The sequence below is a fragment of the Oceanobacillus timonensis genome, assembly GCF_900166635.1.
Classification (GTDB): Bacteria; Bacillota; Bacilli; order Bacillales; family Amphibacillaceae; genus Oceanobacillus; species Oceanobacillus timonensis.
Genome location: NZ_LT800497.1, coordinates 3,963,513 through 4,021,183, shown reverse-complemented (window position 1 = coordinate 4,021,183; position 57,671 = coordinate 3,963,513). Strand labels below are relative to the sequence as shown.

The following is a 57,671-nucleotide window of genomic DNA, read 5'->3' as shown; positions in this document are numbered from 1 at the left end:
AACCAATCAATGGTATGAAAAATTGATAATGATGAATTTTACTTACGCTGTTTTATTCTTACCGTTGATAACAGGCGTTCTAGCTAGCGTGATTTGCCGCTATGAGCACCAGGAGGGAGGCTGGAAACAGTTGTTGGCACTTCCGGTAACAAGAGGAAAAGTATTTCTTTCCAAATATATGTTATTACTGCTTCTTGTGTTAGGGATGCAATTCCTGTATCTGGTTTCTATTTATATAGTAGGCATGATAGAAGGGATTATAGATCCTTTTCCCATGGAGATTGTTTGGAAAACAATTATAGGAGGCTGGCTGGCAACATTTCCGTTAATTGCTTTACAGCTATGGGTTTCGATTGCTTTTAAAAGCTTTGCCGCTCCATTTTCGATAAACGTTATCTTTACATTGCCGACCATTTTAGTAATTAATTCGGAGCGGTTTGGACCATATTACCCTTGGGGACAGCCATTTTTAATGATGAATGTTGGCGGAAGTGCAGAGGATTTCTTTTTTATTCCTTGGGACCAAATTTTAATGGTTATTGGCGGCAGTTTTTTATTATTTTTCATTGGAGGTTACCTTTATTTTCAGCGAAAAGCAGTTTAATAGGAAGGAGTATAAAAGGGATAGCAGTCGTCTGCTGTTCCTTTTTCCATTATAATAGAAGATAAAGCTTTTAAAGAGAGGATATCTTAACGTGCGGAACAGATATATTTATTGTGATACATTTGGTAATCCGAATGACGTATTAAAGATAACAGAAAAAGAAATCGCTCCTCCTGAAGCAGGAGAAGTGCTTGTACGCATGCTGGCCAGACCGATTAATCCGTCTGACTTAATCCCGGTTAGAGGCAGTTATGCGCACAGAATTCCGCTGCCCTATATTCCAGGCTATGAAGGTGTTGGGGTTGTAGAGGACGTCGGAACTAATGTCAGCACAGAGCTTGTTGGCAAGCGTGTTTTACCGTTACGCGGGGAGGGGACTTGGCAGGACTTTGTCAGAGCGCCAGCTGCATTTGCTGTATCTGTGCCGGAATCTATTGATACGACACAAGCTGCACAACTATATATTAACCCTGTAACGGCATGGGTAACTCTGACAGAGATATTGCAATTACAGCCAGGTAGTGTGCTGGTAGTTAATGCTTGTGGGTCAGCAATAGGACACTTATATGCACAGTTTGCAAAAGTTTTAAATGTACGTTTGATTGCAATTGTGAGAAATAGCAAACATACACAGAAACTTTTAAATCTTGGTGCTTCTGAAGTAGTGGATACGTCAAGCCAATCGCTTTTTGAAATGGTGATGAGTAAAACGAATGGAAAAGGAGCCGATGCCGCGATTGATTTGTTGGGGGGAAATGCAGGTTCTGAGTTAGCTGGCTGTTTGCGCAGTCAGGGACATTTTTTGAGTATCGGCTTGTTGTCTGGCCAGCAGATGGATTGGGGAGCCTTTGCGGATAAAGTGAAAATGAATATTTTTCATTTGAGGCATTGGAATAAGAAGGCAAGACAGGCGGAATGGCAGGCAACCTTCCAGCAAATCATCAGGCTTGTGGAGAAGAAAGAGCTGCTGCTCGGTATGGAGAAAGCACACTATAGTTTGACAGATATAAAGCAGGCGCTGGATACAGTTACGGATGGCAGAAAGGGAAAAGTCATCTTATCTAGCAGCTGACGATGTTTATCCGATAAAACCCGTTTCTTTTTTGTCGAGTCATTTTTACGAATAGCTTCTATACTTGAACTAATGGAAGGGAGGAAAAGAATTGCAAAGCAGCATGAATGAAGCGTTACAGTATATTGAGGAGCACCTAGACACAGAAATCGATGAGAAAGAAATTGAAAAAATCACCGGCACTTCGATTTATCATTTCCGGCGCATGTTTTCATTCCTGTCCGGGATGACGCTGACTGCCTATATCCGTAATCGAAAGCTTTCCAATGCAATGTTTGACCTGCTGCGGGAGGATGTTCATGTAACGGATACTGCTTTTAAATATGGTTACAGCTCTGTCGATGGTTTCTCCCGTGCATTCCGGGAATGGGCGGGGTTCAAACCTTCTGAAGTAAAACAGCAGCAAAAGCAGGAACTTAAAGCTTTTCCAAAACTCACCTTCCAATTAACGATGCAAGGAGGAGCAGAAATGAATTATCGAATTGTGGAAAAAGAAGCATTTCAAATCATTGGTGTCAGTAAAAAGGTGCCAATGCAATTTGAAGGAGTTAATCCGGAAATTGAAAATTTGGCGCAAAGTATTACGGATAAGCAGAAAGACAAGATGCATGAACTCGCTAATTTAGAGCCGAAACAGGTAATCAATGCTTCCTATAACTTTGATGACGGAAGAATGGACGAAGAAGGTTATTTGGAGCATATGATTGGTGTATTGACTGATGAAGAAGGCCCTTTTGAAGGGCTGGATGTGGTAGATGTGTCTGCGCATACCTGGGCTATTTTCTCTTCACAGGGACCGTTCCCGCAAACGATGCAGGAAACATGGGCGAAAATAGCAGCAGAATGGCTACCTTCCTCTGATTACGAATTAGTGAAAGCACCTGAAGTCTCTTTTGTAGAAGATGATAGTGATTTGAATAATGTATATAGTGAGATTTGGATGGCCGTGCAGAGAAAAGGTTAGAAGGAACACAAATACGAAAAACGAGGTACCAATTATGGCTCCTCGTTTTTTCGTTGTTGGTGATGTTAGTTTTGGGCATCTATGCAGGCTGATACTTGACCAAACTATTTAGCGGATAACCTATACACCATTTTCATTTACGCATCAGTATAGAGTGCGAAAGCGCACATCATACACCCTACCCCAACAAGGTTTAAAAACTGGAAAAGTGCTAACCTCCTTAGTAATTGATGTGCGCCTGAGGTTAGCACTACATATTCATTTAGGCTTATCATACGTGTTACTGCTATTTTATCCTATCCTATTCTATTTATAAAGAAAATAGGATGCTTTACACAAACAAGTTATGTTTAATCCTCCACATTATAATTGATACGCATTGCATAATCCGGGAAAGTGAGCAATGTCGGGTTTAGGTAGAGTAACTTGACATCCTCCATATTCTCGTCAATGACTTCAAGGTATACGGTTCCTTCTATCGTTTCTCCAGGACTAATTTCCCCTTCAGGCCCCTCATATAAATCTTCTACAACTTGACCATCTATGACAAGATTGTCCGAATAAATGGCTTCTTGCCCATTTGCAAAAGCGCTAGGGAATGTACTGTATAAAGATACATCTTCCTCTAATTGATTCTCGAATTCCATATCGATTGCAAAGAAAGAACTGTCATCATCAAACCTTTCAATACCTTCATAATCTTCTACAACTTCTATGTTACTGATATTTACTCTATAAAAGCTATCTTCTCCCTGGCCAAATAGATACATATCCTCTCCAATGTCATATGTACCAATTTTGTCTCGTCGTTCTTCCTGTGGGGTATGGAAAACAATTTCAGGGACATCTTGGGTGATATTCCACATTAATGCACTGGTATATTGGTCTTTTTTATCTGCAGGAACAGTTCCAATGACATCCATAGACTCACCTGCCTCCAAAGGTACCTGGAAGGACTCCGTAAAGTCAGTAAATGTATCGTTTTCTGGATAGCTTAAATCAAGCTCTGTATTTGCATCGGTATATTCTGGAATTAAATCTCCCATTGTCATATCGGTATCCCCGACATTTTTAACCGTATAATCAACAAACACGACAACATCATCTTCCGTAGGGGAAGCGATATTATCCTCAATATATTCTTGATGTTCCGGATCATCCTCAATCCATATATCATTGACGGTAACTTCTGCAGGCACATCGGAATAATACCCTATCATTTCAAATGTTTCTCCAATTTCATGGTAGAGGTCAGAAGCTCCTGATTCGACATCTGCATCTTCTTCCTCTGCTTCTGCGTCATCGGCGGAAACACTTTCTGTTTGACCTTCTGCGTTGGAATCTCCATTGTTCTCTTCAGAATTAGAGCTGCATCCAATCATAAAGACTGCGAGAGCAATAAATAAAATAAGTGCTAGAAAATAATGTGGTATTTTTGATGTTTTATGTATCATTATACGTCCTTCCTTATTATTTTTTGAAATTTGAGCAAATTATTTCTTGTTTATACTGTACCATTTAGAGAGAAGTGCGGCAAATCATTCTAAAATATGAGAATTATATAATCATTATGCTGGAAAAGTAAAGTGGACCCCATTGTCAAGACACCAATTTTATAAAAATAAGGTGAAACCATTATTTCATCTTTATCCCATCTTAATGACCAGGTTTTCCTGTGCCAGAGACTGTCAAGGGCGGTCTTTCCCTTGACAGTCTCTGGCACAGGAAAGATAATCGCTCCAGATGGGATAATGATTATCTAATGAAAATAAATCGAAGCCGGTGTTTGATAATCCAATGATTGATGCGGACGTTCATGATTATAAAAATCCATGTAATGGCTTATATTGCTTCTGGCTTCTCTTGGCATCTCATAGTCTTTTAAGTAGACTTCTTCATATTTCAGGCTTCTCCAAAAGCGTTCAATCATGATATTGTCCAATGCACGTCCCTTGGCGTCCATACTGATTTGTATGGATGGTTGTTCCTTTAAAAGATGAATATATTTTGGGCTTGTGAAATGGCTGCCTTGATCACTATTAAATATGTCAGGTGTACCCACCGTGAATGCACATTGGACAGCATTTAGGACAAAATCCATTTCCAGTGTCTGATCCAATTCCCAGCTTATAATATAGCGAGAGTACCAATCAATAATTGCTGTTAAATACATCCAGCTATGATGCAGGCGAACATAAGTTATATCAATACTCCAAACTTGATTCGGACGGGTAATATTCACTCCTTTCAATAAATAAGGATAAATACGATGCTGCAGGTTCCGTCTACTCAAATTTGGACCTGGATAGATGGCTTGAATGCCCATTTCACGCATATGACGCTGTACCCTTTTCCGATTAATATTCACCCCTTCTTGATTTAATAACTTGGTAATTCTGCGTGAACCGAAGAACGGAAATTTGGTATAAATCTCATCAATACGATGTTTTATGGCAACTTCCTCGGCAGATGGCAATACAGGCTTGTAATAAAGACTGGAGCGATTGATTCCAAGCAATTTAGCCTGTTCTGAGATAGACAGATCCGAATCTTGCCACTCCACCAATTCCATACGTTCTTTTTTAGTCATGGTAGATGCCAGATTTTTTTTTGAGCCACGACAATTGCGTGGTTAATTTTCCGACTTCTGCATACAAGTTTTCTACTTGTTCTTCATGTTCGGCTCTCATTTTTTCTAAGTCTTTGTTTTGCTTTTCAAAGATTTGAGGCATCTCTTGCAGAAACTGTGTTTTCCATTTATGAAGCTGATTCACATGGATTCCATGTTCCGATGCTATCTGACTCATGGACTTTTCTTCCTTTAAGATTTCTAACACGATTTGTGATTTGAATGCGGATGTATATCTTTTTCGTTTCATATACCTACCTTAACATCTCCTTTTTTCGTGTCTAGATTCTTGGGTCCATTATAAAGCGAGTCTATGATAAACTTTACATATATAACGTAAATAGGGAGTTGTTAGAGATGATTAAGCATATTGTACAGTGGAATCACGGTGAACATTTCAGTGAAGCAGAGAAAAAAGCGAATGCGGAAAAAATAAAAAGCGAGTTAGAGAGTTTGAAAGAAATGGTAGATGGTGTTGTTTCTATTCAAGTCATCATTAACCCTCTGGCGACAAGTGATCGTGATATTATTTTAGATAGTGAATTTGAGACAGAAGAGGCTTTGCAGCAATATCAAATTCACCCGGAACATGTTCGTGTATCTAACTTTGTGAAAGAGTGTGTGCAGGATCGGGTTTGTGTCGATTATCAATTATAATGAAGTATAGATGTAGCGTAAAAAGATGTTCTATACGGTTTTTACTTGGGAAGGTTAGTTGCAGTGTGTCAATAAGGGAAGGGATGCGGTCTGATGAGTGATAAATGGCTGACATGGGCAAAACAAATCCAATCCATAGCGCAGGCAGGATTAACTTTTACAAATGATATGTACGATAGGGAGCGATATGAGCAGCTTCGTACATTAAGCATCGAAATAATGAACGAATATACGAATTTGGAATTTGAATCCATACGGGATTTATTTGCGAATGAAACAGGGTATCAGACCCCGAAAGTGGATGTACGGGGCGTGATTTTCAAAGATAATCGTATTTTAATGGTCCGTGAAAAGCATGATGATGCATGGGCTTTGCCAGGTGGTTTTTGTGATGTAGGCGAATCACCAAGAGAAAATGTTACCAAAGAGATTGAGGAAGAAGCGGGTTTTCAGGTTGAACCCAGGAAGCTGCTGGCGGTTTTTGATACGAATAAGCATGCACATCCGCCGCAACCTTATCAGTATTATAAATTATGTATCCTCTCTGTGAGGTTATAAGTGGAGAAGCCAGCTTAGGTATGGAGACAAAAGGAATTGATTTTTTTGCTGCGGATAACCTTCCTCCTCTTTCGTTAAATCGGAATACAGAAACACAAATCAAACGTTTATTTGAATTTTTAAGAGACACGGAAAAACCAACTTTATTTGATTGATATGCTCCTCTTGAAAAATTACTCTTCCACGTGAAAGAGTAATTTTTTTCTTGCGCGATAGGGTAAGAAAAAACGATTATTTAGCTCCCCCTGAAGCGAATGAGTCGTTTTCCTATCCGGATTTCTTGTAAAACAAGAAAATGTCCTTTAGAATAGGGATGTTTTTATAATGTCGAGATAAATAAACAAATGGATATAAAAATGACAGAAAGGAGCATAGAAATGGATCGGTCAAAATTAAGCTCAGAAAGTAATCGTTTTATAGAAAAACTGCGACTGTATTTATTTTCTCAAGGCATCGAACAATCGGATATCGAAGAAGTTGCTGATAATCTGGCGCAGAGGCTCTATGAAATGGAACAAAATAATGAGCCGATTGAACCAATTACGGAGCAATCACCACAGGAATATTTAGATGAGCTGAAAAAAGCAGTGAATAAGACAAAGGCACCATCTTTATCCTGGCTGATACCTTATATTCTTATTGGTGCGATTGTTTTTATGGTATTTGGAGATGTGTTACGTGGTGTCTTATATGGAGAAATTGTTGCATACAGCTTTTTCCGGATTCTGAGTACAGCTGTGATTAGCGTGCTGTTTATCGTGGGTTCTCTGCTTGCAGTAAAGTACACTGCTAAAAATGAGGTGACAGGGGCAAAAGAATATCAGATTTTCGCCATTCCCGCTGTTATCAGCATGCTTTTATTTATAGCCGCTTATTTTATGGATGGCTACGTGGAAACGTCGCTCGTTACGATTCCATTCTTAGGAAATGTCATTCTGTTAGGAATCGTGATAGTTATAGCAATCCTGTTGTCTATTTGGGCGAAAACATGGATTTTGCCTGTTATTTTAATTGCTTGGAATTTCCCTCCCCTGATTTTGGAAAATACATCGCTTGGAGTGGACATGCAAGCATTTATGAGTATTATTCTGACGGTGTTGATCGTCGGGGCTTATATTTATTTGGAGTCTCAGGATGAAAAGTAGTTGCAAACAAGCGTATTTTGTTAAAATGTAAAACAATAGAAAGATAATCTAAATGAAATAAGATAAGAGGTGCTTGCAATGAAGGGTTATTTGGCAAATGGTTTATTTTCGATGGGAGATCGTTATGTAAATGAACAACTGGCAAAAGCGGTACGTGAGGCTGTTCCAGAGATTGATTTATATGTACCTCAGGAAAATGCCGCAATTAATGATAAGTCAGCTTATGCGAACAGCGAGATTATTGCAGAAGCGGATTTATCAAAATTGGAAGAGAGTGATATTTTAATTGCTGTGCTGGATGGTGTGGAAGTAGATTCCGGTGTAGCCGCCGAAATTGGAGCTTTTTCCATGCTTCACCGTCCGATTGTCGGTGTATTTACAGACACTCGCCAGCAAGGTAGAGATAATCAAACAAAGATTGCCGCGCTTGTAGAAGACGGGTTAGAAAATCAATTTGTTTATCGGAATTTATTTTTGGTGGGATTAGTGAAACGAAACGGTGTGATTACCTCTTCATTGGAGGAGGCAGTGGAGGCTGTTTTAGAGATAAGAGATAAACAAATGTAAAGGTCTGAGGAGAAAATCAAAGTTATCATTCCAAGTTAGGCAGGAATGCATTTGATTTTCTCTTTTTCATTTTATACACTAAAAGGCTGTGTAAGAATCACAGATTACAGTACTATCCGTGAAAATAGCACAATAATAGGGTATACTATTTTTATAATAGATGATTTTTCAAGATTGAAAGGATAGACAGTCAATGGCTACAATACGTGATATTTCTGAAAAAGCTGGCGTTGCAAAAAGTACGGTATCCAGATATTTAAATAACGGCTATGTTAGTGAAGCTACAAAGAAAAAGATTGAGCAAACGATAGAAGAATTGGAGTATATTCCAAATTCGTATGCACAAAATCTGCGTTTAGAAAGCAATCCCACAATCGGCGTAATCATCCCAAGATTTGATTCTTATTCGGTAACCACAACATTGCAAGGGATTGATAAGGAATTAAAACAGCTGCATTATAATATTCTCATTGAGAATACGGACAGAAGCTCTGAAAGAGAAATTGAATACTTGAAACGCCTGGCAAAAATGAAGGTTTCCGGTATAATTTTTCTTGCAACGAAATTAACAGAAGAACATATTCATACGATAGAATCCATTGAAGTACCTGTTATTATTATTGGTCAAGAAGATAAACGGTTAAACTGTATTGTTTATAAAGACTATGAAGCAGCTTTTGATCTTGCGGAACTTTTAACAACTTACGATTTCCAGAAAATTGCTTACCTTGGGGTAGATGAAGCGGATAAGGCAGTTGGTATTTTAAGAAAAAAAGGCTTTATTGACCGGTTTGCGAAAGAACAACAGGGAGAAGTATCCATCTATTACACGGACTTTTCCATCGAAAATGCAGTTCATAAAACGAATAAGCTATTAAATGAAATAAGGCCAGATTTATTAATTTGTGCAACGGACAATATTGCGATAGGTGCAATGAAATCCATATATGAAAAGAAACTTCGTATCCCTGAAGATATTTCTGTGACTGGTTTTGGTGATTATCAGATATCCAGTTATTTATCCCCTGCATTGACAACGGTTCATTATGACTATAATAAGGCTGGATATATTGCTGCAAAAAATATTGTCAGGATGAAAGGAAAGAAATCTTTTCCAACAATAACACACATTAATTATCAGGTATTGCCAAAAAATAGTATAGACAAAACAAAAAGAAAGTGATAGTATTACTCAATATTAACATTTTAATCAATGTGGAACCGATTCCTCATATGTATATGGAATCGGTTCCACAATTTGAAATAAGGAGGATTCACCTCGTGGAAACAAAATGGTGGCAGGATGAAGTTGTTTATCAGATTTATCCGAAGAGCTTTTATGATTCGAATAGTGATGGTATCGGAGATTTGAAAGGGATTACACAAAAGTTAGATTACCTGGAAGAGTTAGGGATTACAATGATATGGATTTGTCCAATATTTTCATCGCCAATGGTAGATAATGGGTATGATATCTCTGATTTTGAAGGGATTAACCCGGAATTTGGAACGATGGATGATTTCGATCAGCTTCTAGAAGAAGCGAAGAAGCGTCATATTAAAATTATATTGGATTTGGTGATTAATCATACTTCAGACGAACATCTATGGTTCCAGGAAGCATTGAAAAATCCAACGAGCAAATATAGAGATTACTATATTTTTAAACCGGGAATAGAGGGCAATCCGCCGAATAACTGGCGATCTATTTTTGGTGGTTCGGTTTGGGAGAAGGTTCCAGACGAAGATCTTTACTACTTGCATGTATTTGATAAAAAACAGCCGGATTTAAATTGGGAAAATAAAGAAATGCGTCAGGAATTATACGGGATGATTAATCGCTGGCTGGATAAAGGAGTGGCTGGATTTCGTATTGATTCCATTACTTTCATCAAAAAGGATAATGATTATGCCAGTCTGCCGCCAGATGGAGCAGATGGACTTGTGTCCTGTAAACATAAAACAAGAAACAGGCCCGGAATTGAAGATTTTCTAAATGAATTGAAAGCGAATACGTTTGAAAAGTATGATGCTGTAACAGTTGGGGAAGCTCCGGGAGTAAAATATGAAGATTTTAATCAATTTATTGGGAAAGACGGTTATTTTTCCATGATTTTTGACTTTCATTATGCAGATATTGATGTGGAATCAGGATCAGATTGGTTTAAGCGTACGAATTGGACTATTCCGGAATTGAAGGAACTATTATTCCGTTCGCAAAAGGCATTCCAGGAAGCTGGTTGGGGAGCGAATTTCCTGGAAAATCATGACCAGCCCCGTGTGTTGTCCAAGATGGTAAGAGAAGCGGAATGGCAAACGCCTGAAACAGCGAAAACATTTGGCATGCTGTATTTCTTTTTGAGAGGAACGCCTTTTATTTATCAAGGACAAGAACTTGGGATGAAAAACTTTAACCGGTCAACTATCGGAGAGTTTAATGATATTTCAAGTATTGATAATTATCATCGTTCGATGCAGGAAGGCTTTTCAAAAGAAGAAGCACTTCAATTTGTTAATTTAAGAAGCCGTGATAATACAAGGACACCTTTTCCTTGGAACAATGAGCAGTATGGGGGATTTACTTCTGGAACACCATGGCTTGGGATGACAGAAGAGTATCCAGAAATTCATGCAGCAAATAATTCGGTTTATACATTTTATCAACAATTGATTCAGTTAAGGCAGAATAGTGAATTAAGTGATACGTTCACTTTTGGAGATATCAGAGAAATAAAAGATGTACCGGAAGAAGTCATTGCATATGAGCGTCTAAATAAAGATAAAAGTGTCACAGTGCTGGTTAATTTAAGTACAGAAAAGAAAACGGTTCTATTAAATCGTCCCGTTGAGGATATTATTTTATATAGTCAAATGAAGCCTTCGATAATAGGAAGCGAGATTGTATTAGAACCTTATCAAGGAATCGCTGTTAGCTGAAAAGGAGTGAAAAAGGATGTCTAATGATCAATATAATCAAACAGGCGAACAAATCATAAAGATTATTGGAAAAGACAATATTGAATCAGTAACGCACTGTGCAACGAGACTGCGTTTTAACGTCAAAGATAAAGATTCCATTGATACAGAGGCAATAGAAGATATTGAACTAGTAAAAGGTGTTTTCTATAACTCTGGACAATTCCAAGTCATTCTTGGTACAGGAGTTGTTAATAAAGTTTATAAAGCTATTACTGGCGATTCTGATGAGGAAGATGAAACACAATCGGATAATCAAGGTTCACAAGAGCAGAAGCCGAAGAAGGGGAAAATACAACGTGGCGTAAGAACGCTAGCCGATGTATTTATCCCAATTATTCCCGGGATTGTCGCAACAGGACTTTTCCTTGGATTACAAGGTGTATTGTTGAATGAATCTGTTTTAGGGTTCTTTGGCACAACACCGGACGCTATTCCGGAATCTGTATTGGCACTGATTACTGTACTGACAGATACGGTATTTGCTTTTCTGCCGGCATTAATTTGTTGGTCGGCCTTCAAGAAGTTTGGCGGTACTCCGATTATAGGATTTGTTATTGGGCTGATGCTTGTGTCACCTGCTTTGCCAAATGCTTATGAAGTGGCCGATGCGACGTCTAGTGTAGAACCACTGATGGCATTCGGTTTTATCCCGATTGTTGGGTATCAAGGTAGTGTTTTGACCGCACTTGTTGTTGGTATTATAGGATCCAAAGTGGAAATAAAGTTACGAGCGAAAATGCCAGATTCCCTAGATCTAATGTTCACTCCATTCTTTGTTATTCTTGTTGGTGTTTTAGGTGGGTTGTTAGTACTTGGACCAGTACTTCATATTGTTGAAAATGGTCTTGTTTATGTGGTTAATGGCCTTATCCATGTGCCATTTGGAATTGGCGGATTTATTATCGGGTTAATTTATCCGTTAGCCGTTATCACTGGAATGCATCACTTGTTCTTAATGATTGAAACAACCCTGCTTGCTTCGACCGGGTTTAATCCGCTTATCACGTTATGTGCCATGTACGGATTTGCCAATGCCGCCGTTTGCTTTGCAATCAGCCGTAAGAGTAAGAAAAAGAATATTAAAGTGATGGGAACCAGCGCTGGTATCACACAGCTTTTAGGTGTCAGTGAACCTGCACTCTTTGGTATTATCATTCGTTACGGAACACGTCCGTTAACTGTGATGCTCCTTTCTTCAGCTGTGGGAGGAATGGTGCTGTCTATTTTGGGAGTACAGGCTAATGCATACGGATTGGCAGTTATTTTATCTCCATTAATGTATATTTACAGCGGTTATCAATTTGTATCGTATATTATTGTCGGTGTAGCTACCTTTATTTTAGCGTATATCCTTGCTTCTTTGTTCGCTGTTCCAAAAGAATTATTAGAGCCTGATGAAAAAACAGCAGCCAAAAATTCCTGAAGGCAGTGATATACAGATTAAAAAGGAATGTAGGAAGGAGCTTCTGAAAATAATATGGAATGGACAAGAGACATGCGGTATCGTCATTACCATGAAATGACGGATACAGAAGAAAAAAAATTACTGGAAAAAGTGCATAAAAGCATATGGAGACAGCAGTTTCACATACAGCCTCCTTACGGGTTATTAAATGATCCAAATGGCTTTGCTTTCTATCAGGGAAAGTATCACTTGTTTTACCAGTGGTTCCCTTTTGGACCTGTTCATGGAATGAAGCATTGGTATCATGTGGAATCGAATGATTTGGTTCATTGGGAAGACAAAGGATTGGCAATGGCTCCTGAATATAACCATGAGAGCCATGGTATCTTCTCAGGTACAGGTATTGTTAAAGATGAATTATTGTATTTATTCTACACTGCGAATAAACGTGATGAGAACTGGAATCGTGAATCTTGTCAAAGCTTTGCTGTGATGAACAAAGACGAAAAGATTATCAAGCAGGAGAAGCCGATTATTCCCAAACAGCCGGATGGATATACTGCGAATTTTCGGGATCCAAAAGTATGGCAGCACAAAGATAAATTTTATATGATTGTAGGAGCAGAAAGAGAGAATCATACTGGGTGTTTGCTTCTCTATCAATCAGATGATTTGCTGGACTGGAGCTGTCAAGGTGAGCTGAAAACGGACTACGAACAATTTGGATATATGTGGGAGTGTCCGGATATCTTTCAAGTGGATGGAAAAGATGTATTGATGCTTTCTCCTCAAGGTCTTGAACCAGTAGGAGACACTTATCAAAATGTGCACAACTCTGGATGTTTTATTGGGCATTTTGATGATGAAAAACATCATTTCAAAAGTGATACCTTTCAAGAATTGGATGCCGGGTTTGATTTTTATGCGCCTCAGACAACGCAGGCTCCAGATGGACGCCAAATTTTAATTGGCTGGATGGGACTTCCAGATACGTCTTACCCAGCTGATAAAGATATGTGGGCAAATTGCTTAACGATTCCAAGAGAACTGCGTATAAAAAATAATAAAATCTATCAATCTCCGGTAAAAGAAATGGTCGAAAAGAGAGGTTCTGTGGCAGAATGGCATGGTAAATTGAATGGAAAAGAAAGAACGCTGGATGATTTTTCGGATACTGTTTACGAACTGAACTGCGATATGACAGTAGAAGATGGTATTGCAGGATTAAAGCTGCGTACGGGAAAAGAAGAAGAAACGTTGATTTATCTAGACACAAAACGTAATAAGATAGTACTTGACCGTACAAATTCAGGAATTCCAATAGCTGTAGATTATGGTACTGTACGCCAGGTTACCTGTACAGATAATAACATTTCTTTACGTGTGTTTGTAGATACTTCTTCTGTGGAGATTTTCGTCAATGAAGGTGAATTTGTCTTTACTACAAGAATTTTTCCGAAAGAAGAAAGTAAAGGGGTTAAACTATTTGCTGAAAACACGACAGCCTCTTTTGATATAAAGAGGTGGGAATATCTATCTTCATCAAACCCGAAAATGTTATAGAATCAATTTAAAAAGGTTCCGGTAATTATGCCAGCAGGTATTGCCGGGACTTTTTTATTGAAGTGTGATTCACCTTGGCGAGGAAAAATATTGTACCGTTTCCGATTCCATCAAAGCAGATATGCAGTTTAGATGAATTTTAAATGGTGAAGAGCAAGGTGCATAAGGAATGAAAGAGCCGAAAGTCAGCAAACGATTTGATTTGTGTACTTCCGGCTCTTTTGCCATTGCAGACTCGAATAAAATGCAACTCTATGACAACAGTCAGATTTGCTTTTTTATTCCAAAGCCGCTTTTACTTTTTCCTCTGCTTCATCTGTCACCCATTCTGTCCAAAGATCCTCGTTTTCTTTCAAGAATTTTTCAGCAGCTTCTTCCGTACTTGCATCTTCCTCCTGGATATATTGCAGTGCATCATTGGCAATGTCACTAGAAGTTTCATAGTTGCTTAAAAATTCGACAACTTCCGGTGCCCATTCCTCCAAATCATTGCTTACGGCGATATCAATATCCTGGGCGCCCATTTCAGAAAGTGGACCTTCTGGATCTTCTTCCAAAAGCGGTGTCATATCATACATGCCCATCACCCAATTTGGTTCATAGTTATACCCAACCCATGGTTCGCCACTTTCGTAAGCGTCTAAAAGGGAAATATTGATTGCTGATTCCGAACCTGGGCGGAAGTAGTTATAGTATTCATCCAAACCGTATTCGTCAATGCCATCAGCAAGCATCTGATCGACTTCCCAGCCGGATATAGCGCCGACAATTCGCCCTTTGCTGCTGTCATCCGGGTCTTCGAAAACCTCCCAATACTCGGAGAGGTCGGAAACGTATTCCAAGTCAGGAGTCATTGGTTCGATTCCGCGTTCCGGATCTCCTTCAATCATATATGTAGGAACATATAAGCCTTGGAAATTGTCATCAAAGTTCACAGAAACCTTTTGATAATCTCCATCTTCCAAACCTTCTGTATAGCTTTCTCCAAGGTTCTGCGTCCATACTTCCATATGTACATTAATTTCCTGATCTTCCAGTCCAGTCATTAGCGCAGCAGCGGATCCTGTCATGGTTTCTGTTTCATGACCATATCCGTTGGAAATAATAAAACCGGCGACATCATTATGAAATCGTAAACTATCCCAGCCTTCATCGGCTAAAACGATAGGACCGCCTTCATTTGTTGTTTCACCACCACATGCGGCGAGCAGGATGAAGGAAAAACCAATTAACCAATAACTTAATTTCTTTTTCATCATAAAATTCTCCTTATTTTTGATAACTCGATTATTAAAAAATAATATGGATTCATAAGACTATCTTTAAGATTAACGGGAATACAAGGGAGTATCAACTGGGCAATGTCCCTTATATAAGTGTTAAAATGCCGTAAAATTGCGAAAAGAAGTGTTTTTTACTAGATAATCATATAAAATCGGCTAATTTGTTGAAATATAACGCATTCTAGCGAATTTATCTCATATACACCCTATCCTGTTTAAAAAATAGAAGAATGATTGAACGAAATGCAAGCATGATAATAGCAATCCTATTCATCCTGGAACAGCAAGTTTTATATGCTTATTGTTAAGAGCGAAAGGTGAGGGAATAAGTAAAGTTCTTGACAATACCTACGAGGGGTATGTTATGATAAATATAGAAAGTAAGAGGAGGAGAAAAAATGACTAACGAAACGATTCAAGTACAAGGTATGTCGTGTGATCATTGTGTAAAAGCTGTTGAAGGAGCTGTAGGCGGTTTAGACGGTGTGGATACAGTAAATGTGCATCTTCAGGAAGGAAATGTGGATGTTTCCTTTGATAATGAAAAAGTAAAACTGGATGCAATCACAGAAGCAATTGAAGACCAAGGCTATGATGTTGTTTAAATAAAAATGTTTTTATTTAAACTTTTCCAGACCGTGTGAAGGATTTTACACGGTCCTCTTTTTAAATAACTACATACCCTTTACAGGTATAGGAGATGGTTTAAATGGAAGCTACAAAAGAAGTTACATTACCTATTGAAGGGATGACATGTGCAGCTTGTGCTACCCGAATTGAGAAAGGCTTGAAGCGAGTAGACGGTGTGGAAGATGCCAATGTGAACTTTGCGATTGAAAAATCGACCATTCACTATAATCCAGAGCAAACGTCTGTAGTGGATTTTGAGAAGAAAATTGAACAGTTGGGTTACCATGTGCAGCGTGAAAAGCAGACCTTTGATGTAGAGGGAATGACGTGCGCAGCTTGCGCTAACCGAATTGAGAAACGATTAAATAAAATGGATGGCGTGGCAGAAGCTAATGTGAATTTTGCATTGGAAAATGTTGCAGTAGAATATAATGAAGATCAAGTCACTTCCCGGGATATGATGGAAGTGGTAAAGAAGCTTGGCTACGCGCTTAAGCCTCAAGTTTCGAAGGAAGAGACAACAAATCGGAAGGAAGAGGAAATTCGTCATCAAACCGGAAAATTTATCTTTTCTGCTATTTTAACCTTACCTTTATTATGGACGATGGTGACCCATTTTTCCTTTACTTCCTTTATTTATTCGCCGGATATGCTGATGAATCCATGGGTGCAGTTGGCACTGGCGACACCTGTTCAGTTTATTGCAGGGAAGCAATTTTATGTAGGAGCTTATAAAGCATTACGAAATAAAAGTGCGAATATGGATGTGCTTGTTGCTTTAGGAACATCGGTGGCCTATTTATACAGTATCTTTCTCGGTATCGAATGGCAAATGCAAGGCGCGGCTGGCATGCCTGAATTATATTTTGAAGCTGCTTCCGTGATTATTACATTAGTATTGCTTGGTAAATTATTTGAGGTACGTGCTAAAGGACGTACAGGTCAGGCGATTAAAAAGCTGTTAGATATGCAGGCAAAAACAGCCCGTGTTATTCGTGACGGGGAGGAACTGGAAATTGCTATTGAAGAAGTAGCTGTTGGCGATCACATTATTGTTCGTCCCGGAGAAAAAATACCTGTTGATGGAGCAATTGTTAAAGGGAAATCAGCTGTAGATGAGTCAATGATTACCGGGGAAAGTATTCCGATGGATAAAAATATTGGCGACACAGCGATTGGTTCTACTATCAATAAAAATGGCATACTGACAGTAGAAGCGACAAAAATTGGAAAAGATACCGCGCTTTCACAAATTGTGAAGGTAGTAGAAGAAGCACAGGGAAGCAAAGCAGATATTCAGCGTGTAGCAGACCGTGTATCTGGTATCTTTGTTCCCGTCGTGGTTGGTATTGCTGTGGTAACATTCCTGGTTTGGTACATTTTTGTTTCTCCTGGAGATTTACGTGCAGCCTTAGTGCCTGCGATTACCGTCTTGGTTATTGCATGTCCTTGTGCACTTGGTCTGGCGACGCCAACATCAGTGATGGCAGGTTCAGGCAGAGCTGCGGAACTAGGTGTACTATTTAAAGGTGGAGAGTATTTAGAAAACACCCGCTCTATTGAAACGATTGTATTAGATAAAACGGGAACAGTAACAAAAGGGGAACCCGCACTGACGGATGTTATTCCTCAAGGAAATGCTGCGAAGGAAGATGTATTAAAAATGGCTGCTTCCGCTGAGAAACATTCCGAGCATCCACTTGCGGAAGCCATTGTGAAAGGCGCAGAAGAACAGCATATTGATTTAATTGAAACAACAGATTTTGAATCGATACCTGGAGCCGGTATCCAAGTGACATGGGAGGGAGAACCTCTCTATATTGGAACAAGAAAATTGATGGAACAGCAAAACATGGATATCAGCAATATCGAAGAAACAATGACAGAACTGGAAGCTGCCGGTAAAACAGCCATGCTTGTCGGTTTTCAAGGCGTGCTTTCAGGAATCATTGCCGTTGCCGATACCGTAAAAGAAACATCGAAAGAAGCAATTGAACGTTTGCATGAACAAGAGCTGGAAGTTATTCTGCTGACAGGGGATAATGAACGGACTGCGCAGGCGATTGCAAAAGAGGTTGGCGTCGATCGTGTGATTGCTGAGGTTTTGCCAGACCAGAAAGCAGATGAAATCAAGCGGCTCCAACAGGAAGGCAAAAAAGTAGCGATGGTAGGTGACGGTATTAACGATGCTCCTGCTTTAGCAATTGCAGATATCGGAATGGCCATTGGAACAGGAACGGATGTGGCAATTGAGGCAGCGGATGTAACACTGATGCGCGGTGACTTACACAGTGTGGCTGACAGTATTGAGCTAAGCGCCAGAACAATGCGGAATATCAAACAAAATCTATTTTTCGCTTTTGCTTACAATTCTGCGTCGATTCCAGTTGCTGCGATTGGTCTATTAGCTCCTTGGGTTGCCGGAGCGGCAATGGCATGTAGTTCCGTTTCCGTCGTACTCAATGCGCTCAGACTTCAACGCTTGAAGCTGAAAAGGGAGGCGTAATCCATGTCGATTAAAAAATGGGTGAGTATCGGGATTGCCTATGTATGTGTGGTTGTTATTGCATATGGTGTAATCACAGGGAGTAATCCATTTGAAAGCAATGATTTAGAGCCACATGATCATGCTACGGTGCAAGTTGGAGAAGTGAAAGCAAATGATATAGGGTAGAAATAAAAAACAGCCTGTATTCGCAATGAAAAGAATACAGGCTGTTTTTTATTAGGAAGATGTCCAGGTTCCTCCATTAATATGAATCGCTTGTCCGGTCATATAAGAAGCTTCTTTTGAGGCAAGCATAACATACGGCCAAGCATGCTCTGACGGCTGACCAGGGCGTCCCATTAAAGAATCCTGTCCAAATTTCTCCACTTTATTTTCATCAAATGAGGCGGGAATAAGCGGTGTCCAGACAGGTCCTGGAGCAACGGTGTTCGCTCGAATCCCTTTTTTAGCAAGGCTTTGTGCAATACTTCTAATGAAGGAAGTAATCGCACCTTTTGTTGCGGAGTAATCCATTAATGTGGCATTTCCACGATAAGAATTAATAGAAGATGTACTAATAATGGAGTCTCCTTCCTTCATATGCGGAACAGCTGCTTTCGTCAGATAAAATTGCGAGAAGAAATTCACGCGGAATACATCTTCAAATTGTTCAGAAGGGATATCTTCCACATTCTCCTGTTCAAATTGAATCGCTGCATTGTTAACCAGAATATTGATACCGCCAAATGCTTCTACTGTTTTCTCGACTAAATCCATACAATGGGCTTCTGCTTTAATATCTCCAGGGAGAAGAAGGCATTGAACACCTTCTGCTTCTACTAAATTCTTGGTTTCTTCCGCATCACCATGTTCATTTAAATAAGAAATTGCGACGTTTGCTCCTTCTTTTGCATATAAAATCGCAACTGCGCGGCCAATTCCGCTGTCACCGCCGGTAATCAGTGCATTTTTCCCTTTCAATTTATCCGTGCCTATATAATCTGTCGGCTGATGCGGGAGCGGGTTCATTTCTGACTCGATTCCCGGCTGCTTATTTTGTGTTTGTTTGGGAGTACTATTTTTCTGCATTTCTGTCGGTTCCATGATGTGTTCCTCCTTATTCCATTTAATCATGTGTCTATTAAAAGGTTTCCACTGACAAGCATTTTATAAACATTGTAATGTGAAAAAGCGTTGGAAAGGGATGGATATAAGGTGTAAGTTTTATGAAAACATGAGCTGTATAACACACGTCCTTTTAGCTGTATTTGTATAGTTATGGGAAACAGCTTTCTCATTTTCATAGGTGTGATTTAGAGAAAAGAACATTACGAAAACAATTTGAAGAGCCATTGATAATGATTTTTTGAAATATTTAAACAAATCATTAAAGAGTGGAGTGAAAGATATGAAATTATGTTGGAAGAAGGTAAAAAGATATGTAACCTTACCTTTTTTACTCCGACAATCGATCGTTTTATTGTATTAGGATTTGCTTTTATTGGCGCTTTTACAGGCAGTTTTTCTCAAGGGGTTATCCCTTTTTGGCAGGTATGCTGTATGTCATTATCTTTTTAGCTATTGTCATGCCGATTCTTAGAGTCATAGGAAATAAGTGGAGGAGGAAAAAAGGGATAGAAGAAAAAGATATGAAGCCTAATAAACGAGTAGAGCGTATCCTGCTAAATACCCTTCTTGGTATTGCTATTGCTCTTTTAGTGTTTGTTCTTGTTTTAAATCTTTTAGCCGATTTTTTCAGTTGGATATGGGTTGGATTGCATGTAATTGTTGTCTTAGTTGTCTATTTTTCTCGGTTTATACATCTTAGACGACTAGAAAGGAGCTGACTTTAGAGATGGGGTATAGAGTAACTTTTACTTTTAACTAAAACCATTTTTTATACAGTCCATTTTTTTGCTATGTGATTATAAATAACATAGTCCCTTTTGTTCTATATTTATAAAATATTATATTCTACATCTATAGAATATATGTTACACTGAAATGAATAACATACAGGGAGTGGTTAAGTGGATATACTGCAATCAACAAGTAGAGAAAGGGAAACGTACCAAGTCAAGTTCAGTTATTCTATTTTATGGGAATGCGCGTTAGGGATTGCGGCAATAACAAACACCAAGCTTCTCGATACATTAGATAAGCCTAAAGAACATTGGATGAATATAAAAGGTTCTATTTCGGATGATTTATCTGAACAATTGGAATTTGTTGAAAAAAATAACACGTGGAAAGCGCTGCTCCAAATACTCCATCAGCAGGAATTTTCAAGTCTTGAAGTGTTTGAACAATATGTACAAGATTTAACAGATACAGAGCTGAAGTTTATTTGTCTTCCTTTTGTCGGGAATCATTATCAATCCTATCGGAGGCAAGCTGCACAAGGGGGATCAGATTCTATTAAAGAGTTAAAGCGCATTACGGCCCTTAATCCTTTCTTTCCGGCATATATCGAATTTATTAGTACCTGTAAAGCTGCATCTTTAAAAAAACATTTGATTAAGGTAATGAGCAGCTGGTATCAGGAAATAGGGGAGGAGTACCAGCAGGAAACAGAAGCTATTTTAGAAAAGGATTATCAATCAAAGAAAGAGGTGCAGCAGAAAGTTTCTTCAGAGGAATTAGTGCAATGGGCAACCGGTGGGGTAACTTATATACCCGAACCCAGTGTTCATACTGTTTTATTGATACCTCAATATATTTATCGTCCCTGGAATATTGAGGCAGATATCGAAGGAACTAAAGTATTTTATTATCCGGTTGCGAATGAAAGTGTATCTCCAAGTGATCGGTATATGCCGGATTATTTTCTCGTTCAGAAATATAAAGCATTAGGTGACGAGGTACGGTTGAAGATGGTTAAATTATTATCTGAACATCCAAGGACGCTGCAGGATATGACAGAAAGACTAGATATCGGGAAATCGACAATTCACCATCATTTAAAAATATTAAGAGCGGCAAAAATCGTAGAAATACGCGATTCCAAATATTGCTTGAAAAAGAATGTATTTTCCCTTTTAGCAAAAGAATTTGACTGGTATCTGGAAAAATGAAGGGCATAAAGCGAAAGGAAACGTCCATTTTTAAGAATCAATCTTTTCTGTCCATATGGATTGGCAACGGGATTTCAGAGCTGGGCGGTGCTTTTGGAACCTTTTGTAACTCCATTTTGATTTATCAATTAACAGGATCCACCCTGGCCCTTGGGAGTATGTGGCTGTTATATTTTATCCCTTCTTTGGTGCTCCAATTATTTATCGGTCCGTTTATTGACCGTTGGAGCCGCAAGTGGATATTGATATTCTCCCAGATGACAAGAGGCTTCGTCTTTCTTGTGCCGCTGTTTGCTTTATGGACAGAATCGCTTTTGCCATGGCATGTCTATTTCGTGCAGATTATCGTTGGATTAATCACGCCGCTGTATGTTCCGGCAAATCAGGCAATCACGCCCTCTACCGTGGCAAAGGGGCAATTGGAAATAGCGAACGCTTATCTGGAAGGAACAGCACGGCTCATGACCTTTACCGCTCCTTTTTTAGGAGGAGTCGTGATTGAATATCTGGGTGTCTTGCCTACGATGGTTCTAGTAAGCACATTGCTTTTGTTAAGCGGTTTCACATTACTTTTTATCCAAGAGACGAGAATCCAGCAAAAAACAAGAGCGCCGTGGATAAAGGAATTTACAGAGGGTATCACTTATTTTTTTAGAAAACGAGTGATTGTCTGGTTAGGAATATTTCTTGGTTTTGTCCAATTTGGTGTTGGGGTGACAATGGTTACGACACTTCCTTATATAACAGAGGAGTTATTTGGAAGCTACGCAGCATACGGTTATTTTATGGCTGGTTTCCCTATTGGTTTCATCTTAGGATCTATTTTGGTTGGTAAAATAAAATATAGAAGCCGAAGAAGACTCATGCTCAGCGCTTTATTTATCGGCGGACTGACCTTTGTATTCTTATTTTTCAATACAAGTGTTTTATTGGGGATTCTGACAGAGGTAATAGGCGGAGTAGCTATGGCTGTTTTCGGGATACATAATACGACAATTTGCCAAAAAATAATCCCGCATCATTTAATGGGTAAAATATTCTCTGTAAGGCTGTTAATTATTCGGTGTATGATGCCATTAGGTGTCCTGGCCGGTGGTTACTTAAGTGACATGTGGGGCGTCCGGCCATTATATTTATTGATAGGGACTGTGATAAGTACCACCTCTTTAATGGGAATCTTGCTTCCATATTTTAAATTTATAGATGAAGATATGGAAAAAGAAAAGGAAGCGAACCTGGCTTAAAATAAAGAAGCTATATGAAACGAGATTTTCATATAGCTTCCTTCCATTACTGTATTTTATTTCATCATTGGCTGGAATGCTTTACAGTTCCCGTATCGATTTATCCGCTAACTGAATCACCGTCATATCATCCATTGGCGGATTATGCAGTCCAGCTCGGACATCGCGGTAATAGCGCTCAAAATTATTTTTCAGCTTGAGGCTTTGTGCGCCAACAACACGCATCGCAAGGTCTACCCCTCGGACTGCTTTATTGGTGACAGACAGCTTTACTGCTCCTAATTCTGGTCCCATGGTGTTTCTGATTTCTTCCTCCGCCTTATCCCACTTATCCGCAATGGCATGCAGGAAATGCTCGGATTCTAATAAAAGAAGCTCTAGATCACCCATTTTTTGTTTTACATTCGGCAACTCGGAAATCGTGCCCTTGATACTGTTTGGCGAGTAACTCGTTGCAAATGCGACAGCATCCTTCTGAGCAGCTTGGGCAATACCGAGATAGCACGCCGGGACATGCAATAACCATCCAGCTGGTTTTCTTTTTTGATTGGAAGTGATTTCAACGAGAGCGTCTTTATCTAAATGGACATCTTCTAAAACGAGATCATGACTGCCAGAACCACGCATGGCAATGGAATCCCATGTTTCCTCTACGTTGACACCTTCTAAGTCATGTTTTACAAGGAAATTACCAACGTCATCTGTTCCATCGATAGATGCACTAACGATAAAGTAAGTTAAAATCGGAGACAGTGTGGTAAAGTTTTTTCGTCCGGTAATTATCCAGCCATTATCTTTTTTGACCGCGGTTGTTTCCGGTTTTCCTCCACGAGTCGGACTTCCGGTTGCCGGTTCGGTTGCAGCGCTATTTAATAATGCGCCATTTTCAACAACATCTTTGACAACTTTTTTATAAACATTTTCTTTCCAAGGTTTCGTTTCGCCTAAATCTTTCATAATTCCCATATGCCAGCCGATAGAAAGACCAGTTGACCCGTCCGCCTGTGCAATAATTTGTTGATAGGAAACCAGTTCATCAACTGTGATACCAGCTCCTCCATCTTCTTTTGGCACGGTAAGTGCTGGATAGCCGATGTTTTGCAGGTCTTTAAAGTTTTCGTATGGAAAAGCATCAGCTGGAAGGTGGCGAACTCGCTCACCAAAGGGTGCAACCGTTTTGGATAATAGTTGGATGCGCTCTTCTTTTGTGTGTAATTCCATTAAATGATTCATAACCGTATTCCTCCTTGAGAAAAACAAAGTATGTTAATCAGATTTGTTTTGTTTCTATTATTTCATTATCAGAGAAATAGTTCAATCATCTTCCTTCCATGAAACATTTTCGATGGACGTTAACGTGTTATTACAAGAGATGCTTAACTATTTGTTAAAATAGGGTAAACTAAATGGAGAAGGTTCAAAAGCAAGGAGGGTATAAATTGAATCAAGAAAAGCACTTTACACTGTTATCAGACGCGTTTTACCAGTATCCTACCTTACAGATGGCAGAAGAACTGCTTGGATGTATTTTAGTTAAACAAACGGAGGAAGGAACAAGCTCTGGATTTATTGTTGAAACAGAAGCATATTTGGGAAGTGCTGATAGAGCTGCACATGGATTTAAACGGAGAACGAAGCGGACAGACATTCTCTATGCAGAGGCTGGGATGACCTACACGCATCTTATTCATAATCATTGTTTAATTAATGTCGTCAGCGCAGAGAAAGAAGTACCGGAAAGTGTGTTAATCCGGGCAGTGGAACCTTATACAGGAATCGATCAAATGTTGGCTCGCCGGCCAGTAAAAAAATTTCAAAACTTAACAAGCGGTCCAGGAAAACTATCGCAGGCTTTAGATATTAATATGGGAGATTATGGACGGTCTCTCAAAGAGCCGCCGTTATTTATCGCGGAAGGAAAGAAACCGGAGAAAATAAAAACTGGTCCACGAATTGGTATTGATAACTCCGGAGAAGCAAAAGATTATCCGTATCGATTTTGGGTAGCTGGTAATAAATTTGTTTCGAAATAATCACTCAAATTCCCGTTATCATTTGTTGGATAACGGGAATTTGTATGTAGAAGAAACAAGTATATTGATAGTGCAAGCAAATCTGGAAATGGATGGTTTGAGTAAAATATATACTTACATTATAATAATACTAGGATTTGAATAATACATGACAGTTTTGAAATGAAAGCTGATTATGTTCATAATAAAAGTGAGACAGGGGACGTATTGTCTAAAATATGCAAAGGAGCGTGCATCATGAAACAGGTAGAGATTGCAGTAACAGGGATGGGGGCTGTTTCTCCATTTGGCATAGGGACATCCGCTTTTTGGGATAATGTCATTGCGAATCATTCTGCGGTAAAAGAAATAACCGATGAGAATATGAGGAAATGGACAAAAGTAGGAGCGCGTGTACCTGATTTTGATGTGTCTGATTTTCTTTCTAAAAAGATTACCCGAAATACCGATTATTTTACCCAGCTGGCGTTAATTACAGCAGATGAAGCGTTAAAGGATGCAGGTCTCTTAAAAAGTGATGGAGAGACGTTTATCGATGACGTCGATCGGAATCGATTCGGAACAGCAATTGGAACAGCTTTTGGTGGTATTCAATCTTTGGAACAGGCGTCTGAAAAATTAGCAACGGGAAAGGCGAAACGAGTCGGACCGCGTATGATTTCTAAATCTATTCCGAACGCAGCCGCAAGCACACTATCCATTCAGTATGGATTTCGAGGGCCGTCGAATACATATGTAACCGCTTGTGCAGCTTCAGCCAATGCGATTGGGGAATCCGCTCACTGGTTTTTCCGTGATGACGTGGATTATATTCTTGCTGGAGGCGTAGACAGCTTGTGGTCAAATGTCTTTTTATCCGGATTAGGCGATGCCGGTGCATTGGCAGCGAAAGGTCCGGAAGATTTTTCAACATGGTCCCGCCCGTTTGATGCGGCACGGACAGGGATGGTCATGGGAGAAGGCGCAGGTTTATTTGTTCTTGAGCCGCTAGAGCGTGCCAAAGCAAGGGGGGCACACATTTATGCAACGTTAAAAGGCTATGGCGCTTCCAATGATGCGTATCATGATACGTCACCGGACCCGGAAGGAACAAGTGCTGCATTGGCAATCGAGCGGGCGCTCCGTTCCGCACAACTCAAGCCGGATGATGTGGATTATATTAATGCGCACGCGACGTCGACACCAGCTGGAGATATTGCTGAGACCAAAGCATTAAAAATGATATTCGGCGAGAAATTAGACCACATGCCAGTCAGCTCCATCAAAGGTAGTGTCGGGCATTTATTAGGAGCGGCTGGAGCTATTGAAAGTATCGCGTCGATCAAAGCAATAGAGACAGGAATATTACCGGCAACGCTTCATTCTGAAAATCGGGATGAAGCGGCGCCGTTGGATATTGTTCCAAATGCAAGCCGCAAGCAGCCAATCCAAACAGCAATGAGTAATTCCTTTGGTTTTGGCGGGCAGAATGGCATTGTGATTTGGCAGGCACCTCAAGACTGAACGGGAAAAAGAGGAAACAAATGATGAAATGGAGAGATAACATGCTGGAAGAACGGCAAAATCATGCAAGTGTAGAGGAGCGGCAGGCTGCACTGGAAAAAATGTACCCAAGTTGGGAGAAGCGGACGGTTGCGACGCATTTTTATAAGCAGAGCCGGCAATATAGTGATTATCCTTTGATTATGATGCCGGATAAGGTCGTGACCTATGAAGACATGTGGGAGCAGGCTCGTGAGTATGCAAAGGCGATGCTAAATACAGGTGTTGCGCCTGGAGACCATGTAGCTGTTTTAATGGAAAACGAACCGGAGTTTGTTGCTTTATTTATTGCAACTTCGATGGTGGGAGCGGTTGTGGTGCCGGTGAATACGCAGCTGCAGAAGGATGAAGTAACTTATATGCTTCGTCAATCCGATAGCAATTGGCTGATCACTCATCAATACGCTGGAAAGCAGCATCATGCGGAAGTGTTAAAGGATATGGTTTCTGAACTCCAAAAAGATGCTGATAGTTCTTTTAAAAAAGCAATTTGTATGCCGAATAAAGAAGCAGCTGTGCCGGAAATGTACATGGCATGGGAAGTGTTCTTACAAGGTGCAGAGGCAGTGGAAGAAACGGCGCTAAACAACCGCTGGAAAGAAACAGATAACCCAGACGCAACGGCCGCTATTATTTATACTTCCGGCTCTACGGGCTTGCCAAAAGGCGTCATGTTAACCGATGATATGCTGCTCCGTTCCGGTTTTGCAACGTGCCTGACTAGAGGGTATGAAGTGGGGAGACGGATTTATGCACCATTACCGATGTATCATGTTTATTTTCTGCAGGAAGGTTTATTTGCTGCTTCTTTTGTAGGAGGAGGGATGGTAACCTGTCATGCATTTCAACCGCTGCAATCACTGGAGTTGATGGAGAAATACCAAGTTCATGATTTTCTCGCTGTCCCATCGATGCTTGTTGCCTTATTGAATCGACCGGAAGTAAAACAAACGAATCTAAAGTCTCTTTATGCGCTATTATGCTGTGCAGCCCCTTCACCGGTTCCGTTATGGAAAAGAGCAGTAGATGAATTAGAAGTGACGGAAATCGGTACAGGCTGTGGAGCAACAGAAGCGGGTTCCACTACGATGCTGACGGAAATCGGTGATTCATTGGAGACTATCTCCACCACAGTCGGGAAGGTAAAAACTGCAGGAGCGGCTGCTCATCCGGAGTTTGGAGATAAAAGTGTGACGTACAAAGTGATTGACCCGGATACGAGAGAAACATTGCCAGATGGTTCTGTCGGTGAGTTAGCAGTGCGTGGAAATGTTGTAACAGAAGGGTATTATAAAAAGCCGGAAGAAACAGCTTTTGCTAAGGATGCGGATGGTTATATCCGCAGCGGCGATTTAGGGACCATTGATGAACAAGGTTATATTCGGCTGTTAGGCAGAAGTAAGGACCTTTATAAAGTATCCGGAGAGACGGTAGCTCCCAAAGAAGTAGAGGATGTTATTTCTATGCACCCGGCAGTGAACCAAGTATACATCGTTGGTGTGCCGGACCAATTAACAACAGAAACCGGTGCTGCGTTTGTCGAATTAAAACAAGGCGAAACCTGTACGAAGCAAGACATCAGAAAACTGTGCCGGGAGCATGTAGCACGTTTTAAAGTACCGCGTTATATCTGGTTTGTGAATGCAGCGGATTGGCCGCTGACAGGGACAGGGAAAATACAGAAATTTAAACTGCAGGATATCGCGCAGGAAAAATTGAAGAAATAACGTTTCCATTTGACCTTTTAGAACACATTAATAGATTGAATAGAGCGAAAAGGACTTTCTTAATGTATCCAATTAAGAAAGTCCTTTTTTGATTTTACAAAAAATAATAAAAGCGTTTACAGAAAGAAAAAATCATGTTAGGATACTTGTATACAAGTATTCGAAGTATAAAGTTACATGTTTTGAAAGCCTTTTATTGAGAAATACAAATAATAGAGGCAGTTGATTTTATAATCTATAGCAAGATAGCGGGATAAAATAGAGTAACAAAATACAATAAAAGCGAGGGATGGAAATGGATCAGAATAAGTATATGCTCGGAGTCGATATCGGCACAACGAGTACAAAAGCCGTGCTGTATCGGGAAACGGGTGACATTTTGGCACAGAGCAGTCAGGGATATGACATGCAAACGCCGGACATCCGAACGGCGGAGCAAAGTCCGGAAGACATTTATCAGGCGGTACGTTATGTTATCCGGGAAACAGTGAAGGAATCAAAGATTGGTACAGAGCATCTTTCCTTTATTTCCTTCAGCAGTGCGATGCACAGTCTTATCGCCATGGATGAGGATAATAAAGCGATTACCCCATGTATTACCTGGGCGGATAACCGCAGTTCACATTGGACAAATAAAATCAAAAATGAATGGAACGGCCATGATATTTATCTGCGGACGGGCACGCCGATTCATCCGATGTCTCCATTGAGTAAAATTACATGGCTGGAGCAGGAACATCCGGAGATAGCTGGAAAAACAATGAAATACATCGGGATTAAAGAATATGTTTTTTATCAATTCTTTGGAGAATATGTGATGGATTATTCGCTTGGTTCTGCTACCGGAATGATGAACTTGGAAAACCTCGACTGGGACGAAGGAGCTCTTGAAGTAACAGGTATTTCAACAGACAAGCTGCCGAGACTGGTTCCGACAACAGCAAGCTTTACCAATTGTCATCCGGAGATTGCCAAAGATTTAGGAATCGCACCAGACATGAAATTTATTATCGGCGCAAGTGATGGGGTGTTATCCAATATTGGCGTGAATGCAGTTAAAGAAGGAGATGTGGCAATTACAATCGGTACGAGCGGAGCAATTCGTACAGTGATTCCTAAACCGCGTACCGATCAAAAAGGGCGTATTTTTTGTTATGCGCTAACAGAAAATCATTGGGTTATCGGTGGTCCGGTAAATAATGGCGGCATGGTGCTGCGCTGGATTCGTGATGAACTTGCTGCAAGTGAAGTGGAAACAGCAAAACGCTTGAACATAGATGCTTATGAAGTGTTGACTGCAATCGCCAAACAAGTGGAGCCGGGTTCAAACGGTTTATTATTCCATCCATTTTTAGCAGGAGAGCGTGCACCACTTTGGAATGCAAATGTTCGCGGATCATTTATTGGGCTTACGCTAAACCATAAAAAAGAGCATATGGTTCGCGCTGCTTTAGAAGGTGTTATTTTTAATTTATATACCGTTTTCCTGGCGTTGGTAGAAGTAATGAATGCTCCAGTGAAATCAATAAAGGCTACAGGCGGATTTTCAAAATCGGAATTATGGCGGCAAATGATGGCTGATATCTTTGACCAGGATGTGATTGTTCCGAAAAGCTACGAATCTTCCTGTCTTGGTGCTTGTCTGCTTGGATTGTATGCAGAAGAAAAAATTGATTCCTTTGATATGGTGGAGGATTTGATTGGTTTTACCCATCAGCATGATCCGAATCCGGAGAATGCCCTAATTTATCAGGAATTAATGCCAATGTTTATCAATATTTCACGTTCATTGGAACAGGAATATGAACAGATTGCAGCTTATCAGGAAAGAAGATCACTGGAAAATAAAAAGCATGAAAATAGGAGTGAATAAAGATGGAAAATGTTTATCCGCTTATCATAGTAGCATTAGCAGTCGTTACGTTATTACTGCTTATTATGAAGTGGAATTTAAATACGTTTATTGCATTGATTGTCGTTTCTTTATTAACCGCTTTAGCGCTGGGCATGTCTCTTGGGGATATTGTTGAAACGGTACAAGAAGGACTCGGCGGAACACTTGGCGATATCGCGCTTATCTTTGTTTTTGGCGCAATGCTGGGGAAATTACTTGCTGATGCAGGAGGCGCACAGCGTATTGCGTTAACATTAATCAATAAGTTTGGTGAAAAACGTATCCAATGGGCTGTCGTTATTGCTTCCTTTATTATCGGGATTGCATTATTCTTTGAAGTCGGCCTGGTATTATTAATTCCAATTGTTTATCAGATTGCAAAAGAAGTTAAAATGCCATTATTATACCTTGGGCTGCCGATGACAGCTGCCTTATCTGTGACACACGGATTCTTGCCGCCTCATCCGGGTCCGACAGTAATTGCACAACAGTATGAAGCAAATATAGGGATGGTCCTTCTTATCGGTATTGTGATTGCGGTTCCAACAGTGATTATTGCCGGACCATTATTTACAAAAGTAGCACAGAAATTAGTACCCGATGCTTTTTCGAGAATCGGTAATATTGGGTCGCTTGGGACGACGAAGACATTTAAAGAAGAAGAAACACCTGGATTTGGTATCAGTGCGTTAACAGCACTTTCTCCTGTTATATTGATGGCGGTTACAACCATTGTGCAGCTAATTCAAGATATTGGCGGGCTTGCGGATAATTTGTTTTTTGAAATTGTAGGCATCATCGGTGAACCAATGATAGCTCTGCTTCTATCGTTATTATTTGCGATTTACACCATGGGTATTGCACGCAACATTCCAATGAAAACATTGATGAGTTCAGCAGAAGAGTCTGTTCGTGGAATCAGCGTTGTTCTGCTGGTTACTGCAGGCGGCGGTGCTTTAAAACAAGTCTTAATTGACGGTGGAGTCGGTGATGCAGTCGCAAATATCTTTTCTAATACCAATATGTCCCCGGTTCTATTAGCCTGGATCATTGCTGCTATTTTGAGAGTTTCATTAGGTTCGGCAACGGTTGCTGCATTAACAACAGCCGGGATGGTTATTCCATTAATTGAGGGGACCGATGTGAACCTGGCGTTGATGGTGTTAGCTACAGGTGCCGGAAGCTTGATTGCTTCTCACGTGAATGACACAGGTTTTTGGATTTTCAAGGAATACTTTAATTTATCTATGAAAGAAACATTTGCAACATGGACGCTGCTGGAAACGATTATATCTGTATCAGGGTTAATCTTTACCCTTTTAATCAGTTTCATTATTTAAAAACTTGGGAAAGCTGAGAGTAGTGTAAAACAATCTTGTAAATTGATGTTACGGACATCAGTTTCTGAAATATGGATGTGAAGGGTGTTCAGATTCTCTAAATTATAGAGCGTTTGAACACCTGTTTAAGGGAAAGGGATGAAAAAATGAATTCAATTGGCATGTTTGGACTGGGAGTAATGGGAGCGAATCTTGCTTTGAATATGGCGAATAAGGGTGAGAAGGTTGCGGTTTATAATTATACACCCGATTTAACAGAAGCTTTTCAAGAAAAGCACCCGCATGCGAATACAACAGCGTATTATGAGTTAGCGAAGTTTATTCATTCGTTAGAAAAGCCGCGGAAAATCTTTCTGATGGTAACAGCTGGAGCAGTTGTCGATTCCGTTATTGAAAGTCTTTTGCCTTTGTTGGATCAAGGCGATATTATTATGGATGGAGGAAACTCCAATTTCCAGGATTCCAATCGCAGGTATCATGATTTGAAGGAAAAAGGGTTTCACTTTATTGGAGTAGGCGTTTCCGGTGGAGAAGTGGGGGCATTGAATGGACCTGCACTTATGCCAAGCGGGGATAAAGAAGCCTATCAACATGTCGCTCCAATACTGGAAAAAATTGCGGCACAGGTTGATGGTAAAGCCTGTTGCTCCTACCTTGGTAAAGAAGGTGCCGGGCATTATGTAAAAATGGTGCATAATGGCATTGAATATGCAGATATGCAGCTTATCACAGAAGCCTATCAATTCTTGCGGGAAAGATTAGGCCTGGACGTCAATGAAATAGCCGCTATTTTTGCAGAATGGAATCAAGGTGAGCTGGAAAGCTATCTGATGGAAATCACAGCGGATATCTTAACGCGTGTAGATGATGAGACAAACCAGCCTATGGTTGATGTCATTTTAGATAAATCAGAGCAGAAAGGAACAGGCAAATGGACAAGTCAAAATGCGCTTGATATTGGTGTTCCTTTAACGATTGTGACAGAATCTGTATTTATGCGGTTTTTATCCAATGTGAAGGAAGAGCGCATGATTGCGGAACAAGAATTGGCAGGCCCTGATCCATTATTGACACAAGCTGACAAGAACGGGTGGATTGAACTCGTGCAGCAAGCATTATTTATGGGGAAAATAAGTACCTACGCACAAGGGTTCTATCAATATAAACAGGCATCGGAGCAATATAACTGGGATTTGCAGCTTGATGAAATTGCACTGATTTTCCGCGGCGGATGTATTATCCGTGCAGGAATATTAAATGAAATCAGCGATGCTTTTAAAGCGGATCAAGCACTATCAAATCTTTTCCTTTCTCCTTATTTCAAAGCAATTTTGAATGATTACCAAGCTGCGATGCGTAAAGTCGTTATCAAAGGAATGGAAACGGGGTTAGCATTGCCGTGCTTTAATGCTTCATTGGTATATTATGATGGCTACCGTTCTGGAAAAAGTGGTGCTAATTTGATTCAGGCGCAGCGTGATTACTTTGGAGCGCACACATTGGAGCGTATCGATAAAGAAGGGCATTTTCATATACAGTGGTAATATATATGGTCAAAAAGGGAGTGTTTGAAGATGTTAAACGCTCCTTTTTTGTATGAAAATTAATAGGTGAAAAGTACTCGTGAAATAAAGCGAAGACAGCTTGTATCTTTCTTTTCAATCAGTAACTTTGTGTTATAATCATTTACATATTGTATCAGCAGGAAAGAAAAAGGATAAAAAATGGATTCGAATAATAAAAATGTTTCCAGTGCAAATCGTGGTTGGTCAAGAAGTGAAGCAGTATCCTTTTGGATATGCTGTACTTTAAAGAAAAAATACAATGAAACTTGTTGTTTCTGAATTTTGTACATTTTGTAAAAGGGAAGGGGTACCAATTGCATCCATTTCATTTATCGCAAGCAATATATTTTGGAAGTATTATTCTTTTTATTATCCTTTTATTCATGTATGAAAGGATAAGCAAACGGAGCATCCCTAAAACGATGATTTTCATATATAGTCTGATTATCGTATTTTTAATGTGTTTGGTAATCTCCGTTTATTTCTATATAAAGTACGATTATTTTTTATTTTTTCCAGTAGACTACTTTCAGTCGCATGATTATATATTTGCTGCCTTGGCATTCATTATATTTGGAAAAATATTTTCGCAAAAGGATTTGAAATTAACTAAAAAAGATAACATCCTTATCTGTTGTTGTTTGACACTTATCGTCTTGATAGCGGTTGTTCCAACTTCTGAGAAAGCAGTTGATAATTATCAATATCACAAAGCAGAAAAAATATTAGCCGAAGAAGAGAATCATTTCAATGCAGCAATTACTTATGGTGTATCAAGCTGCAGAGAGAATGCAGAATACCGTAAAACATATCAGATTTTTGAATGTGAAGCAGATGCATCTCGTTTATATTATATGTTTGTTAATAACACGACATCAGAGGAACAACATGTAGTGGTCCATTTGTCTTTGCTAGATCAAAACAATAAGCAAGTAGATTCCTTTTCTTCAACAGAGATGACGCTACAGCCTGGTCGTATATATAAGGTCCTATTTGATAGTGACGTATTCAACCGACCAGACTGGATGCAGCATTCTTTTCGTTCTTCTAAACAATTTGAAGCCTATCAGTATGAAATCGAATGGGTATCGAATGACGGAAGTGGATAGAATAGTAGATATTTTTGTTGGAAAAAAGTGTATCGTATGTCATTCGTTTTTTACTCCCTGGGCTTGCAGCCTATTTGGAGAAAAGGGATGAGAGAAGGGAGGATTATCTTTTTTACGATGATAATCCTCCCTTTGTCATGATGACATATTTATTGCTGGCTAGTTTCTTTCCACTCTAATTCTGGCATCCATTGTGTCATGTGCTTCTGCATGTTAGACAGCACTCCATCAAGATTCTCTATTTGACCTGAGGATGCTTGTTCTAACGGAACAACTTGGATATTTTTCATCGTACCGTCATCTTCTTCAAACTCCACAAAAGTTGGCAGGAAGCCGGGATCTTCGACATGCACGTCATTATCTTCTTTCACCAGATTAAATTCGAAAATACCGCCAATACGGTTATAAAACTGATATTGCCCGGATAAGAAATTGCCTAAAGAATAGGCAACTAACGTTTTGTTCCCTTCTTTCCCTTCCAGCCATTCTACTGGCTGCAGCACATGCGGATGATTTCCGATGACGACATCAACTCCAAGGTCTGCGGCATATTGTGCCAAATTCTTTTGCTCCTGATTGGGCATCCGTTCTTCTTCTTTGCCAAAGTGCAAACTGATAATCGTTGCATCTGCAAGTTCATCTGCTTTTTCTACTTCCTCTTTGATTTGCTCGCGGTTAATTAAATTAACGAGATAGGGTTTCCCATCCGGAACAGACATGCCATTTGTTCCGTATGTATAACTTAGAAAGGCAACGGAAATATCCTGGTCGGTTTCCAGCACGCTTATTTCAGATTGATCGTCGGCGCTTTTGAAACTTCCTGTGTAAGGCATGCCGATTTCTTCATAATAGGCAATCGCATTTTGAATTGCTGCTTCGCCTCTGTCCATGGTATGGTTATTTGCCATTGTTACCATATCGACTCCGGCATCCTGTAAAGCATCGCCGATTTCAAAGGGGCTATTAAAATTAGGGTAACCGGATAAGCCGATATCTTCACCGCCCATAATGGTTTCTTGATTAGCAACTGTCATATCGGATGCCCTTAAATCATCTGCCACTGCAGCAAGCATCGGTTTGAAATCATATGTTTTTCCATCCCAGGCATCGTCGTAAACGCGGTCATGAATTAAGATATCGCCAATTGCAGAAATAGTGACTTTAGGGTCGATCCAATCGGTTTCTTTTAAACTAATAGATGTCTGTTTGGACGAATGTTGTTTGTCTGTATGATCATCCGGAGACGGTATACAGGCTGTTAATGTTAAAATGAACAAAATGATGATAAAATATTTTAAATGATGCATATAAACCTCTGCTAATGATTAATTTTATTTAGTTATAGGATACCATAACCAGTATTTTAAATAAAATGATGCATTTTTATACAACAACAGCAGGAGAGAGGTGAGAATAATTGGTTTACGTTATTGCTTCCGTTCCGCTTGTATTTTTTATTCTTTTTTTTATCAGTTATTTGCAAGACCCGCGTAAACTAATCAATGGACTGTGGTTTAATAGTTTTTTACTAACGTTCCTGTTCTTTTGTGCGTTCTTTTATATATACATCGACGGACCTTATCAGTATTTTCTATTAGTTATTCCGTTGCTTTTTTTAATTATACTGATTCCGTTTGGTCTGCTCGCTTTCCTTGCTGGGTTATTTTATAATGCTAAAGTATTAATGCAGAAGGAAGGGAAAAGATTCCGGAATTCTTTAACCTTAATCATGGCTCTAGGTATACTTACATTAATTGTGATGAATATAATTAATCCATCGCGTTTTTTTCCGGATTATTTAAGCCCGCTTTTTGGAGGAGCTGGGCTGGTGGTTATCTATGTATTTTTACATATGTTTAACTTTTTGACAGCTTATAGTCTGAATCAATGGAATCGCCCAAAGAAGAATCAGGATTATATCATTGTATTGGGAAGCGGATTAATCAATGATCAGGTGCCTCCGCTGCTTGCAAGCAGAATTAATAGAGCAGTCGAATTTTACAATCAGCAGAAAAAAGAGACTGCTCCACCGAAAATTATATTTTCTGGCGGACAGGGACCGGATGAAGGTATTCCGGAAGCAAAAGCAATGCAAGCATATGCTGTAGAAAAAGGGATACCGATTGAAGACACCATGATGGAGGATAAATCTGTCAGCACGTACGAAAATATGGTTTTCTCTAAAAGAATCATGGATAAAAGGAGCGGGGAGGGAGCATACCGGAGTATTTTTGCGACAAATAATTTTCATTTGTTTCGGGCAGGAATGTATGCAAGGAAAGCAGGTCTGGACAGCCAGGGAATCGGTTCGAAAACAGCATTTTATTATTGGCCGAACGCGATGGTCAGGGAATATATTGCGATTGTCGTTATGAGACACCGTCGTCATGTGATGGTTGTTGGCTGTATTATGGGCTTCTCCCTATTTCTGACGATGATTTTTTATTTTTTTAGTTAGGTCATCAATGATAATAAAAGAAATCCAAACATATCTCATGCTGATAGAAGCATATGGATACACGTTTGGATTTCTTTTATTAAGAAGTTTCACTTTATGTCAGCTCGACCCAGTCAGGAACCTGAATTCTGCTGAGAATGTCCATTTCTTTTTCGCGGGCATCGGTGTAGGAGCTGACTTCTCTTAAATTTTCATCTGCTTTCCCGGGATGCGTCATTACTTCAACAGATGAAACATTTTCTTTTTGTATAATGTCGAATAAATCATCCGTGACCCCATTTTTATAAAAGCCTGTCCATAACTTTTCCGTCCAGCAAATATCTGGATGGTCTGCCAAGGAGTCAACACGTCGCACAGGAACTTCGTATTCTTGAGCCAGCTTGATCACAAGGTTTCTTAAAGGCGCCCAGCCGTGTACATGATGGTGACTGTCAATATGGTCCAGAGGTAAGCCTGTTGCTAAATAAGCCTCCAGTTGGGCGCGCCATTCTAACTCCACTTCTTCCAAATTTGGAGCTTCCATTTCGTGAAAATTGCTGGTAAATCGAAACGTGCCATCTGAGTTTATGAGATCTGGGATCATGGTATGAAGAGGTTTCCCCCAAGTTAGTACCAGATGAATGCCAATTTTTAAGCTAGGATGTTCTGCTGCCTTTTCGATGGCATAATTTGTAGCAAGGCCGTTCATCATTAAAGTTGTAGATGTTACACAACCGTTTTCGTGTGCCTCGATTATGCCGTCTGTTACCCCTTTTGTCAGTCCGAAATCATCTGCATTTATTTCGACTCTCATAGAATCACCTCTTAATAGTTTTTCGTTATTTGGAATAACTGCGTTCAATCGAAAAGTTTGTTTTATCCCCTCGAAAGAAAGATCTGGAAAATTCAATTTTTGTGCCATTTTCATCTTCTGCTAATGTTTCCATATAAAAGCAGGGAAGTCCTTGTTCGCATTCCAAAAAACTGCATATTTGTTCGTCTGCAATCACTATTTCGATATTCTCGGAGGTTTTTGCAACCCACACATCAAAAAATTCATTTAATGATTTATATAGAGAATTGCTAGCTTGTTCTGTCGTAATTCCAGGTGCAACACTCCAGGGAACGTAAGCTACTTCATACTGAGTCGTATCTCCATTCGCTTTACGGACACGTTCAATACGTTGAACAGGATCTTGGAGCTTTACATTTAAATGTGTAGATAATAGCTCATTTGCAACAACGACGGAAATATCTAATACCTCAATTTCCGGATGTTTTCCCTGGTCAGCTAATTGATCGCTGTATCGTCTGATTGTCTGAGATAAGGTTTGTTTTACTTTCTTATCCGCTACAAATGTACCCCTCCCTTGCTGACGTACTAAATACCCTTCTAATGTCAGCTGATTGAGAGCATTGCGAACGGTGGTGCGACTCACATTAAAATTTTCACATAATTCCAGTTCAGTCGGAATCTTCTCACCGGGTTTGTATTGATTTGTCTTAATACGATGTAACAATTCCTCTTTAATATAAATGTGCAGTGATTGGTTTTTCTCCATAGGTTTCGTGCTCCTTTAACGACACTTTTAAAAATCATACCTTTTTAAAACAAAAGAACAAAGGATGAAACATTTCAAGGTTAAAAAACTAATATATCATTTCTTATTTTCATATTTCTATAATGGAGTGTATTACAAATTGTCTGGAAAGTTTGTTGTATAAAGATAGTTTACAAGATATTTGATTAAAACACAATTGTAACTACAAATAATTTCATATTGTATAGACAAATAAATAATTGTATGATACATTTTTAATGTATTCTTTCGCAAATGAATTAAAGCGCTTACAAAAATAAAGGTGGAGGAACAATCAATTATGTCTTTAAAAATAGCAATCATCGGCGGTGGTTCCAGCTATACGCCGGAAATTTTAGAAGGTTTTATTCAGAGGCAAGCGACATTTCCGGTGACAGAAATTGTTCTGGTAGATATTGAAGCAGGGAAAGAAAAGGTAGATACCATTTGCCAATTAGGTAACAGAATGATTGATGAAGCTGGAACAGATATCAAATTAACTTGGACGTTGGATCGAAGAAGTGCTTTAAAAGGAGCCGATTTTGTATCTACACAGATTCGAGTGGGCGGATTAGCTGCAAGGGCACATGATGAAAGGATTCCGTTAAAACATGGATTAATTGGTCAGGAAACAAATGGAGCTGGGGGAATAATGAAAGCGCTTCGAACGATTCCGGTGTTAATGGAAATAGCCGAGGAAATGGAAGAACTTTGTCCTGACGCGTGGATGGTTAACTTTACCAATCCGGCTGGAATTGTTACAGAGGCATTGCTCAATTATTCGGCCCATAAGAAAGTCATCGGCGTATGTAATATACCATTTAATATGCGTCACTCTACGGCTGAATTATTACAAGCAGCTCCAGAGGATGTATTGATTCGATTTATTGGCTTAAATCATTTTGTTTTTGGAGACAAAGTCTATGTGAAAGGAGAGGATCGTACAGCAGATGTTTTTCAAAAATTGCTTCAGAAAGAGCTTGATTACAGCCCGGCGAATATTATGTCATTAGATTGGTCGGAAGCTTTTATCAAAGCTGTGAAGTTATTACCGAATCCATATCACCAATACTATTTTCAAACCAAATCAGTTTTGAAAAAGGATAAGCAAGCCTATAAGGAAAATGGAACACGTGCAGAAGTTGTGCAAGCGCTGGAAGAATCGTTATTTGCATTATACAAACGGGAAAGCCTCCGGAAAAAACCAGAAGAGCTGGAACAACGCGGAGGAGCTTTTTACAGCCAGGTTGCATGCCAGTTAATGGATTCGATTTATAATAATAAAGAAGATATCCAAACGGTGAATACGTGGAATCATGGTACGATACCGGATTTGCCTTATGATGCAGTGATTGAAGCAAATTGTGTGATTACAAAGCAAGGGCCAAAGCCTATTGCAATCGGTAAGATTCCTGCGCCGGTACGGGGGATGATTCAGAATATGAAAGCGATGGAAGAGCTGGTGATTCAAGCTGGTATTTCTGGAGATTACGAAGATGCGTATAATGCGTTCTTAGTAAATCCATTAGTGCAAGATGAGAAGAAAGCAAAACGGCTTTTAGATGAACTGTTAGAAGCTCATAAAGATTACTTACCACAATATAAGCGTCTGTCATTTTCGCAAAAAGCATAAAGAAAGAGGAGAATCGGATGTTTTATTTCTTGATTCACTCAAGCAGGGTTTAGTGAGGGTAACTATCACTAAATCGGGTTTCGCTCGACCACAATTTAACCTGTAGGGGGAAGAAAAATGAATCAAACATTTATGCAGAAGTTCATTGAAATTGCTGGCCGTATTGGATCACAACGTCATTTGGTTGCGGTGCGTGATGGATTTGTAGCGATTATGCCTTTGATAATTATTGGATCGTTAGCAATATTAATGAATAATTTTCCTGCGTTTGGCAGCTTTGATGTCGTCGCTATACTAAATAATATTTTTGGAGAAGGAAATTGGCAGACAGTCGGAGGGAGTATTTGGAATGCTACGTTTGCGGTAATTGGTCTGCTCATTTCTTTTACCATAGCGTATAATTTAGCTAAGTCTTATGATATAGACGGATTATCTGCCGGGCTAATATCAATCGCTTCTTATATTATCCTTGTTCCTGTAACAGAAGATTTCGGGCTGAATATGAATTGGCTGGGAGCCCAAGGGCTTTTTGTAGCTATTATTGTAGGTTTAATCGTAACAGAACTATTTCGTATGCTTCTGCAAGCAAATATTACAATCAAGATGCCGGAGGGCGTACCTGAGGGGGTCACCCGTTCTTTTGCTGCGTTAATTCCGGCAATGATTATTCTTGCATTTGTAGGTTTATTCCAGGCGCTTATTACAGTATTTGTCGGCATCAGTATATTCGAAGTTATTTTCAATGCGATACAAGAACCGCTGCAAGGTCTTGGAAATACACTGCCCGCGGCGATGGTTGTTTCTTTCTTAAATCATTTACTTTGGTTCTTCGGTCTGCATGGGACTAATATTATTGGATCTGTGATTGAGCCGGTGTATCTGCCGTTGATTGAGCAAAATGCAAACCTTTTCCAACAAGGGATGTCTGCTTTTGATGTACCGAATGTTGTAACCAAGCCATTTCTGGATTCATTTGTTTTTATGGGAGGTTCAGGTACAACGATTGCGCTTTTAATAGCTATCTTTATTGTAATAAGAAGAGAGAAGAACCATCCATATCGAGAGGTTGCCAAGGTATCTGCTCCAGCAGGATTGTTTAATATCAATGAACCGGTGATTTTTGGTTTGCCGATTGTGTTAAATCCGATTTTCTTGATTCCGTTTATTCTTGTTCCGGTCACATTAACGGTGATTTCTTATATTGCTTTATCTACCGGACTGGTACCGAAAACAGTAGCTATTCTGCCGTGGACGACACCGCCAATTTTAAGTGGTTATTTAGTAACGGGCGGCAGCGTCAGAGGAATAATACTGCAGTTGATTAATTTGGCTGTGGCGGTGACAATTTATATACCATTTATTATGGCGGGAGTTCGTGCGATGAAAGAGAAGATGGGAGGACAGTAAAAAATGACAATGACAAAAGAAGAGGTGCAGCTGCTTTCCTTTCAAATGATTTTACATGCTGGAAATGCGAGGTCAGATGCCATGGAAGCTTTGCTGCTGGCTAAGAAGGGAAAGTTTGAGGAAGCTGCTGGAAAGATGGAAGCAGCAGATGAGGCATTCGCAGAGGCCCATCAGATGCAGACAAATTTATTGCATGATGAGGCGAATGGCGAAACAACAGAGCTTTTCATTATCCTGATTCATGCGCAGGACCATTTAATGAATGCACTAACAGTAAAAGATTTGGCTGTTGAAATGATAGATATGCATCAAAAAATCAAATATTTGGAGGGGAAGTAATATGAAGATACGCTTAGTTTGTTCTGCAGGAATGTCTACGTCCATGCTTGTGAAAAAAATGAAAGAAGCGGCTGAAGCACAACATATTGAAGCTGATATTGAAGCGGTAGCTGAATCGCAGCTGAAAAATCAACTGGAAGGGTTGCAGGTGGTGCTGATTGGTCCGCAAGTCCGTTATTTAGAAGGGAAAATCAAAGGGAACCTGGAACCGCAGGGTGTGAAGGTTGCTGTCATTGATCAGATGGCATATGGCATGATGCAGGGCGATAAAGTTTTGCAGCAGGCAATGGGTTTGCATGCAGGCACTTAAAACGACGATAAAATATTTATTTCACTTTATATAGAAATAAAAAACTCGTATCTATGATTAGAAGATACGAGTTTTAATATGCTTAAAGTGTGTGTCCTCTTAAAGATAGCGTTGATAGAAATCTTCCAGCCTATTCACCGCTTTTTCTACAGGTTCTGGCTGATCATATAAATCATAATGTGTTACGCCATCAAGAACGAGAATGTCCTTGTTGGCAGACGCTGCTTTTTCATAAAGTTCGTGACCATCATAGTAAGAGCCGAAGCTGCCTTTCACACTTCCTATAACAATTTGTAATGGTTGTGTAAGCAGTTGATCTGCCAAGTGAAAAGCATCGAAAGCAAGAACTTTTTCTATACTTGTAAACTTTAATTTGTTAGGAGAGTTGGAACTCTGACCTCTGGAAGTTTTGTAGTAATCAATTGCTTCTTTAATGTCGATATCCTTAATGCCGGCTTGTTCTCTTTCTTCCTGGCTATTCGGAATCCACTGGGTAATGAGTGAATCTGCACCATTTGCTTCAGCAGTACGCTGTTCACCAATTTGTTCCAATGTTTGAATTGGATTTTGTTCCCGATACAACCTGCCGATATTGGCGCTTGCAACTACACCGACTGCTTTCAAACGCTTTTCCGTCATTGCAGCATTAGCAGCATAACCGCCGCCTGCACAAACACCAAGTACACCGATACGTTCATTATCAACAATATCTAACGTTGTTAAATAATCTACAGCGGAACGAACATCCTCTACACGGGCAGACGGATCCTCTGTATAACGGGGTTCTCCACCGCTCTCTCCTTGATAAGAAGCATCAAAGACAATCGTGATATAACCAAGCTGCGCAAATTTTTCTGCATAAATGCCGGCAGTTTGGTCTTTACAGCTGCTGCCTGGGTGTACACAAACAAGAGCAGGAGTTGTTTTGCTTGTGTTTTCAGGTGTGTTTAAAAAACCGGCTACATGGATACCATTTGATGAAAACGTGATTTCTTTTTTATTAAAACGCATCGTATAAAGTCTCCTTTCAAAAATAAAATACACACATGTTGCTTAATTGCCTTGTGTAAATTAATATAAAGGGTATATGAGCTAGATGCAATAACCATCTGGGCAGATGTGTATATTAATACCCATCTATATAAATGTGTGTAATAAAAGGGGGAGAAAGATGCCGGAAAAAATAGACAGAAGAATTATGAAATCACAAAAAGCCATTCGCAAAGCTTTCCTTGACACGCTTTTTGAGAAAGGTTTTGAAAATATTACTGTAAAAGATATTACGGAACAGGCAGATTTAAGCAGGAAAACATTCTATTTACACTATATTGATAAATACGATCTGCTGGATAAGGTTGTAGATGAGCATTTAAAACAATTAAGAGAAATATGTGAGCAAAAAAAGGATAAAGGGTTGATAGAAGGAACGATTATCTGGTTTGAATATTTTGAGAAGCATAAGGCATTTTTTGCTTCGTTATTTCAAAGTGCCAATACAGTTTCTTTTCGTCATAGTTTGCTTCATTTTATGATGGACGAAATAGATAAGAAATTGTCAGAATCATCTCTGAATCAACTATTAGACCGACAGATTACTGTGAAATTTTTAGGCACTGCAGTGATGGGTGTATTGGAATCCTATGTTTTGGAAGAGGTGAACGGAGATACACAGCAAGTGGCTGAGCAGGTAGGGGAGATGTTGAAAAGGAATTTATAGTGCGTGTTCGAAAAGTCCGATAAATAGGACCAAGTCGGCTAAGTTCGCAACGTCCTTGGGGTTGCGATTACTCACCCCACCGAAGTGCGTTGTTGCAACGCTGACACTAGCACGTCGTGTGTGTCGGAGGTTCAAGGCGACGATTCATTTCCAAACGGAGCGTATGCTTTAGAATACATGAGTAACGGTTTTGGTGGGGCGAGGTAACCGCAGTCCCATGGAAATGAATCGTCAACGCAGAAATTCGCCGTGTCATTTTTATTGGACTTTTTGAACCTCCTCTTATAGTACGGATTTTGAACATGTGAGGACGTTTACTTATGGGCTTAGCATACTATTCCCATCATAAGTTGACATTTTTATGAAAAGTAAGCGTTTATGAGCAGTTAATGCTTATTTAGTGATATAATAGTCTTATAGACAGGGCTTGTTGACAGGGAGTTTCAAGTCATCGTGAACGAAAAAGAATACTTCTATGCAAGAAAGCAAACTCTGCCTTCAGTCAATCAATTAAAGAATGAAAGAGGGATCTTTATGAAAGCAGCTAGAATTTATGCGGAAAAAGATGTCCGTGTGGTGGATGTTGATGTAAAAGAAGTTGGAGCCAAAGATGTAAAGGTAGAAGTGGCTTGGACAGGCATCTGTGGGTCAGATTTGCACGCTTATTCTCATTTTGTTGGCATCCCAACAGAAGCGCATCCAATATCTAATAGACAAGTTCCGTTAACATTGGGACATGAATTTAGTGGGACGGTAACAGAGACAGGTAGCGATGTAACATCGTTTAAACCAGGTGATCGTGTTTGTATTGAGCCGAACCTCCGCTGTGGAGAATGTAAAGAATGCCGAGAAGGAAATTATCATTTATGCAGAAATAGTAATGCTGCCTTTATTGGCCTTGCCGATGATGGCGGTTTTGCAGAATACTGTGTTATGGATGAACAATACTGTCACCTTATTCCGGACAATATGACATTAGAACAAGCAGCACTTGTTGAGCCAACGGCAGTAACATATCATGGTGTCGACTTAGCAGGTGTGAAAGCAGGCGATGCGGTACTCGTAACTGGAGCAGGTCCAATCGGGCTATTAACGGTGTTATCTGCACGGGCAGCCGGCGCAAGTAAGGTTTTTATCAGTGATGTTTCCAAAGAACGCTTAGCATTAGCGGAATCTTTTGGTTTTGTAACAACCTTAAATCCTGCCGAAGAAGATGTGATTAGTAAGATCATGGAAGATACAAATGGAGACGGCGTTGACGTGGCGTTGGAATGCGCGGGTGTTCAGCCGACATTTGATACATGCTTGGAAGCAATTAAACGTACAGGTACTGTTTGTGTACTGGCCATTTTTGGACAAAATCCAGAGATAAATGCGTTTGCCTCTACCATTAAAGAAGCAAACATTAAGTTCTCTCTCGCTTATTCAAATATCTACGATCGCGTGATCAATTTAATTGCAAGCGGACAAGTTCCAGCTGAAAAAGTAGTAACGAATAAAATTAAATTGGATAATGTCGTAGAAGAAGGCTTTGAATTATTGCTTAACGATAAGAGCCAGTCAAAAATCTTGGTTAGCGCAAAATAAAAAGAATTTATAGTTGAAAGGCTCACAGGTGTATTGCATCTGTGGGCTTTTATACGTAAAGCGTCCTCTTCTTTGACGTGAAGAGATGAGATTGTAAATACGTATTTTAAAGCAGATTACTAAGTGTCTATTGATATTAATGTGGGGGTATGAGGATTATATCTATATCAGCTTTTCTAATCGAAGCACAACAGGAAGATACCGGCTAAGTATGCATGAAGAAATCATGAAGCAAGTAAACAAAAAAGCGATTCAGCAAGGAACAACTCTCCTTACTGAATCGTTTTTGTCTTTAATACTTGCAGCAAAGCTAAAAATGTAAGGAATAAAGTATAAGTATAGCCGTTTATTTACTCCTCCTGATCCAAGAAATATTTTGAAGTAGGAACCAATTGTTCATCTAACTCATAAACGAGCGGCACGCCGGTTGGAATGGATACATTGACAATATCCTCGTCGCTGATATTTTCGAGGTACTTCATTAAGCCTCTTAAGCTGTTTCCATGTGCAGCGATGATCACTTGTTTACCTTCTTGAACGGCTGGCTTGATTTCTTCTTCCCAATAAGGGATAACGCGGTCAATTGTTGTTTTCAGACTTTCACCGAGAGGAATGTCATCCTCGCTCAATCCTTGATATTTTTCTTCGTGACCGGGATAACGTTCATCTTCTTTCTCTAGAAATGGAGGAGCTGTATCGAAGCTGCGGCGCCAGATATGCACTTGTTCATCTCCATATTTTTCTGATGTCTCCTGTTTATTCAATCCTTGTAAAGCACCATAATGGCGTTCGTTTAACTTCCAGGATTTGTGAACAGGAATCCATAAGTTATCGGTTTCCTCTAATACATAATTCAGCGTTTTAATTGCTCTTTTTAAATAAGATGTATAAGCAACATCAAACTGGAAGCCATGCTGTTGCAATGCTTGTCCTGCATGTCTTGCATCTGCAGCACCATGTTCTGTTAAATCGACATCTGTCCATCCGGTGAAGAGGTTGGACAGATTCCATTCGCTTTGTCCATGTCTAATCAATACAAGTTTCATATATAATCCCTCACAATCTTTTATATATAACATACCCCTGGTTGGCATATTTTACACTTCATACACCTCGGGATAACAAAAAATTGGTTTGTAAACAGAAAAGATTTGCAGAAACAAGAGAATGCGATAAGCTGTAAGATAAAAGAAAACGGAGGTAGAGAAAATGACAAACGTAAATCCGGTAGAACCCTTGTTGCAACAATTTGATACGTTAATTTTAGATGGAGCCCTAGCGACCGAGTTGGAAAAACTGGGTTGTAATCTGGATGACCCTTTGTGGTCAGCCCGTGTGTTATTGGATGAACCGGAAAAAATCCGGAAAGTGCATCATACTTATTTTGAAGCAGGGGCAGATATTGCTATTACTGCAAGCTACCAGGCAAGCATAGAAGGATTTAAAAAACGTGGACTCAGTGAAGAGGAATCCAAAGCATTAATACGGAAAACAGTGGAATTAGCACAACAAGCACGGACAGACTTCTGGCAGGAAAAGATGACAACTGACCGTCCGTATCCATTTATCGCTGGTTCTGTTGGGCCGTATGGTGCTTACCTTGCGGATGGGTCGGAGTATGTTGGGAATTATGGTGTCCGTGATCAGGTTTTATATGATTTTCATAAGCCGCGTATTGACGCATTAGTAGAAGCAGGGGCGGATTTATTAGCTGTTGAAACGATTCCGTCTCTCCAGGAAGCTGAAATCATCTGTGAACTGCTCCAAGCATATCCGGAAGTGCCTGCATGGATTACATTTACGTTAAAGGATGCCGCACATATTAGTGAAGGAACCTCTCTAAAAGAATGTGCGGAAGTTTTAAATGGTTATGATCAGGTTGTTGCGATAGGTGTTAACTGTGTGACAACGGAATTTGTCAGTGATGCCGTAAAAATATTGAAAGGAAATACAAAAAAACCGGTTATTATTTATCCAAATTCTGGTGAAGACTATGACCCAAAAACAAAAACATGGCATGGAAAAAACCATGTACAAGTAACGAAGGCTGCAGCAGACTGGGCAAAGTCGGGAGCAGCCATTATTGGCGGCTGCTGCCGGACAGGCCCTGCGGATATTCGCGGAATTAGCAATATATTGGGGAGAAGGTAATCTTCTCCCCATATTTTCGTGAGAAAGTGTATGCTCACCATTGATGTTAGAGGGTTTATCGAATCTTTTCCCTGATCCTCTTGACAAGAGCAGCAATAAGCTGTATAGTTACCTAGGTTAATAATTACCCAGGTTAATCAAATATGGAGGACAGTAAATGGAAGGATTATTTCGGCATTATATACGTGTACATCGCCTGTTAACGAAGCACCTAAATGATCTCTTAGAAGAATATCAGCTTTCTTATTCCTTATGGCAAGTGATTATTTATCTGAAAGATAGCGGGAAATCAACACTTGTTGATATATCTAATTATTATCAGGTCGAGAAGCCGGGTATTACAAGACGTGTACATCGTCTGCAGGAGACAGGATTAATTAGAGAAGTGCCAAGCACGAATCGACGGGAGAAAGTAATTGAACTGACCTCGGAAGGAGAGCGTGTGTACCAAGTGTGCAGAAAAGAAATTACTGCATTGGAACATAGGTTTACCCAAGGGTTAACAGAAGAAGATAAGCAAGTTGCTTTTCAATTTTTAAGGAAAATTGAACATAATATTGAACGTAAAGAAGGGTTTCGTAGTGAGTAATGAATCAAAATTATGGACCAAAGATTTTATTATTGTGTCCGCTATTAATTTTTTATTGACATTAGTTTTCTATCTGCTTGTTGTTGTCATGGGTGTATATGCAGCAGAGGAATTTAATGCGTCTGCAAGTCAATCCGGATTAGTCGTTGGCATATTTATTGTTGGAGCGCTTATTGGGCGTTTGTTTATTGGCCGTTATATTAATAAATTGGGTCAGAAAACCACCTTATTTATCGGAGTTATTATATTTATTTTAGCTACCTCATTATATTTCTTTAATTTTGGAATCGGCTTTTTATTGATTAACCGATTTATCCATGGTATTGGACTTGGGTTTGGAAGTACAGCAACCGGTACGATTGTAGCACAAATTATTCCCGCTGAACGCAAAGGGGAAGGAATTGGTTACTACAGTATGAGTGCAACCTTGTCTACTGCATTAGGGCCATTCGTCGGTCTGTATATGAGTCAGCATACCAGTATGCAAGGTATCTTTACTCTTTGTTTAGCCATCGCTGTAATCAGCTTTTTAACTGCCTTTTTCGTGAAGATTCCGGTTGTTCATGAAACAGAATCGGAAAAAGAGGAGAAAGGGTTCCAGATTTCGCATTATGTTGAACCAAAAGCTGTACCGATTGCGATTATTACGCTTATTCTGGCTTTATGTTATTCCAGTGTACTGTCTTTCCTTAATTCATATGCAATCGAATTAGATCTGGTCAGTGTCGCCAGTGTATTCTTCCTCGTATATTCAATTGCTGTATTGTTGTCGCGTCCATTTACAGGTCGCTTGATTGATTTAAAAGGTGCCAATATCGTGATGTATCCAGCATTTGTCCTATTTACGATTGGTATGATTCTTTTAGGTTTTGCCCATAGCGGCTTCACCTTGTTATTAGCAGGTGTTCTGATCGGACTTGGATTTGGTAATATGCAATCCTGTACACAGGCGATTGCAATAAAGATGACGCCAACGCACCGTATGGGATTGGCAACATCTACTTTCTTTATCTTCCTGGACGGCGGATTAGGATTTGGACCATATTTACTCGGATTTATTGCACCAATTACAGGATACAGCACCCTCTACATTGTATTAGGTATTGTTGTACTTGTAACAACCGGATTATATACCATTTTACATGGCAAAAAAGATTCCGGTGCGCAACAAACATTAGCATACGAATAAAAGAAACTTCATTCTGCGGATATATTTCTGCGGAATGAAGTTTTTTATTTTAACTTATTATTCTAGTAAATAAGCACCCTTATATCAACTAGTCAATCTGTATTACGAATTTAATCTCTTTTTCTTAAATTCAATGTATAAATATGTAAGGTTTTATAGTATAATAAACTCAAGAAACCTGCTTACTGCTATATAGAAATAAATACTTGCAGTTGTACTGTCAGATTGGCTTTTCTTATATAGATATTAGAAAATTAAGATATTATAAAGACAACTTAATAGATGACTCACATAACAGCTGAAGAAGGACAGGCTTTATTTCAATGAATCACATCATCCAATTGTAAACATCGCAGACGTGTTATCACTTATAACATGGGACCATTCCATATATGAACAACATATAAAGATGGGGTTGAAGCGGTGTTTTTTTATATATTCATTTTTCGTTACGGAAAAGGAAAGGCGGATGTGATTCGGAGTAGCAGTAAGCCAGTACGTTGTTTTTAATGTTGAAGGGGGAGTGTTTATGTCATATCAAAACACCTATGAACAATGGAAAAAGGAAGAATTTCTGGATAGAGAATTGAAAACAGAGCTGGAAAATCTATCAAACAATGAGGCAGAACGAGAAGATGCTTTCTCCAAACCTTTGGAATTTGGAACTGCCGGCATGCGTGGAATACTAGGGGCGGGGATTAACCGGATGAACATTTATACGGTGAGACAAGCTACAGAAGGCTTGGCCCGATTCATGGAAAACAGTTCGGAAGCGAGTAAATCCAGGGGCGTTGCAATTGCTTACGATTCCAGGCACAAGTCACCTGAATTTGCTTTGGAAGCTGCTAAAACACTGGCCAGACACGGCATTCCATCCTACGTATTTGAATCGCTGCGCCCGACGCCAGAGTTGTCCTTTGCGGTAAGACATCTGAATGCATTGGCAGGAATTATGATTACGGCATCACATAACCCGGCAAACTATAATGGTTACAAAGTTTATGGAGAAAGCGGCGGGCAGATGGCACCAAAAGATGCAGATGCTTTGACAGCATACGTGCGCTCTGTAGAGAACCCGCTGCAGATAGACGTAGTGCCAGAGGATGAAGCAAAAGAAAAAGGACTGCTGCAAATCATTGGCAAAGAAGTAGACGATGCTTACTTACAGGAAATCGATACGGTAACGATTAATAGAGACCTGGTAAGGGAAGAAGGGAAAGATTTAAAACTCGTTTTCACTCCGCTGCATGGTGCAGGGAAGATGCTGGGAGAAAAAGCATTGGAACAAGCCGGATTTACCGGATTCACATTTGTCCCTGAACAAAGCGTTGCTGATCCTGATTTTACTACGGTTAAATCCCCTAACCCAGAAGAACATTCCGCGTTTGAGTATGCTATCTCATTAGGTGAACAAAAGGGAGCTGATTTGCTGGTTGCGACAGACCCGGATGCCGATCGGATGGGTGTTGCGGTGAAGATGCCTGATGGAACATACAAAGTGCTAAGCGGAAACCAAATTGGTGCGTTAATGCAGGATTATATTTTAAAAGCACGGCAAGAAGCAGGTACATTACCGGGAAATGCTGTGGTATTAAAATCAATTGTTTCCAGTGAACTTTCTACTGCCATTGCTGAAAAATACCAGACCAAAATGGTGAGTGTGCTTACCGGTTTTAAATTTATCGCTGAAAAAATTCAAGAATATCAGGAAGATGGCTCACAGACATTTTTATTTGGTTTTGAAGAGAGTTACGGCTACCTGGTAAAACCGTTTGTCAGAGATAAAGATGCGATTCAGGCCCTTGTATTGATAGCAGAAGTAGCTGCTTTCTACAAACAGAAAGGTGAAAACTTATATGATGCATTGGAAGCTATTTTTGAAGAATTCGGAAACTACCAGGAAAAAACAATATCTATTACGATGAGCGGTTTGGAAGGATCAGCGAAAATAGCTACCCTAATGAAACAGCTGCGGGAAGACCCTCCGGCAACTTTCGGAGGTGCAAATGTTGTTAGTACGGAGGATTACAAATTGCAGGAAAAAGTACATGCAGACGGGGCAGTGACAACGATGGAGACACCATCGTCAGATGTATTAAAGTACTTCCTGGAAGATGATAGCTGGATAGCTGCACGTCCTTCTGGAACAGAGCCTAAAATTAAATTCTATATCGGTGTGAAAGCCGGAAGTGAAGAAGTGGCAGAGGAAAAAATCAAAACGTATTCAGCAGCCATTTCTGAAATAACCAATGTAACCAGCTGAAAATAACTGTAGGAACACGTTTTAAGAAGATGTTCAAAAAGTACCGAATCATAAGCAGCGAATGTGTTTGCTTTGAAGAGGACCCACTAAAAATCCTTGGTACTTTTTGAACACGCACTTCAATGGGTGGTGAATGGAGAAATGCAAACTAATGAGTATTTGGAATTGGAAACAGAAGATGCGGTAAAAAGATTCCATACAGGCGAAAATTTTTACAGCCAGCATATTTTTGGATATCACCAAAAGGAGTGGGATGGGGAGACAGGCTTTGTCTTCCGTGTCTGGGCACCGAATGCACAGCAGGTTTGGCTTGTCGGCACTTTTAATGATTGGGATGAATCCTTGCCGATGCAAAAAAATGAATCCTATGGCTATTGGGAAGTATTCACTGCGAAGCCTTCCGAAAATGATTTATACAAGTACAAAATCCGCCAGGCAGATGGCAGAGAAGTATATAAAATCGACCCATTCGCATTTGCATTTGAAAAAAGACCGGATAATGCTGCGGTCATTCATCATGTCCCGGAGAAAAAATGGAAGGACGGATTATGGTACGGAAGAAAAAAACGTTCTAATTACTTTAAGCGGCCCATAAACATTTATGAGGTACATGCCAGCTCCTGGAAACATCATGAGGATGGAACCTCTTATTCCTTTGCAGACTTAAAGGAAGAATTAATTCCTTACGTGAAGGAGATGGGATACACTCATATTGAATTTATGCCGTTAATGGAGCACCCTCTGGGAGCCTCATGGGGATACCAATTGATAGGTTACTTTGCTTTAAGTTCCTATTATGGTAAACCGGAGGAATTTCAGGATTTTGTAGAGGCGTGTCATCGAAATAATATAGGAGTATTTGTGGACTGGGTTCCAGGTCACTGCTGTATTAATGATGACGCTCTGCCAAGATATGACGGTACACCGCAATTTGAATATGAAAATCCGGACCGGGCAGCAAATATCCGCTGGGGGTCTGTTAATTTTGACTTAGGCAAACCAGAAGTGCAATCCTTTCTCATTTCCAGTGCGCTGTTCTGGTTAGAGATGTATCATATCGATGGCATTCGTGTGGATGCTGTTTCCAGTATGCTTTATTTAGATTATGATGACGGTCCTTGGGAACCAAATCATGAAGGTGGTAATCGGAACTATGAGGGGTACTATTTTCTGCAAAAGCTGAATGCAGTTATCAAGTTAGCCCATCCGGATGTCATTATGATTGCAGAAGAAAGTTCATCTGATACCCAGATTACAGGATTAGTTGAAACAGGAGCGCTTGGTTTTGATTATAAATGGAATATGGGCTGGATGAATGATGTGCTTGCATTCTATGAAATGGATCCGGTTTTCAGGAAAGATCATTTTAACTTAATTACCTTCTCTTTTATGTATATGATGCAGGAAAACTTTATTCTGCCCCTTTCTCATGATGAAGTTGTACATGGGAAAAAGAGTTTGATGCATAAGATGTGGGGAGATAGATATAAACAATTTGCACAATTGCGTAATCTGTATACGTATAAGATGACACATCCAGGAAAAAAACTTTTGTTCATGGGCAGTGAATGGGGGCAATTCTTGGAATGGAAGTATGATGAAGGGTTAGAGTGGCGTGATTTAGAAGATACGCTGAACAAAAGCATGCAGCATTTTACTTCCAGTTTAAATGCCTTGTATAAAGAACAGCCGGCATTATGGGAATTGGAAGAAAGCTATGACACCATTTCCATTATTGATGCGGACAATCGAGATGAATCTGTGCTCAGTTTTATCCGGAAAAGTAAGAAGAAAAAGGATTTTCTGATTATTATTTTAAATATGACCCCTTTAGAACGTCAGGATTTTCCTGTTGGAGTCCCGTTTGAAGGAAGCTACAAAGAAATATGGAATACAGAAATGAAAGAATTCGGAGGCACTTGGGAAGCGCATAATCCGGATCAGCTGACAGAAGAAATTCCTTTTAAAGAGTATCCGTATCAAATTAAGACCGTAGTACCGGCACTGGGCGCGTTAATTTTACAACCAGATAACATCAAAATACCGAGAAAACGTCCATCTGCTAAGTAGTTTTTCATCATGAAGCATATCCTTTTTATTGGATCTATTATGTATCCTTTAAAAAGATATTGTATATACACCAAGGTTTACTTTTGCAATAAGTTTTGAAGAAGTAATCAAAAGGGGGACAGGTGAAAGGCTGCTTTCACCGAATATATGAAAAATGAGATGCTAGCAATGATTCTTGCGGGAGGAAAGGGTTCGCGATTAGGGAAACTGACAAAAAATATCGCTAAACCAGCCGTTCCTTTTGGCGGAAGATACCGTATTATTGATTTTACGTTAAGTAACTGTGCGAATTCAGGTATTAAAAATGTGGGGGTAGTGACACAGTATCAACCACTGGCGTTAAATAACCATGTTGATAACGGGACAAGCTGGGGGCTTGATGGAATCAGCTCCGGTGTAACCATTCTTCAGCCTTATGCTGGATCAGAAGGTGGTAAATGGTTTGAAGGGACAGCACATGCCATCTATCAGAACATTGCTTATATTGATGAGATGAACCCGGAATATTTGCTTGTATTATCTGGAGATCATATTTATAAGATGGATTATGAAGAAATGCTGGAGACGCACAAGGAGAATGACGCTGCTTTGACGGTCGCTGTGCTGGAGGTTCCCGAAAAAGAAGCATCCCGTTTTGGAATCATGAATACCGATGAAAATGACCGGATTATTGAATTTGAAGAAAAGCCGGAAAACCCGAAGAGTAATCTGGCATCCATGGGTATCTATATCTTTAATTGGGCCCGGTTGCGTGAGGTTCTGTTAAGCAGCTATTCGAAGGATGATCATATGCTGGATTTTGGTAAACATGTTATCCCTTCTTATTTAGAAGGCAGTGAGAATGTATTTGTGTATCGTTTTTCTGGTTATTGGAAGGACGTCGGAACGATTGATTCACTCTGGGAGGCAAATATGGAGTTTATTAATCCGGAGATGAATTTGAATATTCGTGATAAAACTTGGCGTGTGTACTCCAGAAATACGATTTCGCCCCCAAATTTCTTAACGGATACAGCTTCTGTCACAGATTCCTTAATTGTAGATGGGTGTTATGTAGCAGGACATATTGAAAATAGTATTCTATCCAATGATGTACAAGTGAAAGAAGGATCGAGCATTACCGATAGTTTCGTTATGCCGGGAGCAAGTATCGGAAAAAATGTCAGCATCCGCCGGGCAATTATTGGAGAAGATGCGGTTGTCGGTGATAATACGGTAATTGACGGTACAAACGAGGTTGGGGTAGTTGGCTATTCTGAAGTGATTGGAGTGACGATGGATGAGGACTAATAAAATTTGTGCCATTTTAGGGAATATTCAACGTTATAACGCTTTACTTCCATTAACCAATGAGAGGCCATTAGCAACGTTGCCGTTTGCATGTAAGTATAGGTTGATAGATTTTCCCCTTTCCAGTATTGTGAACGCCAATATAAATACAGTGTATATGATTTTTAATGAAGGAGAGACACAATCTGTATTCGATCATATTGGCGGAGGAAAAGAGTGGAACTTGGATGGCGTCCATAATCGTTTCTTTATCCACCTTTATCAGGACTTTTTGAAATTAAAAGCACATAATCAGAGTTATTATCGTCCGCTGATTGATTATCTCGAAAAGTCCAAATCCGAATATACGGTGTATATGAGCAGTAAAATGATTTGTAATATTGACTTGCGTGCTGTTTTGAAAATTCACCAGCAACAAAACAATGAAATGACAGTTGTTTATAAAAAAGTGGAATCAGAAAAAATTTGCCAGACAGATGCAGTATTATCTCTGACAGATAATGGTCAAATCACAGAGGTTCGTCCATATATGGAGCATGTGCAAACGGCGGAACAAGAGAATCTCTGTATGGATATTTACATCGTGCAGACCGATTGGCTGATCCGAGAATTAAAAGAAGGACAGCAAGAAGGAATGTCTGCAGATATTCAGGATTTCCTGCGTAAAAAAATTCATACTGTCAAAAGCTCCAGTTATGAGCATACCGGTTATTTAAGTAATATATTTGATATAAATTCATATTATAATGCATCGCTTGATATGTTGAACCAGCAAAAGTTTAGTTCCCTTCTATATTCGAATCAAAAAATATATACAAAATTAAAAAATGAAGTACCAACGTATTATTCCGAGTCATCTGAAGTAAACAACAGCCAATTCGCAACAGGCTGCATTGTGGAAGGAAAAGTACAAGGCTCCTCTATTTCCCGTGGAACCGTAATAGACAAAGGAACAGAAGTGATTGATTCCATTGTTATGCCAAGTGCAAAAATATGTACGGGAGCAAAGATACAAAATGCCATTTTGGATAAGGAAGTTGTTGTAGATCCGGGCGTACAAATCATTGGAACCAGAGATAATCCAATTGTTATTGAAAAATATCAGCATGTGACCAATGATATGCTTGCCAACGGAGTGGCAGTCAGCGAATTAGAGAGATAAGAAGGAGGAAAAGTATGAAATTATTATTTGCCAGTGCGGAGTGTGCTCCTTTTTTTAAGACAGGCGGGCTCGGAGACGTAATTGGTGCGCTCCCGAAAGAATTAGCAAAAAAAGATGTGGAAGCGGTAGTTGTCCTGCCGCTTCATAAAAACATGCCGGATAAATATAGGGAGCGCCTGGAGCACGTAACCTCTTTTTCTGTTGATGTAGGCTGGAGGAGCCAATTTTGTGGTATCGAACGTTTAGAATTGGACCAGGTCACCTACTATTTTATCGATAATTTATATTACTTTAATCGGGATGATTTATATGGTTTTTATGATGATGGGGAACGTTTTGCTTTCTTTCAATTAGCATTGATTGAAATGATGGAAGTGATTAATTACATCCCGGATATTATCCACGTGCATGATTTCCATACAGCGATGGTGCCATTTCTCTTAAAAGAAAAATACCATTGGGTAGAAGCTTATCAAGACATCCAAACGGTTTTAACGATTCATAATATTGAGTTTCAAGGGCGGTACCATCCGGAAGTACTATCTGATTTATTCGGAGTAGGCGATAGAAAATATCATGATGGTACGATTCGTTTTGAAGATGATATTAACTTTCTCAAATCCGGTATTGTATATGCTGACAAAGTAAATACCGTCAGTCATTCTTATGCAAGAGAAATTCAAACCACTGAATTTGGCAATGGTTTAGAAACCATTCTCAGAGAGGAACGGCAAAAACTTTCCGGTATTGTCAATGGCATAGACTATGAAATGAACGATCCTGCAACCGATCCAGCGCTTCAGAGTAATTATTCTTCAGCGGACTTAACAGGCAAAAAAGAATGTAAGAAAGAGCTGCAAGAATTAATGGGACTTCCTGTGAAAGCGGATGTTCCAATTATTGCTGTGGTCAGCCGTTTGACCCACCAGAAGGGTTTTCATCTTGTATTGGAAGAATTGGAGAATCTGTTGCAATATGATGTCCAATTTGTTTTGTTGGGAACTGGTGACCCATCATTAGAACATCCATTTCAATTGATTTCAGAGTGGTATCCCAATAAATGTGCGGTGCAAATCACATTTGACGTGACGCTGGCTCAAAAAATTTATGCAGGAGCGGATATCTTTTTGATGCCTTCGAAATTTGAACCATGCGGATTATCACAGCTTATTTCGATGCGTTATGGTACGCTGCCGGTTATTCACGAGATAGGTGGGCTGAAAGATACGGTAGAGCCATATAACCCAATTGAAAAAACAGGTACCGGGTTTGGTTTCTCTTTATTTACCCCATACTATATGATGGAAGCATTGAAAAAAGCAATCCATGTTTTCCAAGAAGAGCCGGATGTATGGGAGCATCTTGTACAAACTGCGATGGAACAAGATTTCAGCTGGGAACTTTCGGGCGATAAATACCGTTTACTTTATAAAGAACTTTTATAGGGTGGATTGTGTTCAAAGGGTTGTGACTTTTTGAACACCTTCTTATAGGCTGAAAACATATCAGCATCCGTTTAAGTGCGATAAGTGGCTTTTCCAAGAAAAAATAAGGTACAGGGTTAGAATTTTATTTTTGGGGTAAAAGTACTTAAAGTGTCACTTAGATAATGCAGAGAAGGAGCTTAATACATGGCTTTAGATAAAGAAATGTTTAAAAAAGAGTTAAGACAGAGATTAAGAGAGAACTATGCGATGGAGTTGGAGGACGCGGCAAAACAGGAAATTTTCTATACGCTGGGAGCTGTGGTGAAAGCCCGTTATGCAGATGCTTGGAGAGATACATGGAAGTATTATGTGGACAGGAAAAAGAAACAGGTTTATTATTTTTCGATCGAGTTTCTGCCGGGGAGAATGCTGAAAAGTAATCTATTAA

General features: G+C 39.7%; 49 protein-coding genes and 1 pseudogene (2 of these 50 cut by a window edge). 40 read left to right on the top strand and 10 right to left on the bottom strand.

The annotated features are described in order from the left end of the window. The 3 genes from B7E05_RS19720 to B7E05_RS19710 form a co-directional block, all read left to right on the top strand. Positions 1 to 604: the 3' portion of an ABC transporter permease gene (locus tag B7E05_RS19720; protein WP_080875806.1), read on the top strand. It extends 125 nt beyond the left edge of the window; 604 of the gene's 729 nt are visible here — the last part of the coding sequence; its start codon lies beyond the left edge, outside the window; the stop codon is at positions 602 to 604. A 91-nt stretch (positions 605 to 695) separates the two neighbouring features. Then, positions 696 to 1,676 carry a zinc-dependent alcohol dehydrogenase family protein gene (locus tag B7E05_RS19715; protein ID WP_080875805.1) on the top strand — a complete coding sequence of 327 codons (981 nt, stop codon included), beginning with the start codon at positions 696 to 698 and terminating at the stop codon, positions 1,674 to 1,676. A gap of 91 nt (positions 1,677 to 1,767) precedes the next feature. Then, positions 1,768 to 2,640: an AraC family transcriptional regulator gene (locus tag B7E05_RS19710; protein ID WP_218672707.1), complete on the top strand. Its 873-nt coding sequence runs from the start codon at positions 1,768 to 1,770 to the stop codon at positions 2,638 to 2,640. Positions 2,641 to 2,990: 350 nt separating this feature from the next. Here the strand turns inward: B7E05_RS19710 and B7E05_RS19705 are convergent, their stop codons facing one another. Together B7E05_RS19705 and B7E05_RS19700 are read right to left on the bottom strand one after the other, a co-directional pair. Further along, the gene (locus B7E05_RS19705; RefSeq protein WP_080875804.1) at positions 2,991 to 4,094 is read right to left on the bottom strand and encodes a DUF5067 domain-containing protein; all 1,104 of its coding nucleotides are present in this window, start codon (positions 4,092 to 4,094) and stop codon (positions 2,991 to 2,993) included. Between the two features lie 305 nt (positions 4,095 to 4,399). Next, positions 4,400 to 5,519, bottom strand: a protein-coding gene (locus tag B7E05_RS19700; protein WP_143833266.1) for an IS3 family transposase whose coding sequence is annotated in 2 segments (ribosomal slippage) — positions 4,400 to 5,252 and positions 5,251 to 5,519 — 1,122 coding nt in all. Because the reading frame shifts where the segments join, the coding sequence is not laid out codon by codon here. Positions 5,520 to 5,626: 107 nt separating this feature from the next. On the opposite strand from B7E05_RS19700, the gene B7E05_RS19695 reads away from it, so the two are divergent. From B7E05_RS19695 to B7E05_RS19660, 8 genes and pseudogenes are all read left to right on the top strand, one after another. Further along, positions 5,627 to 5,926, top strand: a complete 300-nt coding sequence (locus tag B7E05_RS19695) for a Dabb family protein (RefSeq protein ID WP_080875803.1) — start codon at positions 5,627 to 5,629, stop codon at positions 5,924 to 5,926. Positions 5,927 to 6,019: 93 nt separating this feature from the next. Beyond that, a pseudogene (locus B7E05_RS19690) lies at positions 6,020 to 6,639 on the top strand (NUDIX hydrolase). 222 nt (positions 6,640 to 6,861) lie between these two features. Next, positions 6,862 to 7,629, top strand: coding sequence for an HAAS domain-containing protein (locus B7E05_RS19685; protein ID WP_080875802.1), 768 nt, complete (start codon positions 6,862 to 6,864; stop codon positions 7,627 to 7,629). Positions 7,630 to 7,707: 78 nt separating this feature from the next. Further along, a complete protein-coding gene (locus B7E05_RS19680) occupies positions 7,708 to 8,196 on the top strand; it encodes a nucleoside 2-deoxyribosyltransferase (protein WP_080875801.1) in 489 nt (162 codons plus the stop codon). Between the two features lie 193 nt (positions 8,197 to 8,389). Beyond that, on the top strand, positions 8,390 to 9,379 hold the full coding sequence (locus tag B7E05_RS19675; protein ID WP_080875800.1) for a LacI family DNA-binding transcriptional regulator: 990 nt from the start codon (positions 8,390 to 8,392) through the stop codon (positions 9,377 to 9,379). A gap of 98 nt (positions 9,380 to 9,477) precedes the next feature. After that, a complete protein-coding gene (locus B7E05_RS19670; RefSeq protein WP_218672706.1) occupies positions 9,478 to 11,133 on the top strand; it encodes an alpha-glucosidase in 1,656 nt (551 codons plus the stop codon). Between the two features lie 16 nt (positions 11,134 to 11,149). Then, positions 11,150 to 12,598: a PTS transporter subunit EIIC gene (locus B7E05_RS19665; protein ID WP_080875799.1), complete on the top strand. Its 1,449-nt coding sequence runs from the start codon at positions 11,150 to 11,152 to the stop codon at positions 12,596 to 12,598. 54 nt (positions 12,599 to 12,652) lie between these two features. After that, positions 12,653 to 14,143, top strand: coding sequence for a glycoside hydrolase family 32 protein (locus B7E05_RS19660; protein WP_080875798.1), 1,491 nt, complete (start codon positions 12,653 to 12,655; stop codon positions 14,141 to 14,143). A 278-nt stretch (positions 14,144 to 14,421) separates the two neighbouring features. Here the strand turns inward: B7E05_RS19660 and B7E05_RS19655 are convergent, their stop codons facing one another. After that, positions 14,422 to 15,399, bottom strand: coding sequence for a glycine betaine ABC transporter substrate-binding protein (locus B7E05_RS19655; RefSeq protein ID WP_080875797.1), 978 nt, complete (start codon positions 15,397 to 15,399; stop codon positions 14,422 to 14,424). Between the two features lie 425 nt (positions 15,400 to 15,824). Here B7E05_RS19655 and copZ point away from each other — a divergent pair, with 425 nt between their 5' ends. The 3 genes from copZ (at position 15,825) to B7E05_RS22260 (ending at position 18,730) form a co-directional block, all read left to right on the top strand. After that, positions 15,825 to 16,031 (top strand): copper chaperone CopZ, encoded by a 207-nt coding sequence (gene copZ, locus B7E05_RS19650; protein ID WP_080875796.1) that lies wholly within the window; start codon positions 15,825 to 15,827, stop codon positions 16,029 to 16,031. A 104-nt stretch (positions 16,032 to 16,135) separates the two neighbouring features. Next, the gene (locus B7E05_RS19645) at positions 16,136 to 18,562 is read left to right on the top strand and encodes a heavy metal translocating P-type ATPase (RefSeq protein ID WP_080875795.1); all 2,427 of its coding nucleotides are present in this window, start codon (positions 16,136 to 16,138) and stop codon (positions 18,560 to 18,562) included. Positions 18,563 to 18,565: 3 nt separating this feature from the next. Further along, the gene (locus B7E05_RS22260) at positions 18,566 to 18,730 is read left to right on the top strand and encodes a hypothetical protein (RefSeq protein WP_179134594.1); all 165 of its coding nucleotides are present in this window, start codon (positions 18,566 to 18,568) and stop codon (positions 18,728 to 18,730) included. Between the two features lie 51 nt (positions 18,731 to 18,781). Here the strand turns inward: B7E05_RS22260 and B7E05_RS19640 are convergent, their stop codons facing one another. Beyond that, a complete protein-coding gene (locus B7E05_RS19640) occupies positions 18,782 to 19,648 on the bottom strand; it encodes an SDR family oxidoreductase (RefSeq protein ID WP_080875794.1) in 867 nt (288 codons plus the stop codon). Positions 19,649 to 20,088: 440 nt separating this feature from the next. Here B7E05_RS19640 and B7E05_RS19635 point away from each other — a divergent pair, with 440 nt between their 5' ends. The 3 genes from B7E05_RS19635 (at position 20,089) to B7E05_RS19625 (ending at position 22,862) form a co-directional block, all read left to right on the top strand. After that, entirely contained in the window at positions 20,089 to 20,391 is a 303-nt protein-coding gene (locus B7E05_RS19635; RefSeq protein ID WP_080875793.1) for a hypothetical protein, read from the top strand. A gap of 183 nt (positions 20,392 to 20,574) precedes the next feature. Continuing rightward, a complete protein-coding gene (locus B7E05_RS19630; protein WP_080875792.1) occupies positions 20,575 to 21,618 on the top strand; it encodes an ArsR/SmtB family transcription factor in 1,044 nt (347 codons plus the stop codon). Then, positions 21,615 to 22,862, top strand: coding sequence for an MFS transporter (locus tag B7E05_RS19625; RefSeq protein WP_080875791.1), 1,248 nt, complete (start codon positions 21,615 to 21,617; stop codon positions 22,860 to 22,862). The genes B7E05_RS19630 and B7E05_RS19625 overlap by 4 nt, the downstream gene beginning before the upstream one ends. Positions 22,863 to 22,943: 81 nt before the next feature. Here B7E05_RS19625 and B7E05_RS19620 read toward each other — a convergent pair whose 3' ends face one another. Then, positions 22,944 to 24,095, bottom strand: a complete 1,152-nt coding sequence (locus B7E05_RS19620; protein ID WP_080875790.1) for an acyl-CoA dehydrogenase family protein — start codon at positions 24,093 to 24,095, stop codon at positions 22,944 to 22,946. A 173-nt stretch (positions 24,096 to 24,268) separates the two neighbouring features. On the opposite strand from B7E05_RS19620, the gene B7E05_RS19615 reads away from it, so the two are divergent. From B7E05_RS19615 to B7E05_RS21970, 7 genes are all read left to right on the top strand, one after another. Beyond that, entirely contained in the window at positions 24,269 to 24,895 is a 627-nt protein-coding gene (locus B7E05_RS19615; protein ID WP_080875789.1) for a DNA-3-methyladenine glycosylase, read from the top strand. Between the two features lie 237 nt (positions 24,896 to 25,132). Further along, on the top strand, positions 25,133 to 26,398 hold the full coding sequence (locus B7E05_RS19610) for a beta-ketoacyl-[acyl-carrier-protein] synthase family protein (protein ID WP_080875788.1): 1,266 nt from the start codon (positions 25,133 to 25,135) through the stop codon (positions 26,396 to 26,398). Between the two features lie 20 nt (positions 26,399 to 26,418). Beyond that, a complete protein-coding gene (locus tag B7E05_RS19605; protein WP_245833191.1) occupies positions 26,419 to 28,164 on the top strand; it encodes a class I adenylate-forming enzyme family protein in 1,746 nt (581 codons plus the stop codon). Between the two features lie 295 nt (positions 28,165 to 28,459). Next, entirely contained in the window at positions 28,460 to 30,037 is a 1,578-nt protein-coding gene (gene gntK, locus B7E05_RS19600) for a gluconokinase (RefSeq protein ID WP_080875787.1), read from the top strand. Between the two features lie 2 nt (positions 30,038 to 30,039). Beyond that, entirely contained in the window at positions 30,040 to 31,398 is a 1,359-nt protein-coding gene (locus B7E05_RS19595) for a gluconate:H+ symporter (protein ID WP_080875786.1), read from the top strand. Positions 31,399 to 31,544: 146 nt separating this feature from the next. Next, positions 31,545 to 32,942, top strand: a complete 1,398-nt coding sequence (gene gnd, locus B7E05_RS19590; protein ID WP_080875785.1) for a decarboxylating NADP(+)-dependent phosphogluconate dehydrogenase — start codon at positions 31,545 to 31,547, stop codon at positions 32,940 to 32,942. 443 nt (positions 32,943 to 33,385) lie between these two features. Beyond that, positions 33,386 to 34,072: a hypothetical protein gene (locus B7E05_RS21970; protein WP_179134593.1), complete on the top strand. Its 687-nt coding sequence runs from the start codon at positions 33,386 to 33,388 to the stop codon at positions 34,070 to 34,072. A gap of 149 nt (positions 34,073 to 34,221) precedes the next feature. Here the strand turns inward: B7E05_RS21970 and B7E05_RS19575 are convergent, their stop codons facing one another. Continuing rightward, positions 34,222 to 35,379: a CapA family protein gene (locus B7E05_RS19575; protein ID WP_080875782.1), complete on the bottom strand. Its 1,158-nt coding sequence runs from the start codon at positions 35,377 to 35,379 to the stop codon at positions 34,222 to 34,224. A gap of 110 nt (positions 35,380 to 35,489) precedes the next feature. Between B7E05_RS19575 and B7E05_RS19570 the strand changes: the two genes are divergently transcribed. Then, complete coding sequence (locus B7E05_RS19570; protein WP_245833188.1) at positions 35,490 to 36,530, top strand: YdcF family protein; 1,041 nt, start codon at positions 35,490 to 35,492, stop codon at positions 36,528 to 36,530. Positions 36,531 to 36,624: 94 nt separating this feature from the next. Here B7E05_RS19570 and chbG read toward each other — a convergent pair whose 3' ends face one another. Next, the gene (gene chbG / locus B7E05_RS19565; protein WP_080875781.1) at positions 36,625 to 37,323 is read right to left on the bottom strand and encodes a chitin disaccharide deacetylase; all 699 of its coding nucleotides are present in this window, start codon (positions 37,321 to 37,323) and stop codon (positions 36,625 to 36,627) included. A gap of 25 nt (positions 37,324 to 37,348) precedes the next feature. Beyond that, entirely contained in the window at positions 37,349 to 38,071 is a 723-nt protein-coding gene (locus tag B7E05_RS19560) for a GntR family transcriptional regulator (RefSeq protein ID WP_080875780.1), read from the bottom strand. A 319-nt stretch (positions 38,072 to 38,390) separates the two neighbouring features. Here B7E05_RS19560 and B7E05_RS19555 point away from each other — a divergent pair, with 319 nt between their 5' ends. The 4 genes from B7E05_RS19555 (at position 38,391) to B7E05_RS19540 (ending at position 41,778) form a co-directional block, all read left to right on the top strand. Further along, positions 38,391 to 39,722, top strand: a complete 1,332-nt coding sequence (locus B7E05_RS19555; RefSeq protein ID WP_080875779.1) for a 6-phospho-beta-glucosidase — start codon at positions 38,391 to 38,393, stop codon at positions 39,720 to 39,722. 117 nt (positions 39,723 to 39,839) lie between these two features. After that, complete coding sequence (locus B7E05_RS19550) at positions 39,840 to 41,129, top strand: PTS sugar transporter subunit IIC (protein ID WP_080875778.1); 1,290 nt, start codon at positions 39,840 to 39,842, stop codon at positions 41,127 to 41,129. 3 nt (positions 41,130 to 41,132) lie between these two features. Continuing rightward, positions 41,133 to 41,468 (top strand): PTS lactose/cellobiose transporter subunit IIA, encoded by a 336-nt coding sequence (locus B7E05_RS19545; RefSeq protein ID WP_080875777.1) that lies wholly within the window; start codon positions 41,133 to 41,135, stop codon positions 41,466 to 41,468. A gap of 1 nt (position 41,469) precedes the next feature. Continuing rightward, positions 41,470 to 41,778: a PTS sugar transporter subunit IIB gene (locus tag B7E05_RS19540; protein ID WP_080875776.1), complete on the top strand. Its 309-nt coding sequence runs from the start codon at positions 41,470 to 41,472 to the stop codon at positions 41,776 to 41,778. Between the two features lie 99 nt (positions 41,779 to 41,877). Here B7E05_RS19540 and B7E05_RS19535 read toward each other — a convergent pair whose 3' ends face one another. Then, positions 41,878 to 42,789, bottom strand: a complete 912-nt coding sequence (locus B7E05_RS19535) for an alpha/beta hydrolase (protein WP_080875775.1) — start codon at positions 42,787 to 42,789, stop codon at positions 41,878 to 41,880. Positions 42,790 to 42,949: 160 nt separating this feature from the next. Here B7E05_RS19535 and B7E05_RS19530 point away from each other — a divergent pair, with 160 nt between their 5' ends. Both B7E05_RS19530 and B7E05_RS19525 read left to right on the top strand, forming a co-directional pair. Then, the gene (locus B7E05_RS19530) at positions 42,950 to 43,495 is read left to right on the top strand and encodes a TetR/AcrR family transcriptional regulator (RefSeq protein ID WP_080875774.1); all 546 of its coding nucleotides are present in this window, start codon (positions 42,950 to 42,952) and stop codon (positions 43,493 to 43,495) included. A 534-nt stretch (positions 43,496 to 44,029) separates the two neighbouring features. After that, positions 44,030 to 45,082, top strand: coding sequence for a 2,3-butanediol dehydrogenase (locus B7E05_RS19525; RefSeq protein WP_080875773.1), 1,053 nt, complete (start codon positions 44,030 to 44,032; stop codon positions 45,080 to 45,082). Between the two features lie 350 nt (positions 45,083 to 45,432). Here the strand turns inward: B7E05_RS19525 and gpmA are convergent, their stop codons facing one another. Next, positions 45,433 to 46,128: a 2,3-diphosphoglycerate-dependent phosphoglycerate mutase gene (gpmA, locus tag B7E05_RS19520; protein WP_080875772.1), complete on the bottom strand. Its 696-nt coding sequence runs from the start codon at positions 46,126 to 46,128 to the stop codon at positions 45,433 to 45,435. A 163-nt stretch (positions 46,129 to 46,291) separates the two neighbouring features. Here gpmA and mmuM point away from each other — a divergent pair, with 163 nt between their 5' ends. The 9 genes from mmuM to B7E05_RS19475 form a co-directional block, all read left to right on the top strand. Further along, positions 46,292 to 47,233 (top strand): homocysteine S-methyltransferase, encoded by a 942-nt coding sequence (mmuM, locus tag B7E05_RS19515; protein ID WP_080875771.1) that lies wholly within the window; start codon positions 46,292 to 46,294, stop codon positions 47,231 to 47,233. A 157-nt stretch (positions 47,234 to 47,390) separates the two neighbouring features. Beyond that, positions 47,391 to 47,822 (top strand): MarR family winged helix-turn-helix transcriptional regulator, encoded by a 432-nt coding sequence (locus tag B7E05_RS19510; protein ID WP_080875770.1) that lies wholly within the window; start codon positions 47,391 to 47,393, stop codon positions 47,820 to 47,822. Continuing rightward, on the top strand, positions 47,815 to 49,011 hold the full coding sequence (locus tag B7E05_RS19505; protein ID WP_143833264.1) for an MFS transporter: 1,197 nt from the start codon (positions 47,815 to 47,817) through the stop codon (positions 49,009 to 49,011). The genes B7E05_RS19510 and B7E05_RS19505 overlap by 8 nt, the downstream gene beginning before the upstream one ends. A 529-nt stretch (positions 49,012 to 49,540) precedes the next feature. Then, entirely contained in the window at positions 49,541 to 51,274 is a 1,734-nt protein-coding gene (locus B7E05_RS19500; RefSeq protein WP_080875768.1) for a phospho-sugar mutase, read from the top strand. 141 nt (positions 51,275 to 51,415) lie between these two features. After that, entirely contained in the window at positions 51,416 to 53,344 is a 1,929-nt protein-coding gene (glgB, locus tag B7E05_RS19495; protein ID WP_080875767.1) for a 1,4-alpha-glucan branching protein GlgB, read from the top strand. Positions 53,345 to 53,491: 147 nt separating this feature from the next. After that, positions 53,492 to 54,634 carry a glucose-1-phosphate adenylyltransferase gene (locus B7E05_RS19490; RefSeq protein ID WP_080875766.1) on the top strand — a complete coding sequence of 381 codons (1,143 nt, stop codon included), beginning with the start codon at positions 53,492 to 53,494 and terminating at the stop codon, positions 54,632 to 54,634. Next, the gene (glgD, locus tag B7E05_RS19485; protein ID WP_080875765.1) at positions 54,624 to 55,796 is read left to right on the top strand and encodes a glucose-1-phosphate adenylyltransferase subunit GlgD; all 1,173 of its coding nucleotides are present in this window, start codon (positions 54,624 to 54,626) and stop codon (positions 55,794 to 55,796) included. The genes B7E05_RS19490 and glgD overlap by 11 nt, the downstream gene beginning before the upstream one ends. A 14-nt stretch (positions 55,797 to 55,810) precedes the next feature. Next, entirely contained in the window at positions 55,811 to 57,241 is a 1,431-nt protein-coding gene (glgA, locus tag B7E05_RS19480; RefSeq protein WP_080875764.1) for a glycogen synthase GlgA, read from the top strand. A 186-nt stretch (positions 57,242 to 57,427) separates the two neighbouring features. Further along, positions 57,428 to 57,671: the 5' end (the start) of a glycogen/starch/alpha-glucan phosphorylase gene (locus B7E05_RS19475; protein ID WP_080875763.1), read on the top strand. Its footprint extends 2,195 nt past the window's final position; only the first 244 of its 2,439 coding nucleotides appear in the window; its start codon is at positions 57,428 to 57,430; its stop codon lies beyond the right edge, outside the window.

Excerpts from the sequence above, each read along its gene's own strand:
- B7E05_RS19705 (WP_080875804.1), bottom strand. The coding sequence starts at position 4,094 with ATGATACATAAAACATCAAAAATACCACATTATTTTCTAGCACTTATT.
- B7E05_RS19695 (WP_080875803.1), top strand. The coding sequence starts at position 5,627 with ATGATTAAGCATATTGTACAGTGGAATCACGGTGAACATTTCAGTGAA.
- B7E05_RS19685 (WP_080875802.1), top strand. The coding sequence starts at position 6,862 with ATGGATCGGTCAAAATTAAGCTCAGAAAGTAATCGTTTTATAGAAAAA.
- B7E05_RS19680 (WP_080875801.1), top strand. The coding sequence starts at position 7,708 with ATGAAGGGTTATTTGGCAAATGGTTTATTTTCGATGGGAGATCGTTAT.
- B7E05_RS19675 (WP_080875800.1), top strand. The coding sequence starts at position 8,390 with ATGGCTACAATACGTGATATTTCTGAAAAAGCTGGCGTTGCAAAAAGT.
- B7E05_RS19665 (WP_080875799.1), top strand. The coding sequence starts at position 11,150 with ATGTCTAATGATCAATATAATCAAACAGGCGAACAAATCATAAAGATT.
- B7E05_RS19660 (WP_080875798.1), top strand. The coding sequence starts at position 12,653 with ATGGAATGGACAAGAGACATGCGGTATCGTCATTACCATGAAATGACG.
- B7E05_RS19655 (WP_080875797.1), bottom strand. The coding sequence starts at position 15,399 with ATGAAAAAGAAATTAAGTTATTGGTTAATTGGTTTTTCCTTCATCCTG.
- copZ (WP_080875796.1), top strand. The coding sequence starts at position 15,825 with ATGACTAACGAAACGATTCAAGTACAAGGTATGTCGTGTGATCATTGT.
- B7E05_RS19645 (WP_080875795.1), top strand. The coding sequence starts at position 16,136 with ATGGAAGCTACAAAAGAAGTTACATTACCTATTGAAGGGATGACATGT.
- B7E05_RS22260 (WP_179134594.1), top strand. The coding sequence starts at position 18,566 with ATGTCGATTAAAAAATGGGTGAGTATCGGGATTGCCTATGTATGTGTG.
- B7E05_RS19640 (WP_080875794.1), bottom strand. The coding sequence starts at position 19,648 with ATGGAACCGACAGAAATGCAGAAAAATAGTACTCCCAAACAAACACAA.
- B7E05_RS19625 (WP_080875791.1), top strand. The coding sequence starts at position 21,615 with ATGAAGGGCATAAAGCGAAAGGAAACGTCCATTTTTAAGAATCAATCT.
- B7E05_RS19620 (WP_080875790.1), bottom strand. The coding sequence starts at position 24,095 with ATGAATCATTTAATGGAATTACACACAAAAGAAGAGCGCATCCAACTA.
- B7E05_RS19615 (WP_080875789.1), top strand. The coding sequence starts at position 24,269 with ATGGAGAAGGTTCAAAAGCAAGGAGGGTATAAATTGAATCAAGAAAAG.
- B7E05_RS19610 (WP_080875788.1), top strand. The coding sequence starts at position 25,133 with ATGAAACAGGTAGAGATTGCAGTAACAGGGATGGGGGCTGTTTCTCCA.
- B7E05_RS19605 (WP_245833191.1), top strand. The coding sequence starts at position 26,419 with ATGATGAAATGGAGAGATAACATGCTGGAAGAACGGCAAAATCATGCA.
- gntK (WP_080875787.1), top strand. The coding sequence starts at position 28,460 with ATGGATCAGAATAAGTATATGCTCGGAGTCGATATCGGCACAACGAGT.
- B7E05_RS19595 (WP_080875786.1), top strand. The coding sequence starts at position 30,040 with ATGGAAAATGTTTATCCGCTTATCATAGTAGCATTAGCAGTCGTTACG.
- gnd (WP_080875785.1), top strand. The coding sequence starts at position 31,545 with ATGAATTCAATTGGCATGTTTGGACTGGGAGTAATGGGAGCGAATCTT.
- B7E05_RS21970 (WP_179134593.1), top strand. The coding sequence starts at position 33,386 with ATGATTTTCATATATAGTCTGATTATCGTATTTTTAATGTGTTTGGTA.
- B7E05_RS19575 (WP_080875782.1), bottom strand. The coding sequence starts at position 35,379 with ATGCATCATTTAAAATATTTTATCATCATTTTGTTCATTTTAACATTA.
- chbG (WP_080875781.1), bottom strand. The coding sequence starts at position 37,323 with ATGAGAGTCGAAATAAATGCAGATGATTTCGGACTGACAAAAGGGGTA.
- B7E05_RS19560 (WP_080875780.1), bottom strand. The coding sequence starts at position 38,071 with ATGGAGAAAAACCAATCACTGCACATTTATATTAAAGAGGAATTGTTA.
- B7E05_RS19555 (WP_080875779.1), top strand. The coding sequence starts at position 38,391 with ATGTCTTTAAAAATAGCAATCATCGGCGGTGGTTCCAGCTATACGCCG.
- B7E05_RS19550 (WP_080875778.1), top strand. The coding sequence starts at position 39,840 with ATGAATCAAACATTTATGCAGAAGTTCATTGAAATTGCTGGCCGTATT.
- B7E05_RS19545 (WP_080875777.1), top strand. The coding sequence starts at position 41,133 with ATGACAATGACAAAAGAAGAGGTGCAGCTGCTTTCCTTTCAAATGATT.
- B7E05_RS19540 (WP_080875776.1), top strand. The coding sequence starts at position 41,470 with ATGAAGATACGCTTAGTTTGTTCTGCAGGAATGTCTACGTCCATGCTT.
- B7E05_RS19535 (WP_080875775.1), bottom strand. The coding sequence starts at position 42,789 with ATGCGTTTTAATAAAAAAGAAATCACGTTTTCATCAAATGGTATCCAT.
- B7E05_RS19530 (WP_080875774.1), top strand. The coding sequence starts at position 42,950 with ATGCCGGAAAAAATAGACAGAAGAATTATGAAATCACAAAAAGCCATT.
- B7E05_RS19525 (WP_080875773.1), top strand. The coding sequence starts at position 44,030 with ATGAAAGCAGCTAGAATTTATGCGGAAAAAGATGTCCGTGTGGTGGAT.
- gpmA (WP_080875772.1), bottom strand. The coding sequence starts at position 46,128 with ATGAAACTTGTATTGATTAGACATGGACAAAGCGAATGGAATCTGTCC.
- mmuM (WP_080875771.1), top strand. The coding sequence starts at position 46,292 with ATGACAAACGTAAATCCGGTAGAACCCTTGTTGCAACAATTTGATACG.
- B7E05_RS19510 (WP_080875770.1), top strand. The coding sequence starts at position 47,391 with ATGGAAGGATTATTTCGGCATTATATACGTGTACATCGCCTGTTAACG.
- B7E05_RS19500 (WP_080875768.1), top strand. The coding sequence starts at position 49,541 with ATGTCATATCAAAACACCTATGAACAATGGAAAAAGGAAGAATTTCTG.
- glgB (WP_080875767.1), top strand. The coding sequence starts at position 51,416 with ATGCAAACTAATGAGTATTTGGAATTGGAAACAGAAGATGCGGTAAAA.
- B7E05_RS19490 (WP_080875766.1), top strand. The coding sequence starts at position 53,492 with ATGAAAAATGAGATGCTAGCAATGATTCTTGCGGGAGGAAAGGGTTCG.
- glgD (WP_080875765.1), top strand. The coding sequence starts at position 54,624 with ATGAGGACTAATAAAATTTGTGCCATTTTAGGGAATATTCAACGTTAT.
- glgA (WP_080875764.1), top strand. The coding sequence starts at position 55,811 with ATGAAATTATTATTTGCCAGTGCGGAGTGTGCTCCTTTTTTTAAGACA.